Annotated in this window: 41 protein-coding genes and 2 pseudogenes; 22 read left to right on the forward strand and 21 right to left on the reverse strand. The window is 60.9% G+C overall.

What is annotated here, in order from left to right:
* Positions 1–239: 239 nt before the first annotated feature.
* Positions 240–737, forward strand: a complete 498-nt coding sequence (locus tag RIN13_RS12395; RefSeq protein WP_309107644.1) for a DUF2199 domain-containing protein — start codon at positions 240–242, stop codon at positions 735–737.
* A 155-nt stretch (positions 738–892) separates the two neighbouring features.
* Here the strand turns inward: RIN13_RS12395 and RIN13_RS12400 are convergent, their stop codons facing one another.
* A complete protein-coding gene (locus RIN13_RS12400; protein ID WP_309107645.1) occupies positions 893–2212 on the reverse strand; it encodes a ParM/StbA family protein in 1320 nt (439 codons plus the stop codon).
* Between the two features lie 78 nt (positions 2213–2290).
* Positions 2291–2851 (reverse strand): hypothetical protein, encoded by a 561-nt coding sequence (locus RIN13_RS12405; RefSeq protein ID WP_309107646.1) that lies wholly within the window; start codon positions 2849–2851, stop codon positions 2291–2293.
* 747 nt (positions 2852–3598) lie between these two features.
* On the opposite strand from RIN13_RS12405, the gene RIN13_RS12410 reads away from it, so the two are divergent.
* The 3 genes from RIN13_RS12410 to RIN13_RS12420 all read left to right on the forward strand — a co-directional run bounded on the left by RIN13_RS12410 (position 3599) and on the right by RIN13_RS12420 (position 5518).
* On the forward strand, positions 3599–3715 hold the full coding sequence (locus RIN13_RS12410; protein ID WP_309107647.1) for a methionine biosynthesis protein MetW: 117 nt from the start codon (positions 3599–3601) through the stop codon (positions 3713–3715).
* A 49-nt stretch (positions 3716–3764) separates the two neighbouring features.
* Positions 3765–4613 (forward strand): phosphotransferase, encoded by an 849-nt coding sequence (locus tag RIN13_RS12415; RefSeq protein ID WP_309107648.1) that lies wholly within the window; start codon positions 3765–3767, stop codon positions 4611–4613.
* Positions 4614–4705: 92 nt separating this feature from the next.
* A complete protein-coding gene (locus RIN13_RS12420; RefSeq protein ID WP_309107649.1) occupies positions 4706–5518 on the forward strand; it encodes an SGNH/GDSL hydrolase family protein in 813 nt (270 codons plus the stop codon).
* Positions 5519–5554: 36 nt separating this feature from the next.
* Here the strand turns inward: RIN13_RS12420 and RIN13_RS12425 are convergent, their stop codons facing one another.
* Together RIN13_RS12425 and RIN13_RS12430 are read right to left on the reverse strand one after the other, a co-directional pair.
* Entirely contained in the window at positions 5555–6922 is a 1368-nt protein-coding gene (locus RIN13_RS12425) for an aspartate aminotransferase family protein (RefSeq protein WP_309107650.1), read from the reverse strand.
* 39 nt (positions 6923–6961) lie between these two features.
* A complete protein-coding gene (locus RIN13_RS12430; RefSeq protein ID WP_309107651.1) occupies positions 6962–7285 on the reverse strand; it encodes a hypothetical protein in 324 nt (107 codons plus the stop codon).
* A gap of 207 nt (positions 7286–7492) precedes the next feature.
* On the opposite strand from RIN13_RS12430, the gene RIN13_RS12435 reads away from it, so the two are divergent.
* The 8 genes from RIN13_RS12435 to RIN13_RS12470 all read left to right on the forward strand — a co-directional run bounded on the left by RIN13_RS12435 (position 7493) and on the right by RIN13_RS12470 (position 18072).
* On the forward strand, positions 7493–8800 hold the full coding sequence (locus tag RIN13_RS12435; RefSeq protein WP_309107652.1) for a sugar ABC transporter substrate-binding protein: 1308 nt from the start codon (positions 7493–7495) through the stop codon (positions 8798–8800).
* A gap of 101 nt (positions 8801–8901) precedes the next feature.
* Entirely contained in the window at positions 8902–9786 is an 885-nt protein-coding gene (locus RIN13_RS12440; RefSeq protein WP_309107653.1) for a sugar ABC transporter permease, read from the forward strand.
* Positions 9786–10640, forward strand: coding sequence for a carbohydrate ABC transporter permease (locus tag RIN13_RS12445; protein ID WP_247041417.1), 855 nt, complete (start codon positions 9786–9788; stop codon positions 10638–10640). The genes RIN13_RS12440 and RIN13_RS12445 overlap by 1 nt, the downstream gene beginning before the upstream one ends.
* 67 nt (positions 10641–10707) lie before the next feature.
* The gene (locus tag RIN13_RS12450; protein WP_309107654.1) at positions 10708–11970 is read left to right on the forward strand and encodes an ROK family protein; all 1263 of its coding nucleotides are present in this window, start codon (positions 10708–10710) and stop codon (positions 11968–11970) included.
* Complete coding sequence (locus tag RIN13_RS12455; RefSeq protein WP_309107655.1) at positions 11967–13919, forward strand: DUF2264 domain-containing protein; 1953 nt, start codon at positions 11967–11969, stop codon at positions 13917–13919. Before RIN13_RS12450 ends, RIN13_RS12455 begins: the two co-directional genes overlap by 4 nt.
* 21 nt (positions 13920–13940) lie before the next feature.
* Entirely contained in the window at positions 13941–15710 is a 1770-nt protein-coding gene (locus RIN13_RS12460) for a beta-galactosidase (RefSeq protein WP_309107656.1), read from the forward strand.
* Positions 15711–15768: 58 nt separating this feature from the next.
* On the forward strand, positions 15769–16353 hold the full coding sequence (locus tag RIN13_RS12465; RefSeq protein WP_309107657.1) for a hypothetical protein: 585 nt from the start codon (positions 15769–15771) through the stop codon (positions 16351–16353).
* Positions 16354–17586: 1233 nt separating this feature from the next.
* The gene (locus tag RIN13_RS12470; RefSeq protein ID WP_309107658.1) at positions 17587–18072 is read left to right on the forward strand and encodes a hypothetical protein; all 486 of its coding nucleotides are present in this window, start codon (positions 17587–17589) and stop codon (positions 18070–18072) included.
* A 144-nt stretch (positions 18073–18216) separates the two neighbouring features.
* Here the strand turns inward: RIN13_RS12470 and RIN13_RS12475 are convergent, their stop codons facing one another.
* Positions 18217–18828 (reverse strand): TetR family transcriptional regulator, encoded by a 612-nt coding sequence (locus RIN13_RS12475; RefSeq protein ID WP_309107659.1) that lies wholly within the window; start codon positions 18826–18828, stop codon positions 18217–18219.
* Positions 18829–18914: 86 nt separating this feature from the next.
* On the opposite strand from RIN13_RS12475, the gene RIN13_RS12480 reads away from it, so the two are divergent.
* The 3 genes from RIN13_RS12480 (at position 18915) to RIN13_RS12490 (ending at position 24365) form a co-directional block, all read left to right on the forward strand.
* A complete protein-coding gene (locus RIN13_RS12480; protein ID WP_309107660.1) occupies positions 18915–19526 on the forward strand; it encodes a flavodoxin family protein in 612 nt (203 codons plus the stop codon).
* The gene (locus RIN13_RS12485) at positions 19523–20548 is read left to right on the forward strand and encodes a nitronate monooxygenase (RefSeq protein ID WP_309107661.1); all 1026 of its coding nucleotides are present in this window, start codon (positions 19523–19525) and stop codon (positions 20546–20548) included. Before RIN13_RS12480 ends, RIN13_RS12485 begins: the two co-directional genes overlap by 4 nt.
* Positions 20549–21524: 976 nt before the next feature.
* The gene (locus RIN13_RS12490) at positions 21525–24365 is read left to right on the forward strand and encodes a hypothetical protein (protein ID WP_309107662.1); all 2841 of its coding nucleotides are present in this window, start codon (positions 21525–21527) and stop codon (positions 24363–24365) included.
* 344 nt (positions 24366–24709) lie between these two features.
* Here RIN13_RS12490 and RIN13_RS12495 read toward each other — a convergent pair.
* The 4 genes and pseudogenes from RIN13_RS12495 to RIN13_RS12505 all read right to left on the reverse strand — a co-directional run bounded on the left by RIN13_RS12495 (position 24710) and on the right by RIN13_RS12505 (position 27353).
* Positions 24710–25960, reverse strand: a pseudogene (locus tag RIN13_RS12495) (IS256 family transposase).
* 309 nt (positions 25961–26269) lie between these two features.
* Entirely contained in the window at positions 26270–26539 is a 270-nt protein-coding gene (locus RIN13_RS20520) for a recombinase family protein (protein WP_375164771.1), read from the reverse strand.
* A 120-nt stretch (positions 26540–26659) separates the two neighbouring features.
* Positions 26660–27076 carry a hypothetical protein gene (locus RIN13_RS12500; protein WP_309107663.1) on the reverse strand — a complete coding sequence of 139 codons (417 nt, stop codon included), beginning with the start codon at positions 27074–27076 and terminating at the stop codon, positions 26660–26662.
* A gap of 10 nt (positions 27077–27086) precedes the next feature.
* Positions 27087–27353: a hypothetical protein gene (locus tag RIN13_RS12505; protein ID WP_309107664.1), complete on the reverse strand. Its 267-nt coding sequence runs from the start codon at positions 27351–27353 to the stop codon at positions 27087–27089.
* 234 nt (positions 27354–27587) lie between these two features.
* Here RIN13_RS12505 and RIN13_RS20525 point away from each other — a divergent pair, with 234 nt between their 5' ends.
* Entirely contained in the window at positions 27588–27812 is a 225-nt protein-coding gene (locus tag RIN13_RS20525; protein ID WP_375164772.1) for a hypothetical protein, read from the forward strand.
* Between the two features lie 144 nt (positions 27813–27956).
* Here RIN13_RS20525 and RIN13_RS12510 read toward each other — a convergent pair whose 3' ends face one another.
* Positions 27957–28829 carry a DUF5937 family protein gene (locus RIN13_RS12510; RefSeq protein ID WP_309107665.1) on the reverse strand — a complete coding sequence of 291 codons (873 nt, stop codon included), beginning with the start codon at positions 28827–28829 and terminating at the stop codon, positions 27957–27959.
* Positions 28830–29046: 217 nt separating this feature from the next.
* Here RIN13_RS12510 and RIN13_RS12515 point away from each other — a divergent pair, with 217 nt between their 5' ends.
* Both RIN13_RS12515 and RIN13_RS12520 read left to right on the forward strand, forming a co-directional pair.
* The gene (locus RIN13_RS12515; protein ID WP_309107666.1) at positions 29047–29292 is read left to right on the forward strand and encodes a hypothetical protein; all 246 of its coding nucleotides are present in this window, start codon (positions 29047–29049) and stop codon (positions 29290–29292) included.
* Positions 29293–29365: 73 nt separating this feature from the next.
* Entirely contained in the window at positions 29366–29584 is a 219-nt protein-coding gene (locus RIN13_RS12520; protein WP_309107667.1) for a hypothetical protein, read from the forward strand.
* Between the two features lie 435 nt (positions 29585–30019).
* Here the strand turns inward: RIN13_RS12520 and RIN13_RS12525 are convergent, their stop codons facing one another.
* Positions 30020–30256, reverse strand: a complete 237-nt coding sequence (locus tag RIN13_RS12525; RefSeq protein WP_309107668.1) for a hypothetical protein — start codon at positions 30254–30256, stop codon at positions 30020–30022.
* A 145-nt stretch (positions 30257–30401) separates the two neighbouring features.
* A pseudogene (locus RIN13_RS12530) lies at positions 30402–30566 on the reverse strand (hypothetical protein); the annotation flags it as partial.
* 433 nt (positions 30567–30999) lie between these two features.
* On the opposite strand from RIN13_RS12530, the gene RIN13_RS12535 reads away from it, so the two are divergent.
* Positions 31000–31230, forward strand: coding sequence for a DUF2283 domain-containing protein (locus RIN13_RS12535; RefSeq protein WP_309107669.1), 231 nt, complete (start codon positions 31000–31002; stop codon positions 31228–31230).
* 9 nt (positions 31231–31239) lie between these two features.
* Here RIN13_RS12535 and RIN13_RS12540 read toward each other — a convergent pair whose 3' ends face one another.
* Together RIN13_RS12540 and RIN13_RS12545 are read right to left on the reverse strand one after the other, a co-directional pair.
* Positions 31240–31425, reverse strand: coding sequence for a hypothetical protein (locus RIN13_RS12540; protein WP_309107670.1), 186 nt, complete (start codon positions 31423–31425; stop codon positions 31240–31242).
* A gap of 171 nt (positions 31426–31596) precedes the next feature.
* Positions 31597–32055 (reverse strand): recombinase family protein, encoded by a 459-nt coding sequence (locus tag RIN13_RS12545; RefSeq protein WP_309107671.1) that lies wholly within the window; start codon positions 32053–32055, stop codon positions 31597–31599.
* 75 nt (positions 32056–32130) lie between these two features.
* Between RIN13_RS12545 and RIN13_RS12550 the strand changes: the two genes are divergently transcribed.
* The gene (locus RIN13_RS12550) at positions 32131–33363 is read left to right on the forward strand and encodes an IS110 family transposase (protein WP_309107672.1); all 1233 of its coding nucleotides are present in this window, start codon (positions 32131–32133) and stop codon (positions 33361–33363) included.
* A gap of 81 nt (positions 33364–33444) precedes the next feature.
* Here RIN13_RS12550 and RIN13_RS12555 read toward each other — a convergent pair whose 3' ends face one another.
* The 6 genes from RIN13_RS12555 to RIN13_RS12580 all read right to left on the reverse strand — a co-directional run bounded on the left by RIN13_RS12555 (position 33445) and on the right by RIN13_RS12580 (position 40291).
* On the reverse strand, positions 33445–33618 hold the full coding sequence (locus tag RIN13_RS12555; protein WP_309107673.1) for a hypothetical protein: 174 nt from the start codon (positions 33616–33618) through the stop codon (positions 33445–33447).
* A gap of 340 nt (positions 33619–33958) precedes the next feature.
* The gene (locus RIN13_RS12560; RefSeq protein WP_309107674.1) at positions 33959–35638 is read right to left on the reverse strand and encodes a glycoside hydrolase family 13 protein; all 1680 of its coding nucleotides are present in this window, start codon (positions 35636–35638) and stop codon (positions 33959–33961) included.
* 136 nt (positions 35639–35774) lie between these two features.
* Entirely contained in the window at positions 35775–36848 is a 1074-nt protein-coding gene (locus tag RIN13_RS12565; protein ID WP_309107675.1) for a LacI family DNA-binding transcriptional regulator, read from the reverse strand.
* A 178-nt stretch (positions 36849–37026) separates the two neighbouring features.
* Positions 37027–37875, reverse strand: a complete 849-nt coding sequence (locus RIN13_RS12570) for a carbohydrate ABC transporter permease (protein WP_309107680.1) — start codon at positions 37873–37875, stop codon at positions 37027–37029.
* Between the two features lie 47 nt (positions 37876–37922).
* Positions 37923–39035 carry a carbohydrate ABC transporter permease gene (locus RIN13_RS12575; protein WP_375164773.1) on the reverse strand — a complete coding sequence of 371 codons (1113 nt, stop codon included), beginning with the start codon at positions 39033–39035 and terminating at the stop codon, positions 37923–37925.
* Positions 39036–39040: 5 nt separating this feature from the next.
* Entirely contained in the window at positions 39041–40291 is a 1251-nt protein-coding gene (locus RIN13_RS12580; protein WP_309107676.1) for an extracellular solute-binding protein, read from the reverse strand.
* Positions 40292–40580: 289 nt separating this feature from the next.
* Between RIN13_RS12580 and RIN13_RS12585 the strand changes: the two genes are divergently transcribed.
* Positions 40581–42617 carry a glycogen debranching N-terminal domain-containing protein gene (locus RIN13_RS12585; RefSeq protein WP_309107677.1) on the forward strand — a complete coding sequence of 679 codons (2037 nt, stop codon included), beginning with the start codon at positions 40581–40583 and terminating at the stop codon, positions 42615–42617.
* Positions 42618–42790: 173 nt separating this feature from the next.
* Positions 42791–42916 (forward strand): hypothetical protein, encoded by a 126-nt coding sequence (locus RIN13_RS12590; protein WP_309107678.1) that lies wholly within the window; start codon positions 42791–42793, stop codon positions 42914–42916.
* On the opposite strand, the gene RIN13_RS12595 is transcribed toward RIN13_RS12590, so the two are convergent.
* A complete protein-coding gene (locus RIN13_RS12595; RefSeq protein WP_309107679.1) occupies positions 42903–43442 on the reverse strand; it encodes a hypothetical protein in 540 nt (179 codons plus the stop codon). The two genes, RIN13_RS12590 and RIN13_RS12595, sit on opposite strands and share 14 nt — an antisense overlap.
* Positions 43443–43756 lie beyond the last annotated feature (314 nt).

Genomic DNA, 43756 nt, shown 5'->3' on the forward strand with positions numbered 1-43756 from the left:
TTGAGAGCATCGGCAGAGGGCTCTCGCACAAGTCTGCACGCGCATGGTGGCCCGAGTTGAAGCGGATCTACTTGGAGACCAATAGCCCTGCAGTCCAAGGCTCGCTGTCGCTCTCAAACGACCCGATGCTCGGCAGGGAAGCCACCGCGATCCTCAGCCGCAGCAGGGGCCAGTAAGGTTTTGATGGCTGCTGTAGGCGGCGTTGGGCGGGCTGGACTCGACACGGGTGAAGGAGAATCTTGGGGAAATTATCTTGGCGAAAGTGCGGGACGTGCGGCCGCCGCATGTCCGAGCATGACCGCGATGTCCGTTTCCAGCTCCCGGACCCAGTCCTCCACACTCCTGAACAACATCGGGTCGAAGGAGCGTGGCTTAGCCACAAGGACCCAAATACTTCAATAATGATGCAGATCCCCGAGATGGGCGCCTTTGTCAGGGCACTCTTGCCGGTGGGCCTTACCCAAGGCCATAGTGTGCGGTTCGGTGTATGGGTATCTGTGCATCCCGACGATGCGCAGAGGGCTGCCTCGGTTTGGTTGGAGCCGGAGTACAAGGATCTGACACTGACTGGCTACTTAGCCAACAGGATCGAACCGTGGGGCCTCCTCGCTTGTCCCGTAGATCTTGCTGTGAGAAACGTAGATCACACACCCTATTGCGTGAGCAGCTCGAACAAGGAGCTTGAACAAGTACTGACGCAATCCTGGCCCCACAGCATCCTTGCGTCGCTTCCCTAGCGCAGGTTCAAGCTACTTCAAGCATTCGTGGCCGAACCCTCACAGGAGCGACGGCGTCGAGTCCGCGGGCCCGGTCAAGTCCACCAAGACGTGACCGGGCGACCGCTGAGTCAAGGGATCGTTGCCGGTGCTCTCAGCCAGATCCCACAAAATACCTAAACAGCAGCCTCGGCGAGCTTCTTCTCGCTTGAACGGGCACGGCGCTTACCATTGGCAGCCGGTGCGGCGCCGGCTCGTTCTTCCACGGCCTGGGCGGCAATGTAGAGACCCTCACGGTTCAGGTTTCGCGAGTAGGAGGAATCCAGGTACAGAGTCGGGAACGAGTCCACCGAGTTCATCTCGGTGGCCTTGGCCAGAAGTGCCGGATACAGATGCGGCTTCACCGGGCCTGCGCCGCCGCCGAAGACATACGCGACCTCGGTGGTGGCACCGACGACGGCCAGAACGCGGCCGAACCGCTCGGTAACTTCCTTGGCAAAGAACCGCATCTCTTCATCGACGAACTGAGCGACTTTGTCGTAGAAGTTACGCTTCAACGGTGACGCCCCGGCCTGCAGGTACTCAGCCAACTGCTTGCGGGAAGTGAAGCCATGCGAGAAGCCCTGGTCTTCCATCGCCTTCAGCGCGTCGTTAAGAACCGAGCCGTAACCGCGGTTGTGCGTGGTCGAGGCGTCGGCGTTGAACTCTCCGGCAGTGAAGACAGGAAAATTGACTGTCCCTTCTCCGACATCGATGCCGACAGTGTGCTCGGCTGCAAGCACGTCAGCAGATGTGATGCCCACCAGTGACAGGCCTCTCCGGCGGACATCGGCGAGCATGGCGTCCATCAACGGCTCCCCCTTGGCAGTGATCGCATACTGAGCCGACGCACCCTCCGGGATCACCTGTACATCCACGAATTCAAGCTTCACGGTGACCGGGGTCTCGAAGTTATGCACGGTAACCGTATGCGTGCCGCTCGTGAACTCAGCTGCGTAGCTGGTGCGGTGTGAGATGTACTCATTGATCGGCAGCGCAAGTGCTACCCGAGCCTCCACACTTATGGTTTCGATAGCCGGCGGCAACCCGCCGTGCTGACGCACGTAGTCACGCAGCGCCTTGGCGGCGAAAGCACCCATGACCAGAACCTTGCTCAGCTCCTGCTGGGCCTTGCTGCGACGGCCCACCACGTCGAACTCATCAAAGGCACCTTGGGCGCTCAGGGCACGCAGGCCGAAGAGCCTGCGGTGATGATTGCTGACCAGAGGGGAGATGAAGCTGACGTCCAGCTCATTGTAGAAGTTGCCTTCCATCTTCGCTGGGGCTTCATTGTCTGGGGTCGGCAGAGCGTTCGGGCGCGTGATCGTTGAGACGCCGCTCGGCAGGTCGATCTCGTCCACGTTAACGGCACCTGATGCACCGGCGCCGCGGATGAGGCCCTTGACATAGCCGTTGCCAACGTCGATGCCACCGGTGAGATTGATCGAAATGGTCATGAATGTGATCCCTTCGTGGAGTGTTTGGTGTGGTTACTGGGTTGCCATACAAGAGAAAGTGCTGGGAGTTGTTACGGGTTAGCGCAGCATCGAGAATATGTCGTTGACTTCAACGGCAGAAGGCTGCTCCGGTTCAGGGCTGGTCGAGGAGGAAGTGTTGACGTCGTCCTGTTGTGGTGCCGGCTTCTGAACCAGTGTCGGGGCTGCCAGGGCGATGCTCAGGATCTCGGGTTCGGTCTCTGTCTGCTGGCTCAGACCCGGATCCTCAGAAGCGGCAGGTGTCGCCATCTGCTGATCCAACGCCGCCGGCAGGACAGCCGTCCCTGCATTCCGCTCTGTCCTTGTTGATCCCTCTTCCGGACCAACAGGACGCTCCCGCGTGGGAAGCTGAGAAACCGGCCGGTTAACGACATCGACGTAGCCAAGGCGCTCGATGCTCTCACGGATCAGCATCCGAATAGACAGTGATGGGTTGTCCTGCAAATTCATCCACTCCAACACAGCCTCATCGGCTGCGGGGACGCTCAAGCGGAATCGCTGCGGCGGCGGTTTCACAGTTGTTACAGCAGAAGTCTTTGACGGTTTCTTAGTAGCGGCCTTCGCCTTTGGCGCTGCCACCTTGCTTTGAAGATTGGCCATGGATCCTCCCCCTCTCTTTCTCCGATTAACAAAAGTTCATGATGAGACTCTGGCTAAACCTCTCGCTCGCGTAGCTCTTAACCCACATATGACCCGTCTCCCGGTCAATTCTGGTCAGGAACAACCCAACCTTAGCCCGCAAATTATGGTGCAACTTACGCGTCACCACAACTGACCCTTGCACCTCGGTGCAGCGGTTTCTTTTTTGTTGGTATCTGCCCGTAGAACTAATGTTGTCCACATGAGTGCAGAACGAAAAGCCAGCCGCCACGCCCAAGAATTTCGGTGGCACCAGATTAACCTCCAGTTACCGGAGACCGAAGCTGCTATTCGTGACCTCAGGGCCCTCAGGGAGGCCGTTGACCAGCTCCTCATAGAAGCTGTCATTCGAGCCCATGACGAAGGAATGAGCCCGGCAAGCCTTGCTGACTCGCTCGGATTCACCAAACATGTCGCGACAGAGCGGCCCTCCCCTGAAATCATGAACCCTCCAGCAGCAAGGCCTTCTGGTCGTCGTGGCATTCGTTTTGAGCCAATGCCCTAATGGAGAAATAGGCCCCACCCTGGTCATGAACTGCTCCTCGAAAGTTGGACTGAGAAATCCGTTCTGACTCACGGGGAGCAGCTTTATGTTGAAGGGAAGTTCCGTTATCCGGGAGGCAATACGAGGCCGCGGTAGCGTTCTTCGAGGCCTGTCCCATTTGCCACCGCGCGTCCTGGGCCAGACGGACGACGTAGCGCGGCTGTGTGGAAAACTACTGGAATCACAACACTGCCTTTCATGGTGAGCTGGTCGCTCGCGTCACGGCCGCAGGCGGGCGTGTTCTCGACGTTGGCTGCGGCGACGGCCTCCTACTTGAGTAGCCAACGGTCGTTTCCCACGGTGCCCCTCACACTTGAGTACGCTGGCGCAGTGAACATTGAGAGCCGGGTACCGGTTGAGGAGCGTCTCTATGTGCCGGCGCCGGGCGAGGAGTCCGACGTCGAACTTATGCCGGCGGGCGATGTCACCGAAGGTGTGGTGCGGGTGGGGGCCACGATCCGCCGGCCCCATCAGCCGCAAAGCTTTGCCGTGGCTGACTATCTGGACTGGCTGGAGGATGCTGGCTTTGTCGGCGCTCCACGGTTCCTGGGCAGGGACGCCGGGGGCCGGGACGTCCTGACCTTCCTGCAGGGACACTGCGCCGGGGCGGAGCCCGAAAGGTGGGTCCAATCGGAGCGGCTGCTGGCTTCGGTGGGCCGCCTGACCCGCAGCCTCCACGAAGCCTCAAAGGGATTTGTCCCCGATGAGCATCCCTTTCCGCCTCGCCCCGTCAGGCAGGACCCGGCGGAACTCGTCTGCCACTTGGATGTCACACCCCAGAACATCGTGGTGCGCAGGGGCGTGGCCGTTGGCCTGGTGGATTTCGATCTCGCCGGCCCCAGCTTTGCTCTTAAGGACGCCTTCAATACAGCCATGCACTGGGTTCCGCTCCGCGACCCCGCAGACGCATGGCCCGGCTGGGAAGAAACCGATGCCTTCCGCCGCCTCCGGATTTTCGCTGACGCCTACGGCTGGACAGGTGAAGAACGACGGCGGGTTCCCGCCGTCGGGATCGACGCCGTCAGGTTGTCGTACGAGCGGATGGAACATAACGCCCGGACCTTGGGAGGCGGGTGGAAGCGGATGTGGGATGACGGCGTCGGCGGCCTCATTGAGCGCCGCGCGCTCTGGCTGGATACCCGCAGCGATCAGTTGCTCAGTTCCCTGATTGACGGCTAAGCCACAAGAAGCCAGCCGGAAAAGACTAATCCCTTGACTTTTCCCCGGTTCGGACGGTCAATGAAATCAGGTACGGCCGCAAAGGGGTTCCCATGGTTCATCCACATCCTTGGAGCCGGTTCGTTGCCTTGGGAGATTCTTTCACAGAAGGAGTCGGAGACCCGGAACCGGAAAGCCCCGGCGGCCTTAGAGGCTGGGCCGACCGTGTCGCAGAGGAACTCAGCGTTGACCACCCTGATTTCGCCTATGCAAACCTCGCCGTAAGAGGGCGGCTCCTTCAGCAGATCATCGACGAGCAGCTGGAACCGACGCTGGCCCTGAATCCGGACCTGGTCACTCTCTCCGGGGGCGGGAACGATCTCGTGTTTCGGGCAAGCGACCCTGACCGCCTGGCGGAGCAACTGGATGATGCGGTGGAGAAGCTAAGCGCGACCGGTGCGACGGTCGTGCTGTTCACCGGCCCGGATTGGGGAGCAACCCCCGTATTCGGCCTGATACGGGGGAAAATTGCGATCTTCAACGAGCATTTGCGGGCCATTGCTGTGCGCCACGACAGTATCATCGTGGACCTGTGGGCCCTGCGGCAGTTAAGGGATCACAGCATGTGGGATCCTGACAGGCTGCACTTCTCCCAGCTGGGGCACCACACCATTGCCGCGATGGTCCTGGACACGCTGAACGTTCCGCATTCCCTCGAACCATTGGAGCCTAAGCCGCTTCCCAAGAGCTCCTGGCGTGGAGCCAGGACGGAGGACCTCGTGTGGGCGCGCGAATACCTCGCACCATGGATTCTCCGGCGCCTGCGCCACCGGACCTACGAGGACCGGGCCGCTAAAAGGCCCGAACCCGGCCCCGTCTTCGGTTCCGCAATGCCGGAGCACACTTCATCCAGCGGCGGCTCCTGAAACCCTGGCCCGAAGCGAGGTCCTGCCCGAGACAGCTCAGGACACCTTTGCGTCCGCGATTTCCAGGACCTCATCCAGGATGGAGAGTCCCCTGTTGGCGTCCTCCGGCGAAATGTTCAGTGGCGGGACCACGTGGATGCGGTTGAAGTTGGCGAAAGGGAGCAGTCCCCGCGTCCGGCAGGCTGCAATCAGTTCGTTCATTTCCGGGCTTGAGGCGCCGTAGGGCGCCAGCGGCTCGCGGGTCTGGCGGTCCTTGACGAGTTCAATGGCCCAGAAGGCACCGGTACCACGTACCTCGCCTACTGACTGGTGTTTTTCCTGCAGTGCGGCCAGTCCCGGGGCGAAGACGTCGGCCCCGAGTTGCGCCGCATTTTCGAGGATGCCTTCATCCCGCATGGCGTTGATCGTGGCCACAGCCGCCGCCGTAGCCAGGGGGTGGCCAGAATATGTCAGCCCGCCGGGGTACGCCCGCTGCCCGAAGGTAGCCGCGATCTCCGGGGAAATGGCCACACCGCCCAGCGGGACGTAGCCTGAGTTCACACCCTTCGCGAACGTCAAAAGGTCCGGAACCACATCAAAGTGGTCAATAGCGAACCATTTCCCTGAACGCCCGAAACCGCACATCACCTCGTCTGCGATGTAGATGATGCCGTATTTGGTGGCAAGTTCCCGGACGCCCCGCAGGTAGCCCGGCGGCGGCACCATGATCCCGGCTGTTCCGGGAATCGTTTCAAGAATGACGGCCGCGATAGTAGCGGGTCCTTCAAGCTGAATCATCGTCTCCAGATGCTCCAGCGCCCGCTGCGTTTCTTCCTCCGGCGTCGAGGAATGGAACTGCGTGCGGTAGAGGAACGGCGCATGGAAGTGGACCGTCCCGGCGGTGCCGTAGTCGTTGGGAATGCGGCGGGGATCGCCAGTAACGTTCACAGCCAGCGCGGTTCCACCGTGATAAGAACGGTAGGCCGAGAGCACCTTGTACTTACCGGTATGCAGCCTCGCCATGCGGATGGCATGTTCGACGGCGTCAGCTCCGCCGTTCGTGAAGAAAATCTTGTTGAGCTCCCCCGGGGCCAGCTCAGCGATCAGGCGTGCTGCTTCCGAGCGGGCCTCGTTCACGAACTGGGGTGCAACGGTGCACAGCTTGCCTGCCTGCTCCTGGATTGCGGCCACCACTTTCGGATGCTGATGGCCGATATTGGTGTTCACGAGCTGCGAAGAGAAGTCGAGAAGCCGGTTACCGTCCCCGTCCCACACATAGGAACCTGCGGCTCGCGTGATCGTCATGGGAGTGAGCGTTTCCTGGGCTGACCACGAGTGGAAAACGTGCTTGCGGTCGAGCTCGTAGGCGCGCCGTCCGGCCGCAAGTTCTTCCTCGGGTATCTGCTGTTCGGTGGTTGCAGTCATGGTTCTCTCCTCAAGGACGGCGTGGAACGCTCCAGTCACTCACTCTACGTCGTCGCCGGCAGCACCAAAGGGATACTCCTCTTCGTCAATGGGAACACTGAGAGCCTGTTCAGCCAGGTCGGCTTCCGAGGCCCCAGCTGCCGCCTCAGACGCCGGCCCCGGAGTTCTTCCCTCACGACCAAACACAGCCGAAACATGCTGCTCCAGATAGTCGGCTTCGGGAGCCTCGGCCGGAATTTGCGCTGGCGTACTCTTTTCGGCCGGTTCCTGGGATTCGTCCGGCAAAGCCGGCAGTTGCTGTTCGATGAGATCCGCCTCCGGCACATCACGTGATGACGGTGTGCGGGTGTTTTCGCTGTCCATGATTGGTCCCTTCTTGAGAGCGTCATCCACTCAGAGAGGCCCTCCCCTGCGGGTCACGAGGACCTATTAAAAAGCTACACCCGGTGCCCGTTCCGTGCCTGCAAGCACCTCGAAGGGACTATTGACAGGGGTTAGAATAAGCCATAGCGTAAGCCCCGTTGCTCGGCGAAATAAACCGCAGAGCTTGGACTTTACGAAGGGAAAGCAATGAAGCTTCTTGAAACCAACGTGTCCCGCCGCAATGTGCTGGCCGGCCTTGGCGCCACCACCCTCGGTGTCATCACCCTCACCGCCTGCGGCTCAAGCGGTTCCGGTACTGCCTCGGCCGGCGGGGCCAAGAACTTCGTGATGACTGTATGGGGTGGAGATCCGGACAAGGCTGCCTACCAGACCCGGCTGGACCTGGCGAAGGCGAAGTTCCCGGACTACAAGATCACGCTTCAGATCATCCCCAACAAGGACTACGCCCAGAAAGTCCAGACCATGATCTCCGGCGGAACGGGCCCGGACATCATGCAGGTGGCCGAGGACGCAAATGCCTACAGCTCCAAGAACCAGCTCCTGGCCCTTGATGAGTACATCTCCTCCGCCAAGCTGGACCTGAAGGCGACCTTCGGTGCCGTAGCTGAAAACTGGAAGTACAAGGACAAGACCTACGCTGTCCCGGACCGCGCCGGAGCAATGATCCTCTACTACAACAAGGGTGAGTTCGACAAGAAGGGCCTGGCCATTCCCACCGGCGACTGGACCTGGGACGATCTTCTCTCCACCGCCAAAGAGCTGACGGGCGACGGAGTCTACGGCTACGGCGGAACCGAATGGTGGCCCATCTGGATGTCCTTTGCCTACCAGAACGGCGGCAAGATCATTGACCCGGACAGCGGACGCCCCACAGTGGACACACCGGAGGTCATTGAAGCCCTGCAGTTCTGCCAGGACCTGATTTACAAGCACAAGGTGGTCCCGTCCAAGGTTGACTATGCCAACATGGGTGCCGGAGTGGGTGGCGATGCCGCATTCGCTTCCGGCAAAGTGATGATGAACAGCACAGGCTTCTGGAACATCGGCAGCCTCGCCAAGCAGGACAAGATCAGCTGGGACGTTGCGCAGATCTGGCACGGCAAAGAGAAAGCCATTTCCGCCTTCGGCTCCGGCCTGGCGATCTCCCGCAGCAGCAAGAACCCCGCAGATGCCTTCAAGATCATTGAGTTCATGACCTCCGCTGAAGGCCAGAAGCCAATCCTGGACCTCGGCCAGGACGTTCCCGCCCGCCAGGACCTGCAGAACAGCCCCGAATTCCTTAAGCCGTCCTGGCTGAAGGCTGACGTGAACATGGAAGTGTTCCCGGAGTCGACGCCGTCGATCTTCAAGCCGCCGTTCATCCCTGAGTGGAACGAAATGCAGAAGGCGATCACCGACGCCACCGCAGACTTCTGGCTCGGCAAGACCGACGCCGCAGCCACTGCCGCGGATCTCCAGAAGCGCCTCGGCTCAATCGTCAAGACCCAGGCCTAATCCGGACCGCCATGACCACCCTGCAGCAAAAGAATCCGGCTCAGGCCCGCCCACCGGAGCCGGCAGTCAACGGGATACCGGCCAAGCCCCGACCCAGCAAAATGAGACGCAAGGAAGCACGGTTCTTCTGGCTTTTCATATCGCCGTGGATCTTCGGTTTTGTGGTTTTCCTCCTTGGCCCGATGCTGGCCTCGGTCTACCTGTCCTTCACCGACTGGGACTCCTTTACGGACCCCACCTGGGTGGGTTTCGGGAACTACGTGAAGCTCATCACCGAGGACACCGTCTTCCACAAGGCGCTCTGGAACACCCTCTACTTCGCCTTTTTCTCGGTGCCGCTCGGTATGGGTATCGCCTTGTGGCTCGCGGCGTTGCTGAACAAGAAGATGAAGGCGCGGAAGATCTTCCGCACCCTGGTCTATTTGCCTCACCTGGTGCCGATTGTTGCCGTTGCCCTGATCTTCCAGATGATCCTGGCTCCGGACGCAGGGCCGCTCAACCGGATTCTCGCGGTGTTCGGGGTGGACGGCCCGGCGTGGCTCTTCGATTCCGAGTGGGTCAAGCCGGCGATCATCCTGCTGTCCCTGTGGCAGGCCGGCGGCGCAACCGTGCTGCTGTTGGCGGGGATGAAGGGTATTCCCCAGGAGTTTTATGAAGCTGCGGAAATCGATGGTGCCTCATCGCTTAGGCAGTTCTGGAGCATCACGTTCCCGCAGCTGACCCCCATCATCTTCTTCAATCTGATCATGGGGATCATCGGCGCGTTCCAGGTCTTCGCCCAGGTGTACATCCTGACCCAGGGCGGGCCGGACAACGCCAGCCAGATGCTGGTTCCGCTGCTCTTCACAGAGGCATTCCGCAACTACCACATGGGGTACGCGTCAGCCATCTCGTGGCTTCTGTTCCTGATGGTCATGGCCCTGACGATTCTCGCTTTCTCGACGTCGCGCAAATGGGTTTTCTACGAGACGGAGGTCAAGAACTGATGGCTGAGCTTAAGGTGTACCAGAGCACCGCCTTTACCTATGCGGGACTGATGGTTGCTTCTGCAGTGTTCTTCGCTCCCCTGGTCTTTGTGGTTTCGATCGCCCTCAGCAGCGACCAGACAGTAGGCACCGGCGCGTTCTCGTTGTTCCCCACTGAATTCCGGTGGGAGAACTTCGTGCGGATTTTTCAGACGCAGCAGCCGGTGGGGAACTTTGTGGTGAACTCGGTGATCATCTCGGTGTTGTCCGCCGTCGGGCAGGTTTTCTCCTCCGCCCTGGTGGGGTACGCCTTCGCCCGGCTCCGGGCGAAAGGCAAGAACATCACCTTTATGATCATGCTGGCCACCATGATGATCCCGGCCCAGATCACCATGATTCCGCAGTTCATCCTGTTCAAGGAGCTCGGCTGGATCAACACGTTCCTGCCGCTGATCATCCCCAACTTCTTCGGCAACGCCTACAACATCTTCCTCATCCGGCAGTTCGTTTCCCGGTTGCCAGTGGAAATGGACGAGGCCGCGATGGTGGATGGCCTGGGATACTTCGGCATCTTCCGCCGGATCGTCCTGCCGATGATGATGCCGGTGCTGATCGCCATCGCCATCTTCACGCTCACCTGGACCTGGGGCGATTTCATGGGTCCGCTGATCTACCTCAATGAGGACACCAAAATGCCGTTGGCGCTCGGCGTGCAGTTACTCACCAGTACAAGCCAGGAGCTACAGACCCCACCGTGGAACCTGGTGATGGTGGGAACCGTGTTCCTGTCGCTGCCGATGATCATCATTTACTACTTTGGTCAGAAGTACATGTATGAAATGAATATCTCAACGGGCAGTGCAGGCGTTAAGTAGTCATGGACAGCATCTCCGGAATCCCGCCCGCGGGAGGCCTGACCTCATCCGAACGCAGAAACGGGACATGAAAAAGAGAACGTCCAAGGACATCCGGAATGAGAGCCGCTTCGCCTTGCTGCGCGGGCTGTATTCCCTGCACACCGCCACCCGGCAGGAACTGGCCGCCGCCACCGGGCTCAGTTTCGCCACCATCGCCAACATCGTCGGCGAGCTGGTCGACGTCGGCGTTCTGGTGGAGGCGGGCAGGGAGGATTCCGGGGGCGGGCGGCCCGTAACAAGGCTCAGGATCTCACCGGACCGCGGCGCCCTGGTGGGGGTGGACATCGCGGAAACGTACATCCATGTGGATATTTATGATCTGGCCCTCGACGTCATTGGCCAGGCCGAGAGTGACCTGCCCATCGACGAGAACGACCCGTCTTCGTTGGCCCGGCGGGTCGCCGGCCTCATTGACGAGGCGGCGGCAGCGGCAGGCATTCCCCGGGAAGGAATTCTGCGGGTGGGCGTCAGCCTCCCGGGCCAGGTGGATCCCCAGCGCGGCGTCTCCGTATTTGCTCCCAACTGGGACTGGCATGAGGTCCGGATCCAGTCGCTTCTTTCGGAAGCGATCGGACTGCCGGTCGACGTCGACAATCCCCTCCGCGCTATCGCCATCGCGGAATTGTGGTTTGGTGCGGGACGCCTGGTGGACAACGTGGCTACAGTGAACCTGGGCACGGGCGTGGGCGCAGGTCTCGCCGTCGGCGGTGATTTGGTCCGGGGAACCAGCAACACTGCCGGCGAATGGGGCCACACCACCCTGATCTTTGGCGGGAGGCTGTGCCGATGCGGCCGCCAGGGCTGTGTGGAGGCGTACCTCGGTGTGCCCGGGCTCCAGATGACCATGGCTGAGGTCAACGCTTCCCATGACCTGCTGACCGGAGACCGCCAGCGCGAGTTTGTGTCCGACGTCGCCAAGGGCCTGGCCGAGGGTGATCCTGACTGCATCGAACTCCTGGAGGTGACGGGCCGTTACTTCGCCGCCGCCTTGGGAAACCTGATCAACTTCATCAATCCGGACCACGTCAGTGTCTTGGGATGGACCGCCAAAGTCCTCGGTCCCGAACTGCTCAAGGTCACCCAAAAACACCTGCCAAACGAGGTGCTCCCGAGCGCAGGTGCTGCCGTCCGCGTGGAACTGTCCACTGTGCCCGGAAACTCAGTCACCCTGGGCATGGCCACCTTTGCCCTCGAGGGATTCCTGGAGCAGGTGGGGCTGCCAAGCCGCGGGCCAACCAACAGATTGATGGCATCCCGCAAACGATCGCCGGAGGTTGCTGGCGCATGAACCGCCCTTTCCTGGACTTGCCCGAGCGGGACTATGAGCTCTCCCCCTACACCGGCCTCACCCGTGACCACTGGGCAGGCTACGCGGACTTTCTCCTCCGCTCAGTCCATCAGCACGCCTCGGAAAGCCATGCGAACATCTACCTCCCCGGGCCAACGAGCGCCTTCGGACGTTCCAGCGATTCCCTGGAAGCCTTCGCCCGGACTTTCCTCCTGGCGTCGTTCCGTATCGCCGGGGACCCAGAGGGCACGGCTTGGCTCGCTGACTGGTATGCCGCCGGGTTCGTCGCCGGAACTGACCCGGCCTCCCCTGAGCGGTGGCCAAGGCCTGACGAGCTGGGGCAGGCCAAGGTGGAGGCCGCTTCCCTTGCCGTAGGGCTTGCCCTTACCAGGGAACACCTTTGGGACAAGCTTCCGCAGCGGGTCCAGGAACAGACGATCGCCTGGTTCGAAACGGTGATCGGCGGAGACTACCCGCCCATCAACTGGGTCTGGTTCCAGATTGTGGTGGAGACCTTCCTTTCCACTGTCGGCGGCCGTTCCTCCGAGGAGGATATCGACGCCGGCCTTGCCATCCACGACTCCCTGTACAAGGGCGGGGGCTGGTTCGCAGACGGCCCCGAACGCGCCTACGACCACTACGTCGGCTGGGCGTTCCAGGTCTACCCCCAGGTATGGTCGCTGATGGCGCCGAATGATCCGCGGGTGGTTGCGCGCAAGGCCATGGATGCTGAGCGGCTTGTTGATTTCCTGGACGACGCCGCCCACTTGGCAGGCGCCAACGGTGCCCCGCTCATCCAGGGACGCAGCCTGATTTACCGATTCGCCGCAGCAGCACCCTTTTGGGCAGGAGAGCTGGCCGGAAACACCAGACTGGCTCCAGGGCTGAGCCGGCGTGCAGCCTCCGGAATGCTGGATTACTTTGTCCGCAACGGCGGGATCGATTCCAACGGCCTTCTGTCCGTCGGCTGGCATGGCGAATACGCCGGCATGAAGCAGAGCTACTCGGGGGCAGGCTCACCGTATTGGGCGTCCAAGGGGATGATGGGCCTGGCCCTCCCGGCAGACCACCGGGTGTGGACCGCTGTCGAGGAACCCTTGCCCGTGGAGGCCGGAAACACGCGCCGGATCATCGCTGCGCCGGGCTGGAATGTCAGCGGTACGGTGGCGGACGGGGTGGTACGGGTGGCCAACCACGGCACCGATCACGCCAATCAGGGGGATGCCACTACGGACTCCGCCCTCTATGCCCGCCTGGGTTACTCCACCCACAGCTTCCCGGACCTCTCTTCTGAATCGCCGGACAACGCCGTCGTTCTCGCGGATGCAACAGGTAGGCTGACGCACCGCACGGGGTTTGAAGCACTGGGCACGCGTGAGTCCGGGGCGGCCCTCATCGGCGCCTCGAGCTGGAGCGCCAACTGGATCACTCCACCTGCGGATAACGGACGGGACCATGGCAGCGGGTTCCGCGGCGAGGTTACGGCCGGCCCCGAAGTGACTGTGGTGTCAGTTGCCTGCGGAGCAGCGGAGGTAAGGATCGTGCGGCTGCGTGGTACTGCCGCCTCTTCCCCCGCAAAGCTGATGATGGGCGGCTGGCCGCTCGCGCCGTCGTCGGACCTGACCAGTGTTGTCCTTCCCCTGCCCGGCGTCCCGGCTCCGGTGGGCCGGGAGCTCGAAACCGGGACGTTCCTGCGGGATACACCGCAACCTATGGGCGACGGACTCCGGATTCCGTGGCTGGGAACTGTTGGTCCGGCGGTCGACGGACTCTACGCAGCCGTGGTGGCCTTCGGCGGCCAGGGGACCCTGAAGGCGGCCGACGCCGTTCGCTGTGTTTGGCAAAGCGGAACGGACGACGGCGGTGCGCGCCTTGAATTCGCCCGCCTTGAGTTCGGTGACGGCACCGTTGTCCCACTCCATGAATTTGCCGATCTCCTGGCACCCTAAAAACGTCTAAAAGGAATAAACATGTCTACTTTTGCTGTTGGCGCGCAGGACTTCCTGCTGGACGGCGAACCGTTCCGGGTGCTCTCCGGCGCCATCCACTACTTCCGGGTGCACCCGGATCTCTGGGCTGACCGAATCCATAAAGCGCGGCTTATGGGCCTGAACACTGTGGAGACCTACGTTCCCTGGAACGAACATTCTCCTCGGCCGGGCGAGTTCCTGACCGAGGGGCAGCTTGATCTGGGCCGCTTCCTGGACCTGGTGGCGGCGGAAGGCATGATGGCCATCGTCCGGCCCGGCCCGTTCATTTGCGCCGAGTGGGACAACGGCGGGCTGCCGGCTTGGCTTTTCCGCGACCCCACAGTGGGAATCCGGACCAGCGAGCCCGGCTATCTTGCCGCCGTCGACGCCTTCTTCCGGGCCTTGCTGCCTGCCGTCGTCGACAGGCAGATTTCCCGGGGCGGGCCCGTGATCATGCTCCAGATTGAAAATGAGTACGGGGCTTATGGCAATGACAAGGCCTATCTTCAGCACCTGGTGGATCTGGTGAAGGGCGGCGGCCTGGACGTTCCGCTGTTCAGTTGTGACCAGCCCGCGGGAACCATGATCGAGGACGGGTCGCTTCCGGAGCTCCTGAAGACGGCAACGTTCGGTTCCCGTGCGGCCGAGCGTCTGGCAACGTTGCGGAAGCACCAGCCCACCGGACCGCTCATGTGCGCGGAATTCTGGAACGGCTGGTTCGACAATTGGGGCACGCACCACCACCGCACCGATGCCGCTGCTGCCGCCGCCGAACTGGACACATTGCTCGCTTCCGGGGCATCCGTCAACATTTACATGTTCCATGGCGGGACCAACTTCGGCTTCACCAACGGCTCCAACGACAAAGGCATTTACGAGCCCACCATCACGTCGTACGACTATGACGCCCCGCTGAGCGAGGACGGCTTTCCCACCGCCAAGTACTTCGCGTTCCGGGATGTCATCGCCAAACACTTCCCGGTGCCGGAGGAGATTCCGGCTGTGCGTGCTGATGCTGCGGCCAGTTCCGTTTCAGTGACGGATTCGGTGGCCTTGCTTGACGTCTTGGATCTGCTCGGCTCGCCTCTTTTGGTTGACGGGCCCGCTCCGACCACCGAAGACGCCGAACACTACCGCGGGTTCTCGGTGTACACCACCGCGGTGGCTCATGGTGGTGTACTTTCCGTTGCCGAGGTGCGGGACCGTGCGCAGGTGTTCCTGGACGGACGTTCCGTTGGTGTGCTCAGCCGGGACCACGGCGAGCGCGCCATCAGCCTGCCCGACGGCGGTCTGCTCCAGGTGCTTGTGGAGGACCAGGGGCGCGTTAATTACGGCAAGCGGATCGGTGAGGTCAAGGGCCTGATCGCGCCGGTGACGCTCGACGGCGTGGAGCTGCTGGAGTGGGAAATCCGGCCTTTGGATTTCACCGAGGTTGGTTCCCTGCGCGCGGCAGCTGTGCCTGTGGCTGGCGTGGCGGACGGCTTGGGGGTCGCCGGTGTGGCGGGCCCCTCCATTTCCTTTGCGGACTTTGACGCTGACGGCCCCGAAGACCGGTACCTCCGGCTGGACGGCTGGACGAAGGGAAACGCGTTCATCAACGGCTTCAACCTTGGCCGCTACTGGAGCCGGGGGCCACAACGTACGCTGTACATCCCGGCGCCGCTGATCCATGCCGGGCGCAACGAGTTGGCCATCCTCGAACTGCACGGAAGCGCCACGGGGAAGGTGCAGTTCGTTGCCGCACCGGACCTGGGCCCGGATGAAAAATAGGCGCTCCCCTTGGCGGGTGAGAGGCCCGGGGTTGATGTGATTCCAGTAGGCTCCTCCGATGGGGAAAAGCAGAATACCGGGAACGTCACGTGTCGATCCGTCGCGGCCAGCAAATGCAGCACTGGTGCTGACCCTCGTGGCAGGTCTTTGCCTGACTGGATGCGGCGTCCCACTAGGCGTTCCATCAGGCGTTCCATCAGGAAGCGGGGACGGCGCGTCCGCCGCCGCATCACCCAAGCCGACAGCCGCCTGTCCACGTGTTGAGGAAATGCCGGATCAGGAGCGCCATTGTGCCGTCTACGATCCCGACGCGGCGATGGCTGAGAACGAGCGCTACCGCGAGAAAAGGCCTGTGAGCGCGGAGGTGCAGGCGCAGCTCGAAGCCTATGTTGGCCCGGCGCGGACAGCGCTCGAGGGGCTGAAGCAGCCGGCCACGGTGGCCGACGTCAAGCGGGCGCTTGGCTCGATCGGCCTCGATGAGCGAAAGGTCCAGACTGAGGACATCGGCACGGGAATCAGGTTTGGCGCCAGCTCAGGGACGGGCGGCTGTGTTACCGGGAGCGTGGGCGTCGACGGGACCGTTCATCTCTCGGCTGGAGGAGGCATCCTGGACGGCGGCTGCCTCGCTATGTCGGGGCACTGATACAGACGACTGGGTGGGCCTCGATCGGCGCGCTTCGATCTTCATCAGCCCGGAGCCTAGAGGCGTCAAATCCCTCCCGGCCTGGTTGTGGAAGCATTTGTTTACGGACACGAGTTATGCCCATCGCCGTGGCTGTTTGTTCCCGAGACATTCGACAGGCGGAGAAGGGGTATCAAAAAACGGTCGCTAAAAATCCCCTCCGCCGTCCTGCCGACCCGTATAGGCTTTGACGGTGAATTTCCAAGGACCACCAGGGCGACAACTCTGAGCTCAAACCACATATCAAGCTCTATGTCTGGTTTCTGTTTCTCCCCGTACTGCCTTCCCTCGGTGTTTTTACCCCGTTCTATGAGCAGAGCCAGCTCTTCAGAGAAGGCGGGTGGTGGAAGTCGTTGACCTTGCCACAACAGATAGTTGTGCTCCTCCTCGGCATGGCCATGTGGCTAGCCGCAGTCACCGTCGTGGCACTTCTGCTCTCACTCTTTTCACGCCGGTGGCGTCAGGGGTTTTGGTTACCTGCAGCCAGTGGACTCAGAGGAGCTATCAGTTGGCTCGGATTACGACTTGTGAGTTGCAAGGTCCTCAATCGGTTGGTAGAGCAGGAGACACAGGCTAGAGCAAAGATGAAAGCTGATGCGGGTCCGCCAAAGGGGAGCCGCACTGGATTGGCAGGTGAGGTGGCTTATGGGGATATCAGCACCCATGAGAACCTCTACAATCCAGATCTTAGTGTCGTGTGGAGGAGTACTGGATTAATGCTGGGGAAGCTCGTGCCTTCCCGCGGCAACCATTGGGAAGTTCACTACGGTGAAGTTGAGGAACGCGGCATTCAGCCGCAGTTTGTGACACTGGAGAAATCAGGTCGGGTAGCAGAACCTTGGGAGGGAGTTGAACGGTTGCGGCGACGGGACCTTCGAGAAAGTTCAGATACCCAACGGACGAGCTGAGCTAACTCGTTAGAGGAACTCACGTCCTCGCTCCGGCTGCTGGGAAGCTGCTCGTCACTCCGCTGTGGCTGGGTTAGTGTCGCCGGCGGTTGTGCCATACGGCATGCTGGTCGAAGTCAAGCTACCGTTTTATTCGCCAACTGACGGTGTCCCAGTTCCTTGGAACTGGGACACCGTCCCGATGGGAGATATTGCCCGCCAGGATTTGTGGACTGAGTAGTTGTTGTACCGTAGTTCGGGCCATGGGTTCGGCGCCTCCCCCACTCGCCCAAATCCTTCTGTCCACATGCCCGTTGGCGGCGTTGATTCGCCTACCCTGCGCGAGCTGGCTGGCGTTCGGGGGAACGAGTCGAGATTCGTCCTCGCCGAGCTGGTCGCCCAGACCAGCGCCGAGCTGGGAATCGGGTTTTCACCGGATCCCACCGGATCTATTGCCCTCCGGCTTATGGCCCGCCGGACAATTGCAGGACGCCTCGATCCAGGAGAACTCACGTCCTGGGTCAGCAGGTATATCGGGCCTGCAACTGAGGAGTTCGCGGAGCCTTTCGTGCACCTGGGTTGGCTGTACGACGAGGAGCTGTTGAATTTCACGAGGGAAGACATCGACCGCGCCGTCATCTCCGAAGCAGAAGCTTTTCTAGCCGGAGAGCCGTCCAAATGGTTGGAGCTTCCTATCAATGCAAGCAACCTGACCGTCCTGTCCCATCGAAGAAGCCTGGCTGCCCGAATTCGGGGCTGGCTTAAGTTGGCGACGCCCCGGCGCTCAAGATGAACCTTCCTTAGCCGGTCCCTGACGTGTCCCACCACATCCTTGGAGAGTGGGACGGTGTCGGTGGGACGTTTTGAATCGACTGGAGAGGCAGACGATATCGCTCGCAGATGCGAGTGCCTCGTCACTGATCCCAGTGTGGCCAGATTAGGTGTTGAATCGGGTGGACGTTACACCAAGAAGTCCTGTTATCTGCTGCCAGAGTGGGTTGAGGAGTGACGGGTCGTTATACAGCTTTGCCAGCAGCACCGTGCCCTCTAGTTGAGCAATGACAGATCTTGCATTGTCCAGTGTGGCCTTCTGATTCCCGAGGGGCCCCGTAACCGTCGCCCCGAGGAGGGACTCCAGGACGAGTTGGCATTGGTCATCAAAGATTTCCCGGAGGCAATCGCGCAGATCTTGCTCGGAGGCGTTGGTTTCAAGAGCGAGGTTGCCGTAAAGGCAACCAACAACGGACCCCGTTGAGCGTTGTTGGTCTTGCTGTAGCTGAACCTGTTCTTGGATGAGCGCCTCCAGCCCTTCGAGCCCGGTTCCTGTATCGAGGAGCTCAACCCAGCGGCTCCGTTCCTGTGACCATGCCGCCCGCAGTGTCGCGACCGTCAGCGCCTGCTTCGACTCGAAAAAGTAGTAGAAACTTCCCTTTCGTACATCTGCTTTCTCGCAGATCTCGGCCACCCCAATGGCGCTGTATCCCCGGTCATGCATCAGCAGGCGTGCCGCGTCCATAAGGTGCTGAGGTGCATCACTTGTCCTACCCATGGCTTAAGTATACGACCGGTCAAATATTGACGCATAGTTGACCAGTCGTCTATGTTGGCAGTACCCAATAGAAAGAGGAAGAAACAATGGATGCACAGGCCGACGTCGAGGTAGCCGTGGCGTACCACAGTGGATATGGACATACAAAGCGCCAGGCCAGGGCGGTTGCTGCCGGCGCACGGCAGGCCACCGGAGCCTCGGCCGTCCTCTATGACGTAACCGAGCTTAGCGAGGAGCTGTGGGAGGGACTTGCCCAGGCGGATGCGATCATCTTCGGAACTCCCACCTATATGGGAAGCCAGTCATCTGTCTTCCAGGCGTTTGCGGAAGCTAGCGGAGCGGTGTGGGCGGCGCAGGGGTGGAAAGACAAGGTTGCGGCGGGCTTCACAAATTCCGCCGGCGTGAATGGGGACAAGCTCAATGTCCTGACATCTCTGTCCTTGCTGGCCGCGCAACACGGAATGCACTGGGTATCCCTCGGCCTGCCTCCCGGATGGCTGTACTCATCAACCGGAAGCGTGGAAGATCTCAACCGACTGGGCGGTTTCGTGGGTGCAATGGCGCAATCCCCCTCGGACGCCGCGGCAAGTGCCGCGCCATCGGAAGCTGATCTGCGGACGGCTGAGCACCTGGGCCGCCGGGTAGCTGAGGTTGCTGTTCAATTGCGTCACGGAGCAGCATTGTTGGTGCACCAGTGAACCCACTCAGCCAGCTTCTAGGGATCACTCACCCCATTGTCCAGGGCCCTTTCGGAGGCGGACTTTCGACGATCGAACTTGCGTCTTCCGTATCAAACTCCGGCGGACTGGGTTCGTTTGGTGCCCACATTCTCCTTCCCGGAGAGATCCACGACGTCGTGCAGTCAATCCGCTCCCGAACACCGTCGCCTTTTGCGATTAACCTGTGGGTTCCGCAGCCTGGGGAGAAGGATGTCGTCGATCTTAGCCCGCATATCGAGCGTCTCGCCCCTCTCTACGCCCGGCTTGGGGTGGAATGGAACGGCGAGGTCCCCGAGGTCCCAAACTTCGACGAACAACTTGACGCACTTCTCATGGCGGCGCCTCCGATCATCAGTTTCGTGATGGGGCTTCCGCCGGCATGGGCGATCGAACGTGCCAAGAGCCAGGGGATTCTACTGATTGGCACGGCCACGACCGTTGCTGAAGCCCGGTCCATAGAAGCAGCAGGGCTCGACGCCCTAGTGGCGTCAGGCAGCGATGCCGGCGGGCACCGAGGGGCTTTTCTTCGCCCCGCACCCGAATCATTGGTAGGCACATTTTCGCTCATCCCCCAAACAGTGGACGCCGTCCAGATACCCGTGATCGCTGCCGGCGGGATCGCAGATCGACGAGGCATCCTTGCCGCCCGCGCGCTGGGGGCGGACGGTGTGCAGATTGGCACCGGATTCCTGGCCACCACCGAGTCCGGCGCCAGTGCCGTGCACCGGGAAAAGTTAGCCAGTCCCGACGCGGAGACAACAGTCCTGACTCGCCTCTTCTCGGGACGACACGCCCGCGGGATCGTCAATGCCCTCATTCGAGATCTCGCATCAGAAGAAGGCCGTGTACCTCACTACCCGGTGCAAAACGCGTTGATGCAGCCGCTGCGACTAGCAGCCGCCCGGAGCGGCAACAGCGACTACCTCAACCTTTGGGCCGGCCAAGCAGCGCCCCTCGCGCATGCACAATCGGCCGAGAAGTACTTCGACTCCCTTCTATAGACACCGGTTAAAAATTGTCGAAGGAAGGCCAGGCTAGCCGGCCACAGCTCCAGTCGATGTCCAGGTCCACGCGCAGTACTGTCCACCATGGAAGCCCGCCCGTCCCCCAATCGGCGGGCTTCTTGTGCCGCGTCAGTGTCCCAGTTCCATGGAATTGGGACGTGTCAGCGGAGTGGACAGTGGTGGGCGGGAAATTACGAGACTTGGTCAGGCTCACCTCGCCCTTGCGAAGGCTTTCCTTTCGTCCACTCGTAGTCGAAATTTCACGCCTGTACCGTGCCATCGGAAGGTCCGTCGATTCCCCCAATTCTCGGCGGACCTTCTTTAGCCCGCAGTCTCCAAAAAACTCAAACTCCTGATTTCAAGCGGACCTGAATCACGAGGTTACTGACTCACGTATCCTCGCCACATCAACGTCGGGGCCATCATCGAAACATCAGGACACGATCCCCGCGATGTGACCATAAACGTGTTGGCCCGTTTTCTCTCTGACGCGGCTCTGATTTTGCAACATGCCGACGTCCACTGCCTTAGGGCTGGGACACTACCTGCGGGATGACTCAGACCCAGGCAGATGGAGCCAACAGAATATCGAGCAATCAGACGCGTAACCAAGGCGAACAGTTCAAAGAGAGCCATCCCAATTGCCAGTCCCTGCGCCACAAAAAGCTGGATGCACTTTTATAAAAGGTAAGTAGGCTGTCTTTATTTACTGATTTGTATTCTTATGACAACAAATTGACAAAACTAAAGTTGCCCCTATTATTTATGGTGGGGGGAAGCAACTACCGCATTCTGCAACAGCTGCGACCCGCGTATGACGCGGGTCAAGATCTGGCCCGAGCACAAACTCAGGGGGTAGAAGTTGCTTAAAACTCGTCCAAATTCTCATTCGATGCCGGATCAGCGGCCTGCGAAGGGTGGGAAGAGAGCTGTTTCAGCCCTTGCAGCCACGGTTGTGGCCTTGACCGGTCTGATGGCTGGCCCCATTGCTCCGGCACTTGCCGAATCCAACCCCGTTGGGCTGCAGATCCGCGGCAACAACACGTTTAGTCTTTACGCTGAGGCCGGGGAAACCGTTGACGTTAATTTCACGGTTGCCGGACGCTACTCAGGCACGGCAGATGCTGTTGTCACAATTGAACGACCCGGGGCCGCTCCGCTGACCTGTGCCCTCATCACTAACACCTCGCCAGTCGGAACTGCCTGCGACTGGGACGATTTGCCTGTTATCCAGACCGGCGTCTGGTCTGTGACCTACGCCGCCACATCGGGTCCCAGCGCTGCCACCGTGGATTGGAATATCTCTGTCCAAGATGCCGGAACTTCTGTTCCCGGACGCGTCTGGACCGAACGATACGGCGCTACATCCGCCGCAGGGACCGCTTCATTCTCGTTCTGGTACCAGAGCGAATTCGGGGACCAGTACAAGGCCACCTATCTGGACTACAACGGGGTCGACTCGATTTTCGTGGCTGATGCCACGGGTCTCCGTCAGCCCGGCACCTGCGATTCCGTCTACGAGAGCGGACAAATGCCGCTGGGCCCCTGGGGTGACCCGTACACGACGCCCATGCCAGGAGAATGTGGGGATCCGTACAAGATCTTCTTTGCCGCTCCCAGCGCTGACCTTCCGGTAAGCGCCACGAGATGGGACGGAGCCTCTGACTGGATCCTGCCCCCTGTGGTCGATCCGACCATCAGCGCGGGAACCTTCACCCCTGCGAACAACACCGATCAGAGCGGTTCCCTGGCGTTCACCTCCACGAACTTCGCCGGGAACATGAACATCCTGGTCGATGCTAACAACGACGGTGACTTCACCGATCCCGTTGACCGGACCATCCCGTACTACAGTGCCGGCGGCGGCAATAGCTTCGCTTTCGACGGCCTCGACGGCCTGGGTGCGCTGATTCCGTCAACGCAGCCCATCTCCTTCCGCGCCGTCGCGGATCGCACTGGCGAAATCCACTTCGTTAATTCTGACGTCGAAGTACGCGCGGGCGGCATCGAAGTGATCGCCCAGCGCGGCCCGAACGCCGGAAACCCCACCCTCTATTGGAATGACGTTCCCCTTGTGGGAGAAGGCACGCGCTGCTCCACCACGCCCGCACCTGACGGGACCGCCGGAATTGACTCCACCGGCGGCGTCCACTCCTGGGCTGACTGTGTGGGAACCGCCTCGAACAGGAACGACGGCATCAATGGTTCCTGGGGAGACACCCGCAACATCAACGACTGGACCTACCGCCCCATCAACGCCTTTGTCGATGTTGAGGTGGCTGTCCGGGGAAACCTGGCGATCGATAAGACCGTCACCAACACCACCTACCAGGGCCAGGGCAACTGGCTGGTCAACTATGAAATCGGTGTAACCAACCTCGCAGCCGCACCGTCGGAATACTCCCTCGCGGATGAATTCCAGTTCGGCGCCGGGTACACCGTCGTCGGCGCACCGGTCACCGCCAACACCGCACCCTCCGGCATCGTCACGAACGCTGCCTTCGATGGAGCGGCTGATCAGCTCATCGCACCGGCTGCTGCAGGGGATCCGCTGGTCCCCATCGCGGCCAGCGCCACCCACACCTACACCGTGGCCGTCACTGTCAACGCACCGGGCATTTCCTCCATTGAGGCCGGGGACTGCACCCTCGGGACCGGCGAAACAGGCACCGGCTTCCGCAACGAAGCCTCCGCAACAGGGGCAGCCGAGGACACAGTCTCCGATACTGACTGTGCCTCACCGGGCAGGCCCGTCGTGACCCAAACCAAGGAAGTCATTGGAGTTCCCAGCCAGGACGCCGCCACGGGTGACTGGTTCATCAACTACCGCATCACCGAAACCGCAACGGGCGACGGAGCTACCTCCTACACCCTGAACGACGCGCTGGCCTATGGCGCAGGGATCACTGTCAACTCTGCCGTTGCCAGCGCAGACCCGGCAAGCGGCGCCCCGGACCCGTCCCAGACCTGGAACGGCGCGTCCGACACCACCCTGGTCACCGACGCGGAGATCTTCGGCGGAGACACCCACTCCTACGTCGTCGCCGTCAGGGCAACAGTTCCGGACGGAACCGCCACCACCCCGTCCGCCGCGAACTGTGACCTTGAGACGGGCGAAACCGGAACAGGGTTCCTCAACGCAGCGACTGTCTCCCAGCAGGGGGCAGAAGATGAGACCGACACCGCCTGTGGAGAGCCCGCAGCAGTGTCAATCACCAAGGCTGTAGTCGGGACACCGACAGTCAACGCTGACGGAACTACCACCGTCAACTACGACATCACCGTCACCAATGCGGGACCGGGCAACGCAGAATACGACCTGGACGACTCCCTGCACTTCGGGGCAGGGATCACCGTAAAGTCAGCAACAGCGACCAACACGGCCCCGGGAAACATCTCAACGAACACGGGCTGGAACGGCACCTCGACCTCCCTGATCGCTGAGAACGTCGTCTCCGAAGGTTCATCCGACGGCACACCGGTCACGCACGTGTACCGGGTTACCGTCATCGCCACGGTGCCGCCGGCACAGGCTTCTGCCGCGGCAGACTGCACCCTGGATGCAGGTGAAACCGGGACAGGTCTGCTCAACACTGCTACGCTCACCAGCGACCGCGGCACCGGTGCAGCATCTGCCTGCGCCGACGCACCCAAGATCACCATCACTCCTGCAGGGGCACCCCTTGCAAATACAAGTGGATCACTTGCAAACACGGGCATGGATGCAGGACCGCTCGCCCTGGGCGCGCTGGCTCTGTTCCTGCTCGGCGGAGCGGCCATCACCACGGCAAAAATCCGCCGCCGCCAAAACTGAACACAGGCCCCTAAGAACTAGGAGCTGAACCGAAACAGCGCCCGGACGCGGATCAATTCCGCCGCCCCGGGCGCTGTTTCGCTACCGCGCGCAGAAGCGGCCCACAAAAGACTCCCGGCCCCCGCGCCGGGAACACAAAGCGGCGACCGGATGACGTCCCCCGACAATCCCGGTCGCCGCTGGAGAAGCCAGGACATGGCCTCGTTGCGGGAGGTGAAAAACCGAGTGGGACACGGGAGTGTTCGCCGTGCCATGGCGAAGTTGGCAATGACACGAGAACTGTCCCCGGTTTCCACACAAGGGGGACTGTCCGATAAACGGTGTGTGGATCCGGCCGGTTTTCATTAGTGAGTGGTTCTTTCGAACCGACCGGCGAAGGTAATCGCGAACGCGTTCACGCAGGCTTCCACCTCATCACCCAGCGTGCCCGACCGCCGCCGGTCGGATCAAGAGACCTGGTGACCAGATACAGGCATTTCAGGGCAGCGGCCTCGTTCGGAAAGTGCCCGCGGGCCCTCACAGCCCTCCGGTAGCGGGCATTGATCGACTCGATCGCGTTCGTTGTGCAGATCACCCGCCGGATCTCCACGTCGTACTCCAGGAACGGCACGAATTCCGCCCAGGAGGACTCCCAGAGCCGCACGATTGCCGGATATCGCTGACCCCACTCGGCCGTGAACTCGGCGAACCGGTCCTTCGCCGCTTGCTCGGACGGGGCCGTGTAGACCGGCTTGAGCGCCTTGACGATGCCGTCGCGGTGCTGGCGTCCGGCGTAGCGGAAGCTGTTGCGGATCAGGTGCACGATGCACTGCTGCACCACCGTTCGCTCCCACGTGGTCGTGATCGCCTCAGGCAGGCCCTTGAGCCCATCGCAGACAGCGATCAACACATCTTCAACGCCCCGGTTCTTCAGCTCGGAGAATACCTGCAGCCAGAACCGGGCACCCTCGCCACCGTCGCCGGCCCAGATGCCCAGAATCTCCCGCTCCCCGTTCACGGTGACGCCCATAACGACGTAGAACGGGGTGTTGCGCACCTGCCCGTCACGGACCTTGACCACGACCGCGTCAACGAACAGCACCGGATAGATCGGATCCAAAGGCCGGGCCGACCATTCGCCCGGTTCCCCTGCGACTTTCTTCGTGATGCGGCTGATGGTGTCTTTGGAAACTCTGGCCCCGTAGACCTCCTCGAAGTGCGGCGGCGATTTCCCCGGTGGTCAGGCCCCGGGCGGAGAGCGAGAGGACGATCTCATCGATCCCGTCCAGACGCCGTTTCCGTTTGGGCACGATCACCGGCTCGAACGAGCCGTCCCGATCCCGGGGCACCTCAATCTCGACCGGGCCGATCTCGGTCAGCACGGTCTTTGACCTGGTGCCGTTGCGCATGTTGGCTGCGATCGGCCTCTGGCCATGCTCGTGCCCGAGGTGCTCGGTCAGTTCCGCTTCCAGCGCGGTCTCCAGCACATTCCTCGTGAGCTGGTTCAGCAGCCCGCCCGGGCCTACCAGGCTCACGCCCTGTTCCTTGGCCAGCGCGAGCAACCGCTCCGCAAGCTCCTTCTGATCGATGATCTCTCCCGTCACAGGATCGATCATCACCCCTGCCATCTCGGTCGTGGACTCTGACACGGCCATCTCCTTTCGGATCAGGCCAGACCCCACACACCGTTATTCAGACAGTCCCTCCCGCAACGGCAATTTTCCGGGATTACGAGAATATGGCGACGAGTAATGGCTGTGTCAAGCATGCGAGGTACCTGGCGAGCAGTTGCAGGCAGCCTTTGCCGAAGCAGTCGTCGGGGTTAGGGTTTCGTGAGGTGCCGGTAGATGGTGGGTCGGATGACGCCGAATTCCTGGGCGATGTGCGCGACGGTGTGGGCGCGTTTACCGTCTGGGCCCTTTTCTTCATACATTTCCCGGGCGAGTTTGACCTGACGGGGCCCGGGTTTTGGTTTCTGTCCCCCGGTGCGGCCGCGCGGGGGCAGCGGCTAGCCCGTCACGTGTTCGTTCGGACATCAGGGAGTGCTCGAACTCGGCGATTGAACCGAGGATCTGGAAGAACAACCGACCGAGTCTGGCAGGCACAGGAACCGTGAGGTAAAGAGGCTCTTGGGGCTCCCGGCCGGGTGACGGGCGGTGACAACCACAAGCTGCAGGGCGGCGGTTATGCACCACTTGGTAGCCGTAGGCCCGCGTGACGCTATCACGGCAAGTCTCGGTTTCGTCCGGGCTGAATCCTTGGGTCTTTGCCGGAGATACGTTGCACGAGCTTGGCAAAGAGTCCTGTCGTTGCGGTTAAGATTCGGACCGCTCTGGTTCTGTTAGGTCAATGTCCCGGTGTCCGCTGGCCATGAGTGCGATTTCAATTTCAAGCGCTGTGTCAGGACTTTCCTGAACTTGGGCGGCATTGCTTTCGAGGTGTTCGAAATAAGCCTTTGAGCGGGTCCTGACCGGCCCATCCTCTTTGATCTTCAATCCGCCGATTTTCGACGAAAGAAGAACAGACTGCCTGAATTCTTCACCCATTGCATCAATGGAATCCTCGTACAACAGGAGGTCCGAGAGGATGGGCAGGCGCAGTTTGTTGTTGGCATTCCATGCACCCCATAGCCGGTGCCGGCCGTTACCCAGGATGTCATCCCAAGGATCAGCAGGGGGCGCTTCCGCGTTTGTAAACCAAGACCTGACGATCTTACGTTCCGAAGCAGTCAAGGAGAATCCATCAGGAACCGATAGCTCGAAGACGGGTTCCGCCTTCGTCTTCAACAGCTCGGTAGTTTTTCAGGAGCAACTGTAGGCCCAGCTCATGGACAATCTCACCGATGACGTTCCAACGAATAGAGTTTCTGGCGTCGTGTCGCTGCTTGCCGTCTTCAACATCCGGATCGACCAGCCACGGCATTTCAGAGCTGGCGGCGAACCAGAACCGCTCAGGGTGCGAGAGCTGGACTTTGATCTGTGGCGTCTGGTCAACGGGTGCAGTGGTCATGGCGCGCAGTCTAACCTCGATGACGCGCTACCCAGGGGACTTCAGCGAGACACGTAGTGTCCGTGCCATTTATCATCTGCTGGGCGGCGGACGTTTTCTGCAGTCACCCAGCAGTTGCAGTGTTGAAGGTTGTCATCTGACCATGCCACGGCAACGTACTGATCTGTCCAGTGTCGGACCGAACACCAAGGCGTCAGCGGCACAGCCTATTGGCGGACGCAAAAATCGGGGCCCATGCGAGTATGGATGGTCGAATACACGCCGGGTTACCTGGCCGATCACTGGTGCGTAAAAGGCCACGTCCTACTGTGCACGGCTGGGCGAGCTCCACACCGAACTGGAGGACGGCCGCACGTTCGTGCTCGAGGCTGGCATGAGCTATCAGGTAGCCGACGACGCCAAGCCCCACCGCTCCGTCCACCGCAACCGGCGCCACCCTCTTCATTGTCGACTGAGTAACACGCCTAAGAGCGCGGATCAATCGGGAGCGATCCCGCGTTCTTGCGTGCTAATCGCCCGGTTGTATTGACCACTACGATTGGTGTCGCGGCTGGGGTTATCTTCTAATGCTTAGGTGGTCGTCTTTGTAAGGTGGCCGACGGTTCAGGCGCGTGAGAGCAGGGCTTCTCCGAGTTCGCCCCGCTGGTAAAAGACCTCACGGCCGGAGCGCAGCGATTCCGCGAGGCCGCTTCCCGAGAGCACCCTGAGATGACCGCTCACGGTCCCTGCCGCGAGGTCCAGGGCGCAGGCGAGCTGCGTCGTTGTCATCGGGACGTCCAGCTGAGCGAGGATCTGCGCTCGGGTGCGCCCAAGCAGGGCGGACACGGGGGATTCCGAGGTTTCCCGCACCGTATCCCAAAGGCGCCCGACGCCGCGCGGGGCATAGGTGATGGAGGGGACGAAGGGTTGTACATTCAAAACCAGCGTGTCCGGCCAGACGAAGGCGTTCGGGACCAGTATGAGGCCATGTCCGGGGTCCGGGACGTTGTTGGTGGAGCAGGAGCAGCGGCGTCGCACAATTTCTAGGCCAGTGCTGGTGGGCCGCACGCTGGGATGCAGGGTCTTGAAGACCTCTTGGATGCCGTTCCGGGCCAGCTGTTCCAGCCTGGCATCGACGTCGGCCAACAGCACCGAGCGCAGCCGGGGCCAGAAAGGCTCGACGGCGGTGGCCCAGTACCATTCGAGGGCTGCGAGGATCCGGGAGACTGCGGTGTCGAGGTCGTTCAGGAGCTCGTCGATGGTGAGGCGGGAGGGGCTTTCGGCCGTCCGATCCGCTAGACGGCGGAGATCACGTTCCCAGAATTCCGTCGGGACGGCCCGGATGGCCTCTAACGACTCCCCGAAACTGTCCTGCCGTTGTTGAGTCGGAGTCAGCGAGTCAGCGATGTATCCGTTCGGCAGCACGAGCGCTGTGAGGATGCTGAGGTGCTCCTGCGCCCGTGAGTCCGAAGATGCCGCGATACGCTCCTTCGCCATTCTGATCCACGGCCGATGGAGAGGGGTTCCCTTCTGCAGCGCTCTAATGCTCGCGACAGTTTCCCAGAGGGGCGAGATTAGGAAACGGACCTTCGTAAGGTCCTCAGTGCCGAGCGCGATTTGCATGTCATCACTGTATTCTCCGGGCCGGGATGCGCCACGATTCGAGCTGGACCGAATCGTGGCCTGAATCCCAGGAACGGCTCACGCTTGGGACATGAGCACAAACACCCGCACCGCGTCCCTTGTCCCTGCCGGCCGCCGTCTCTCCGCCCCGGTCCAATCAGGGAATCGTCTCGCCGCCCGTGTGCAGGGTCCCTGCGCGGGACTGCTGCGGAAGATCGGTGCTTTCCTACTCTCCATCCTTCGCGAGGCCGTCCTTATGGATGCCCGTCTCCGGGAGCACCGCGAGCACGACCGGGTGGAGTTCCAGCGAGCCGGCGGGAACATCCGTTACTTCTGAGCATTCCGGTGCCCTCGGTACGCAACTTCTTCACGTCGTGGCCAGAAAGGAAGCTAGAGCAGAAATTTGGGGAATGATGAAATTTACAGAGCTTCAGCAATATCTAGGAATGCCGCCGCAAAACATCGATTTCGATAAATTCCTCCCCGCGCACAACATTTCCGGGCGCCCAAAATTCCGGGAAAGTCCGGTCGAGTCGATCGATCTTCCCGAAAAAGGGATCTCACTCGTTTTCAAGGAAAGCTCAGCTTTCAAAAACACTGGGGGCCGACGAAGGAAGATGGCGAAATGATCTTTGCCTCGCTGCAAGTGTTTAACAAGGGAGGCGATGTCGGCTTCTCGCGCTACGCCATTTATTGCCCTAGGGCCTGAACTTTGAAAGTACCTTGGGGGACGCCTTTGCCAGATTTGGTGAAGCAACGTTCGATCATGTATCCGGGCCCAATCATGTGTATCTCTGGTACAACTTCCAGCAGGCGGGATGGACGTTTGCGGTCTGTTTTCTCCCCGGCGAGAAAGGCGTTTCATTTTTCTCAGCTTGGAAAAAGCAAAACTCAGGCCCCCGAGGACGAGGAAGCTAAATTTTTCCACGAGGGTTTGATTCGTGCCCCGCAGTGCTCTGAAACCAATCCAATCTGGCTGCATCTGCAACAACACGTCACGCTCCAGACACTACCGACTGCAGCCTTACGTTCCCCACGAATCGCATAGAAATCCTTCACTTCAGTCAGGCGGCACGACCCGGGAACGCAGGCAAGGACCTCGGCATCCCTAGGAGTTGCCCAAGATAACGGCGGCCGAGCTGCAAGCCGCGAAGCTCCCCTGATGACAGCAGGGCATAGATCGTGGGCATGCCCACGATCAGGATTTCTTTGACCTGGGAGAGCGTCAGAAAACGCGGGAACCTCGGCTTTTCCGGTTCCAGTGCCGGCATCTCTTCGATGTCCTTGCTCCACTGCGCCATGGCTATTAGTCATCGTTCCGGTGTTGAAGTTCTTCGCGGGTGTGCCGGCCACGGCGGAGGGCACCGTCGCGGACCCCCGGCAGTTTTTACCACCGTTGTACTTGCGCTGAAGCCGCTTCACTTCCCGCAGTGTCGCCGCTTCGATCAGGTCTGTAATGGACGCGTACCCTTCGAGGTGGCCGGCTTCCTGCGCAACTGCCCTCACCTGGTCTGCGTCCGTTTCAGTAAAGTACGGCGAGAAGGACTTGTTCTTCCTAGGCACCGGCACGGGGGTCCGCCGGCCACGGGTAGAGGCTGTCCAGGTACCCACCGCCGATGCTCATAGAGCCATCGGCGTTCGTGCGGATATCCGAGTGCTCGTGGCTGCCGCCGGCATGGGCGATAGCGGTCAGTACCAGTGCCAGGTTCCGCCTGTCTAAGCCAGGAACGACTCACCCAGGACAACCAGAACGTTCTCGGCCAGCGACGCCGCCAGCATCAATAACGGCGTTCACCTCCCGACATCCCGTCAAGGTGTTCGGGGATGGACTCGAAGTCGATCCACGCTAAAGACCCTTTCCAATACTTCCATCAGGGCGCATTGAAGACGGGGCTATTATGACTCGACGTCACGTCTCTCTATCGGAAGCGTTGGTGGAACCGTCACAACCGTCATCGAGAACGCCCAACTACATTAGGAATTTGCAGTACTTAACTCCCAAATGAGAGCCAAAGACCAATCTGCTAATGAAGGTGCAGAAATAATGAGAATCAGGTACGACGCTTCGGTCGACGCAGCCTACATCTATCTCGCCGATGAAATCTGGCTCGGCAACGCGGCCAAGACCTACCCATGCGACCCCATTGAAGTCGACGGAATGATCAACCTCGACTTCAACTCGGAGGGAAGACTGATAGGTATTCAAGTTCTGTCGGCCTCCGCCAAACTGCCACCCGAGTTGCTCAAACTGGCCGAGAAGAGGCAATCTCCCTAATCTAAGGGCTCATACAACGTTCTGGATGCCTCGGAAACCGGCCAACTCACGACGTCGGTAGCGTCCGATTACCAGCGCGTGGCCCAGCGTCCTGGTCAGCAAGGACATGCTCACGCTCAGGGTCGCCGCGATCTCTTCGAGCTTCTTCCCCTGACTCCTAAGGTCCATCGCGGCCGCCAGCTTGGCCGGCGTCATCACGGGTGGCGGCCCGCCCGATCCACCCTCGCCTTGGCCGCTGCAAGGCCTGCCCTCGTCCTCTCCGATAGCCGGGAACGCTCGACTCCGCTAGGGAAGCGAACATGTTGAAGATCAATTTTCCGTGCGCACTTGTCGTGTCCAGCCAAGGTTCCGCTAGCGAACGGAATGCTATCGCCCGCCGCCCCAGAGCGGTAACGATGTCAGAGGGTCAGCCGTGCTCCGCCCAAGCCTGGTCAGATCGGCGACAACCAGGACGTTCCCCGGCTGAAGATGCTCCAAACAGTCCTGCCACCTCGCCCTCGCCTGCGTCGCATTCGAGGCACGCTCCATGAACACCTTGATAGCGCCAGCATTCACAAGGGCATCAACTTGGGCATCGAGGGACTGCCAACGAGTGCTGGCCCGGGCATAACCAATGACGTTAGGACTCACAGAACCAGCATTCTCTTCAACACCAAAAAACACGGTAATACTGGAAAAGGTCTTGAGCCGGCGTGACTCAGCAAAAAACTGACGTGCCTGGCGGCACTGTCTTACCGACGATCTGTTCGCCGGCTCAAGGTCCGTCAAAGGGGTGTTGAGCCAGGCGGACATGACTTCATAGGAGCCTGATTCGACCAGTCCCATTACCGTTTTGTCTGCCCACCTGGCCCGCGCCCCATTCATGAGCCATTGATCTCGACTGAAGGGGCAACTTCCATCTTGGCAAGCGAAACAACGAATGTCATCGCCGGTATCGACACCCACGCCGACACACACCATGTGGCCATCATCAACGAATTCGGTAAGCCCATCGCGGACAGGGAATTCCTGGCCGTAGGGTCCGGATACCGCAAGATCGTGGACTTCATCACCAGCCACGGCACGGTCACCGCCGTGGGCGTCGAAGGAACAGGCTCATACGGGGCCGAAATCGCCAGGAGCTTGCGCGGTGAGGGTCTTTGTGTGCTGGAGGTGAACCGCCCGAACCGGGCGGCGCGCCGGCTGAAGGGCAAATCCGATCCTTTGGACGCCTACCAGGCGGCCCAATCGGTACTTGACGGTCGCGCCACATCGGTCCCCAAGGCCAAGGACGGTCCCGTTGAATGCCTGCGAATCCTGCGTGCCGGGCGCACGTCGGCAGTGAAGGCCCGGACCGCGGCCATCAATCAGATCAAGGGTCTGCTCGTTTCAGCCCCGGACAGACTCCGGGCAAAATACCGGGGGCTCGGAACCTCAGCGATGATCACGGCCCTACAGCGCACCAGACCCTCGGGCCACATGGCTGACCCCGAGTACGTGTGCCTGCTGACGTTGAAAGCCCTGGCCACTCGTTGCCAGTCCCTCGCGGCAGAAATCGCCACCGCCGACGCCGCCCTGAAGGAAATCCTCGACACTTACGCGCCGATGCTATGTGACCTTCCAGGAGTAGGAACGGAAGTAGCCAGCCAGCTCCTGGTCACCGTCGGCGACAACCCCGACCGCATAGAAAACGAGGCCCAATTCGCGGCCCTTGTCGGGGTCGCACCCATACCCGCATCCTCCGGCAAAACCACCCGTCACCGGCTCAGCAGAGGCGGCGATCGCAACGCCAACCACGCCCTCTATCAGGTCGTTCTGGTCCGTATGGCATCCTGCCAACGAACCAAAGATTATGTGGTCAAACGCACCACGGAGGGCAAGAGCAAACGGGAAATCATGCGCTGCCTCAAACGCTACGCGGCACGGGAAATCTACCGCCAAATCACCAACCCTCGGGCGGCTCCCGACAACTCGGATCTTCACCAAATGCGCACCACACTGGGTTGCACCATCACGACCGCAGCCCGCGAACTTGGCCAATGGCCTTCAAAAATATCTCTTCTGGAACGGGGACTCCTCCGAAACGACACCCTAGCCACGAACTACCGCCAATGGCTGACCGAGCAACCAGCCAAAATCCGATCTGATGATTGAAGTGCAGTACCGTATCCCGAAGTTTCGCCGTCGTAATTGCGGGCCGCATGGCAGGCAAGAGTCTCACTTGGTACAGCGTGCTCAGTCGTGCTGTTGGCGTACTAAGCCGAAGGGAACTGCAGGATGCGCCCGAACGATGTAGCGACCGGCGCCGATGCGTGTAATTAGGACTCCTATCCCATAGTGCATGGCGGCTTCGGCAACTTCAGCGATAGCGTCCTTGAGAGCCTGATCCACCTCCCCCTCTTTCGTCACGCTGATTTCCAGCATCCCTGGGGGAAAGGGACGCGTGCCTTCAACCGGCGGGATCATATGCCTGCCGACCGATCATCGTCGGCGCGCCGAGTAGAGCTCCGAGGTCGGACTAGGCGTCGTTCACCACGGATGAGGTCTGTTTCGATACTCGAATCGTGGCTCCGCGACGTGGCTGCAGAACATCCCGGATCCCCGATTTCTCTGACGGCCACTGGAGCACCGTGGACGTTTCTGGCGAGTTCGCGAAGTGGTGCCTGTCCGGTCGTTGCGGGATCGCCGTCCGTCGATTCCAAATCGCACGCCGCCGTCGGGCGCCTCAGCGATCGACGGGTAAGCGAGGTCAGATAATCCATGCTGTGGTGTCAGCCGGTAGCTTCCCCTCAGCTAGCGGGCTGCTGCTGATGAGTACGGTCCCGGCAGGAAGCGGTACAGGTTCAGGGGCGAAATTGGTGACAGAATGCCATCCGTTGGGCCGCACAAAGTGCAAAACCTGTGCGTTCGGCTCATCGACCCACTTGAGTTGTTCGTCCGACTGGAGACTGCGGCGTAAGGCCAGCGCCTCCCGATACAGGCCTAAGGTGGAGCCGTCCTGCTCCTCCTGGACGGCGACGGCGTACGAGCTGAACCACGCAGGCTGGGGCAAGTGTGCTGCGGTCGCCCCGAAGCCGAGCGCGACACCTTCGGCTGTCCAGGGCAGTGGGACCCGGCAGCCGTCACGGCCTATCTCGCTGCCAGGGTTGCGGAAGAACGTGGGGTCCTGGCGGTCTGTATCTGGTATCTCAACTACTTCATGAAGGCCAAGCTCCTCGCCTTGGTACAGATACGAAGATCCGGGCAGTGCGAGCATCAGCAGGGATGCCGCCCGTGCCCTGCGCGTGCCCAACTCCCGGTCCAGGACCGGCTCCGTACCGCCGCTCATCAGCCATGCATGGGCGGGCCCGTTTCGTCCTGGGCCCTTGGGCAGCCCATACCTGGTGGCATGCCGGACGACGTCGTGGTTGGAAAACACCCAGGTCGAAGGTGCTCCGGTGACTTCTGACTCAGCCAGGTTGCGCGTGATGATCTCCCGGAACTGACCGGCGTCATAGGCAGACTGCAGCAAGTCGAAGTTGAAGGCCTGTCCCAGGCCCTCCGCTCTGGCGTAGCGACCACGGCGGTCCGCATGGACCCAGGCTTCGGCCACTGCAGTGCGGGGAGGATCGTATTCGTTGAAGAGAGCCCGCCATCCTGCATAGATTTCGTGGACTTCGTCGCGGTCCCAGAAGGGGTGGGTCCCGTCGGTCGTTTCGTCTTCCGCCGGCATATCTGCCCAGGCCGGCAATGGTTCGCGGAGGTCCTTCATCAAGGCGTGGGCCACGTCGATGCGGAAACCATCCACGCCCCTGTCCGACCAGAAGCGCAAGGTTTTCAGAAAGTCCTGACGCACCTCTGGGTTTTCCCAGTTGAAGTCCGGCTGCTCCGTCGCAAACAGATGCAGGTACCACTGACCAGATGTCCCATCAGGTTCAGTAACCCGGTCCCAGGCCGGTCCGCCGAACACCGACTCCCAGTCCGATGGCGGCAACTCGCCGTTCGTGCCCTTACCGTCGCGGAAGATATACCGCTCCCGTGCAGCCGAGCCCTTCGGAGACGCTAGGGCCTCTCTGAACCATGCGTGGCGGTTGGAGGAGTGGTTGGGAACGATGTCGACGATCAGCTTGATGCCGGCATCATGCAGAGCGCTCACCATCTCATCAAAGTCATCCAGCGTGCCCAGCCTGCGGTCAACATTTCGGTAGTCATCGACGTCGTACCCTCCGTCTGCCAGGGCCGACGGGTAAAACGGGCTGAGCCAAACGGCGTCGATTCCGAGCCGTTGCAGATACGGCACCTTGGCAGTGATGCCCCTGATATCCCCCAGGCCGTCGCCATTGGAGTCTGAAAAGCTGCGGGGATAGATCTGATAGACGGCGGCCTGGCGCCACCACGTCGCGTCCTGAACTGGGTGCGCCGTGACAAGGGTTTGGGATGGGATTGTCATGAGGGGTTTTCCTGTTCTGCCAAACGATCTGCGTACAGGCGGAAAGTCTGATTTGCGGGCGGTCATCGAGGCGCGCCTAAAGGACGTGTGCCCCTCGCTTGGTGTTGTTGTCTAACGAATCGCTTGGCGTTGCTGTTTAAGGAGTTGGGGGGTTGGCTAAGGGTCCTCCGCCATCGCGCAGCACCAGCCGTGGAGGAAGGAGAATATGCTGGGGTGCCTTCGTTTGGTTCGCGGGGCCGTCGAGGATTGTTCGCATGATCTCGACTACCTTCTCGGCCACTTCTTCCACGGGCTGGGAGATGCTGCTCATGCCCACTGCGGCAGCGACCGGGGTGTCGTCAAAGCCGATAACGGCCGGGGATTTGTCCGGGAATGTGGCTCTGAGTTGTTCCGACGCCCCGAGCGCGAGGGAGTCGCTGGCACAGACAATGGCGGTGGCGCCGTTCCTATGTAGGGTCAGGGCTCCGGCTGCACCCTCGCGGATCCTGTCGGGGACGCCCACGGACAACAGCTCAAGCTCTGCTGGCTCTAGATGCGGGGAGAGCGCTGCTTTCCAGCCTTCCTTGCGGTCGCGTCCGAGTTCATAACCTGTTGGACGGGCGCGTGCGAGGTCTTTGCCCTCGGGCCAGCCGAGAAAGCCTATGCGTCGGTGGCCTTGAGTGAGCAGGTAGTGGGTGGCTTCGGCGGTTCCGACCCGGCCGTCGACGTCAACCCAGGAGTGGGGGCAGCTGTCATTGTCAGCTGCCCAAGGTCGCCCGAAAGTGACAAAGGGGACTCCCCTGTCCATCAGCCAGCTCGTGCGTGGGTCGTCCTGCCGAGTGTCGGCGACAATGAAGCCGTCAAGTTCGGCGGTCTCCAGAAGCTCCTCATAGGCTTCGATCTCGGCGTCGTCGTTTGCAACGGCAAATACCGTGACACGGTAGCCGTGCTCATACAGTCTCTCCGTGAGGGCATGAAGGAATCGATCCATAATGGCTGTATTGATGCCGTCGGGGGACGGAAAGAGCCGGTAGCCAAGGTTCCGGGATCGCCGGGTGCGCAGTTGCCGGGCGGCATTGTTTGGCCGGTATCCTGAAGCCGCAATCAGCTCCCTGACCCGTTCCAGGGTAGGAGGACTGACTCGCTCGGGGGCGTTGATGGCGTTGGAAATGGTCTGACGGGACACTCCGAGCTGCCCTGCCAGGCTCGCCAGGGTTGGTCGGGAACCCATGGATCCTCTGCTTCCTTACTGGTTGACGCAATATCTGGGGCGAAACTTGAACGATCAAACCTTGTTTTCTTCAGTGTAGGACGGGCGACCGAGGAAGGCGGGGAGCCTGGGACTGGAGTCTGGATGGCAGACTCCAGTCCAAAAGTGAACATCCCACGGCCCTAGGTAGACGATGCACTCATTCTTTGAGTGCTCCTGCGGTGCTGTTCATGATCTTTTTCTGGAAGATGAAGAACACGATGGCCACCGGGATGGTCATGATGGCTGCCGCCGCCAGTTTCAGCGGATATTGAGTCCCGGCACTGAGCGCGCCGGAGGAGAGCTGGGCCACGCCCTTGGTGATCGTCGTTAGCTCCGGGCTCTGGGCAGAGATAACAAAGTGGCTCAGCTCGTTCCAGGAACCTTGGAACGAGAGAATGACGATTGTCATCACGGCCGGCATGGACATGGGCAGCACCACGGACCAGAACGTCCGGAACGTCCCGGCGCCGTCAATCCTTGCTTGTTCCTCGACGCTGGCCGGAATGGACTCGAAGAAATTCTTCATGATGAACACACCGGCCGCGTCTGCCATCAGCGGGATGATCATGCCCGCGTAGGAGTCGTAGAGTCCGAGCTGGTTGATCACCAGGAATTTCGGGATGAGCAGAACGACTCCTGGGACTGCCATGACAGCAACGATTGCGGCGAAGATGACAGCCCTTCCGCGGAAGGGGATCCGAGCCAGGGCATATCCGGCGAGCAGGCAAAAGAACACCCGTCCGCAGGTAACGAAGATTGTCACCACTACGGAGTTTCCAAACCATAAAGGAAAATCCGAATTGAGGAAGAGCCTCTCATACGCCGCAGTGGACCAGGTCGCCGGGACCAGCGAAAGAGGATCGCTGGCCGCGTCGGGTTCGGTCTTGAATGATGTTGCCAGGTTGATTAGGAAAGGAAAGATATAGACGACGGCCAGCGAGACGAGCACCACGTAGGCCAGCCAAATAAATCTTCCTTGTCGCTTCCGGCGGCCCTTGGCCGGCAAAGGGGATGCCGGGCTCGCGGTAGTCGGCGTATCCGATATCAGCGCAGTCACAGTTTTCTCCCCCGGCTCGGTTCTGGATTCATTCGTTTGCGGCGCGGCACGTTAACACGCTCCCGGAGCAACAAGCGCTGGATCAACGTGAAGATGACGATGATGCCGAACAACAGGAACGCGATAGCCGCGCCTTGCCCCCATTGCTGATTGTTGAAGGCGGTGCTGAAGGAAAGGTAGGCGGGGGTCATGGTGGTCTTGGCAGGGCCACCTTCGGTTCCGGTGTAGATCTGGTCGAACACCTGCCAGGTCCCAATCAGCCCGAGAGTGATTACGGTGAAGAGCGTGGGGCGGAGCATGGGCAGGGTTACGTACCAGAAGCGCTGCCAAACACCGGCGCCGTCGAGCATGGCCGCTTCTTCAAGCTCGCCCTGCAGGTTCTGCAGGGCGGCGATAAAGAGCAGCATGAACGTCCCGGAGGTGGTGAAGATCGCCATGAGGATGAAGGCTGTCATGGCAACTGACGGTCCCGAGAGCCAGTCCCACCAGGTCACTCCAAGGAGCGTTTGCGATCCCAGCGCCGCCGGTGCGTCTGTAATACCGACGTTCCTGGCCAGGAGGTGGAAGATCCCGGCAGGTTCCTGGAACCAGTTCGGTCCGATGATCCCGAACAGTGACAGGAACTTGTTTACGGCGCCTGTGGCGTTGAACAGGAACAGCCACAGAACCGTAACTGCCACGGTGCTGGTGACGGACGGGAAGTAGAACGCGGTCCGGAAGAACCCCCGTCCTTTGAGGATCCGGTTGTTGACGAGCATCGCCAGGAACAGTGCCATCACGGTCTGCAGAGGAACAACCAATACTACGTAGTAGAGGTTGTTCCTCAGGGCGGTACCGAAGTCCCTTTCGGCCAGGCCACCGCCGGCGAGGATCGCCTCGAAGTTCCGTGCTCCCACGAACTGCGTGCCGCCGGCGAACGGGCTGCCCCGCCCTGTCCAGTCCGAGACGCTGACCCAGGCGGCCATCAGGACAGGCAGGACCAGGAAGAGTCCGAGAATTACGATCACGGGGGCGGTGAACAGCCAACCGGCCGCGTTCTGGTTACCGCGGATTCCTCTCCGGCTGGTCCCGCTGCTGCGGGTCCTGGTGCTGCGGGTGTTACGTGTCAGGATGCTCACTTTGACAGGGTCGCTGTCATCTCGGTCTGGAGGGAATCCAGGATGGCCTTCGGATCGGAGGTTCGCAGGCTGGCCAGCTTGGCGTCGAAGTCCTTGAGGACGTCGGCAGCACCGGGCTGGGACGGGAGGGTCTGGGCGTATTCCACCCCTGCGATGGAGGCTTCCTGTGCAGGGAACTCCTTCTTGAACCCGGCCTCTGCTGATTTGACTGAGGGCATGACGCCGAAGGCCTTCGCGAACGCCATCTGGGTCGTTGTGCCGGTCAACTGCTCCACCAACGCCTTAGCTGCGGGTTTGTTCTTGCTGTCCGCTGCGATGCCCCAGCAGTTGGTGAACTGCAGGGTGCCTTTGCCCTCGGGACCTGCCGGGAGCTCTACTGTGCGGTATTTGACGTTGGGGAAGTCCTTGGACAGTGCCCCTTCTATCCAGTTGCCTTCGATTGTCATTGCGGAAAGCTGTTTGCCGAAGGCTTCGCCTCCCCAACCAGCGCCCAGGTCAGAGGAGTACTTCACTGCTCCGTCGGTGAGCATTTTTTTGACGAAGGTGAGCGCCTCCACGTTTTCAGCGCTGTTGACCGTGGCTGTCTTGCCGTCGGAGCTGAGGAGAGACCCGCCTGCTTGAGGGAAGAAAGCGGCAACGCGGGCTGTTTCAGGGCTGAAAGCGAGGCCCACGGTATTGCCGGAGGTAAGCTTCTTGGCCGCAGCTTCCAGTTCGTCCCAGGTGGTGGGAATGTCGGCGTCGGTCAGGCCGGCAGCCTGCCAGAGGTCAGTGTTAATCACGAGGGACAGCGTCGAGGAGTCCTTGGGGGCGCAATAGAACTTCCCGTCGTAGGTAAAGGCCTTGACCAGGCTCGGCTGGAAGTCATCCTTGTTGGCCAGCGTGTCGGCGTAGGGTTCCACGGAGCCATTGGCCGCGTAGTTGCTCAGCTGGTCCGGGGACAGGTAAAAAACGTCCGCCGGCTTTCCCGAAGCAAAGCCCTGACTCAACTCCTGGACCAAGTCCGAGGCCACCTTGACCGACGCCTCCGTACCTGAAGTCTTGGACCAATCAGCAACGGCAGATTTCACGGCGTTGCCTTCAGCTTCACCGGAAGCACCGATCAGAACGCTGATCGGCCCGGAGCCCGCATCGGATGAGTTTTTGGTTTCGGAACCGGCGAAGCCCGAACCGCAAGCGCTGAGGCCCAGGGCCCCGCTAATGCAAATGGTGATCGCTGCAGCGAGGCGTGAGGCGCGTGGTGTTTTCATTTGTGGGGATCCTCTGTTTCGGGATGCGTCCGTCACTGGGCGCACCGAAGGTGATTGGAGTTTTTCGTATGGTCCAAGGGCTTTTGATCGATCAAGATTTGCTGTAAAACTGTATTTGAACGATCAAATGGGTGTTTCACAATGATGGTTGTGAGTTCCGCCACTGTCAAGACCTGAGACATCAACAGCGAGTGAGCCGGGAAATCCGGGTCTACTCGGCCAGCAATTTTCAACCGCGCACGTGCAGTGCCCGAAAGCAATGTTCCGCGCTTGCGGCCAAGGAGTATCAATGAACAACAACAGGCAGCCCTTCCTCCACGACCTGAATGTCCTTCTGGCCGCCCCGATGCAGGTCTGGTCCGAGCATGACGGGCAGCTGCGGCGCAGTGGCGGAGTCCAGGGCGTTTACTGTGCGGATACCCGGGTGATCGATGAGGCTGTCCTGACTGTCAATGGGGAGGAACCCGAACCTGTGGGCTCCAATTCGGTCCAGGGTTCTGTGGTTTCCTTCCAAGCCCTTATCCGGACCCTGGGAAGTGAGAATCCTGATCCTCTGGTCAGCCTGACCCGTCGCCGCAGCATCCTCACCGATCGCGTAGCTGAGGAAATCATCGTGCACTCCGACCTGAGCAAGGACGTCACAGCGGTGATCGAGATGGAGCTCGGGTCCGACTTTTCACCGTTGGAGTCGGTCAAAGCCGGCGGCCCGGCCCACCCTGTCCAACCCATACTGGATGGCGGGCTGTGGCGTGCATCCGAGCAAGGCGTCAGCTCGTCGATCAGCGCGCCGGGTGCCATGACGGAGCTGAGCAACAGTCAGCTTCGCCTCAAGTGGGAATTGACGATTCCTGCCAGGGGTACCGCAACGGTTGGATGGGAGGTGCAGGCCAAGGACAGTCTTGCCCCGTTCGTTGCGGCTGCCCCATCCACGACTGCGGGGGTCCGCGTCCGTGCCGGTGACCGACGCCTGACCGCACTGGCAGAAAGGGCGTTCTCGGACCTTGAAGGGCTGCGGATGTCCCCTGTTTCTTCACCCAAGGATGTTTTCCTCGCAGCCGGGGCTCCCTGGTTCTTCACCCTGTTTGGACGGGACTCGCTGATCGCTGCCCGAATGCTCCTTCCCGTTGATCCTTCATTGGCAGCCGGGACACTGCGCACCCTCGCAGCCCGTCAAGGCACAAAAAACGACCCTGCGACGGCTGAACAACCAGGCAAAATCCTTCACGAAGTGCGCCGCGGTGAGCTTCGGATGCCCGGGGATGCCAGCAACGGCGAACTCCGACTTCCGCCCGTCTATTACGGAACAGTGGACGCCACGCTGCTCTGGATCTCACTTCTCCACGACGCCTGGAAATGGGGCATGCCGGAGGAGGAAGTCAAGGACCTTATGAGCAACCTGGAAGACGCGTTGCTGTGGCTCCGGGACTGGGCCGACGCCGACGGCGACGGCTTTCTGGAGTACATCGACGAGACAGGGGTCGGACTGGCCAATCAAGGCTGGAAAGACTCCGCGGACTCCATCCGCTGGAACGACGGTTCGCTGGCCACAGGCCCCATCGCACTTGCAGAAGTGCAGGGATATGCCTACCAGGCCGCCACGAACGCAGCCGATCTGCTCGAGGCGTTCGGACTTGACGGCGCTGAAGAATGGCGGGCCTACGCAGCAGACATGGCCATCAACTTCCGCAACGCCTTCTGGTGCAGGGACGAACTCGGGGCCTACCCGGCAATAGCACTGGACGTGGATAAGCGGCCGGTAGACGGAGTCGCGAGCAATATGGGCCACCTGCTGGGTACGGGCATCCTGAATCAGGAGGAAAGCGAGCTGATAGCCCGCCGGATCATGCACCCCACCATGTTCTCCGGTTACGGTGTCCGCACCTTGGATACAGGCAACGGAGCCTACTGGCCCCTTCGCTATCACTCGGGTTCCGTGTGGGCGCATGACACGGCCATGACCCTGGACGGGCTGACAAAGGCCGGCTTTAGTGACGAAGCCGCCCTCCTGGCTACCGGCATGGTGGATGCGGCCGAAATCTTCGACTACCGGCTGCCCGAACTGTTCTCCGGCCACAGCTCAGCGCAGGGCGGACCTCAGCCCTACCCTGCCTCGTGCCGCCCCCAGGCCTGGGCAGCAGCATCTGCGGTTCCCCTGATGCTCGCAACGCTGGGCCTGACGCCTCAAGGACCGGGCCTGTTGCCGGAGGTGACTGCCGCCGTCCCCGTGCCTTTCGGTGCCTGTACCTTCGAAGGGCTTCAAGCAGGAGGCAGAACTTTCACCGTCGACGTCGACCGGCACGGCACAGCCACCGTTATTCCGGCCTAGCGCACATCTTCCCGAGGAGATGTGCATATGGGAGAAATCAGGAGCCGTTGAGATTCACGAATGGCGACGTCGACTGGCACGTCCCTCTGCTCCCGACGGCACACATTCGGCTACTGGGCGCCTTACAAACGCTACCTCCGAAGTGGCGGAAGGTCCTTTGGTACGTTGACGTGTTGCAGGAGCCATACGCGAGTGTTGGTTTGCTGATGGGCATGGATCCTGATGATGTGCCGGCTTTGGTGGATTACGCCAGGGCGGCACTCCGAGTGGGCTACATGGTGGCCGTCACCGAAACGTGAATTCCTTTGCGTCGGCACCGCCTGCACGCACGATGACGGGCACCTGCTGGGCGAGACGGTCTCCGGTCGGCATCCACCCACGGCCCGGCGACACGAGAATCAACATGCCATGGATGTCACCGACAGCCGCGAACCCCTCGCTTGGCGAATTGCCATAAGGCTTGATCCCCCTTACCTCTAAAAGCTCGACGACGGCGAGGACCTCGGGCACCGCCACACCTACCTCGCTCACACAAAGGAGGCCCTCAGGGCCGAAAGGGTCGGTGGTCGGATGCTGCAGCCCGCGCCGCTCGATCAGCTCGAGGACCTGACCATCAGGCCCATCGAAGTACACCGAACGGGAATTCCAGCTCGAGGGCCCCTCAAACTCGACTACTCCGTCTCGTCCAAGCAAGGAGGCCCGTGCCTCGATCCACACCTTTGCCTCCCGGAACGTGCCTGTCGGGATCGTAAAGGCGAGGTGATGGACCCCTTTATACTCGTTCTCCTCAAACACCATTCGCGTGCTCCCAAGCGTTACAGTCACCCGGGTTAAATCACGCACTACATCCAGGCCCAACTCACGCCCATAAAAGCGCTCGATAGTTTCTGCATCTCGTGCTGGGAGTACTACTTCTCTGATGTCCATACCGCCATCAAATAACCTCAAGTCCACTTGAGGTCAAGTTGCCTGCCTGAAAGTCCCCTTGGAAAATTGACAGCTATAGGAGCATCGTCAGAAACCCTCTCACGCAGGCTCTGACCGAGTTAGATACCGAGAACGGGTTCTGACCAAAAGTATCCCTCAAACAGGCCGGGATGCTGTTCGGCAAGCCGAAAAGACTAGTCAGAATTGGTCGT

This window comes from Arthrobacter sp. (assembly GCF_031179985.1).
Classification (GTDB): domain Bacteria; phylum Actinomycetota; class Actinomycetes; order Actinomycetales; family Micrococcaceae; genus Arthrobacter.

Excerpts from the sequence above, each read along its gene's own strand:
- RIN13_RS12400 (WP_309107645.1), bottom strand. The coding sequence starts at position 2,212 with ATGACCATTTCGATCAATCTCACCGGTGGCATCGACGTTGGCAACGGC.
- RIN13_RS12405 (WP_309107646.1), bottom strand. The coding sequence starts at position 2,851 with ATGGCCAATCTTCAAAGCAAGGTGGCAGCGCCAAAGGCGAAGGCCGCT.
- RIN13_RS12420 (WP_309107649.1), top strand. The coding sequence starts at position 4,706 with ATGGTTCATCCACATCCTTGGAGCCGGTTCGTTGCCTTGGGAGATTCT.
- RIN13_RS12425 (WP_309107650.1), bottom strand. The coding sequence starts at position 6,922 with ATGACTGCAACCACCGAACAGCAGATACCCGAGGAAGAACTTGCGGCC.
- RIN13_RS12430 (WP_309107651.1), bottom strand. The coding sequence starts at position 7,285 with ATGGACAGCGAAAACACCCGCACACCGTCATCACGTGATGTGCCGGAG.
- RIN13_RS12435 (WP_309107652.1), top strand. The coding sequence starts at position 7,493 with ATGAAGCTTCTTGAAACCAACGTGTCCCGCCGCAATGTGCTGGCCGGC.
- RIN13_RS12440 (WP_309107653.1), top strand. The coding sequence starts at position 8,902 with ATGAGACGCAAGGAAGCACGGTTCTTCTGGCTTTTCATATCGCCGTGG.
- RIN13_RS12445 (WP_247041417.1), top strand. The coding sequence starts at position 9,786 with ATGGCTGAGCTTAAGGTGTACCAGAGCACCGCCTTTACCTATGCGGGA.
- RIN13_RS12450 (WP_309107654.1), top strand. The coding sequence starts at position 10,708 with ATGAAAAAGAGAACGTCCAAGGACATCCGGAATGAGAGCCGCTTCGCC.
- RIN13_RS12455 (WP_309107655.1), top strand. The coding sequence starts at position 11,967 with ATGAACCGCCCTTTCCTGGACTTGCCCGAGCGGGACTATGAGCTCTCC.
- RIN13_RS12460 (WP_309107656.1), top strand. The coding sequence starts at position 13,941 with ATGTCTACTTTTGCTGTTGGCGCGCAGGACTTCCTGCTGGACGGCGAA.
- RIN13_RS12465 (WP_309107657.1), top strand. The coding sequence starts at position 15,769 with ATGGGGAAAAGCAGAATACCGGGAACGTCACGTGTCGATCCGTCGCGG.
- RIN13_RS12470 (WP_309107658.1), top strand. The coding sequence starts at position 17,587 with ATGCCCGTTGGCGGCGTTGATTCGCCTACCCTGCGCGAGCTGGCTGGC.
- RIN13_RS12475 (WP_309107659.1), bottom strand. The coding sequence starts at position 18,828 with ATGGGTAGGACAAGTGATGCACCTCAGCACCTTATGGACGCGGCACGC.
- RIN13_RS12480 (WP_309107660.1), top strand. The coding sequence starts at position 18,915 with ATGGATGCACAGGCCGACGTCGAGGTAGCCGTGGCGTACCACAGTGGA.
- RIN13_RS12490 (WP_309107662.1), top strand. The coding sequence starts at position 21,525 with ATGGCTGGCCCCATTGCTCCGGCACTTGCCGAATCCAACCCCGTTGGG.
- RIN13_RS12505 (WP_309107664.1), bottom strand. The coding sequence starts at position 27,353 with ATGACCACTGCACCCGTTGACCAGACGCCACAGATCAAAGTCCAGCTC.
- RIN13_RS20525 (WP_375164772.1), top strand. The coding sequence starts at position 27,588 with ATGCGAGTATGGATGGTCGAATACACGCCGGGTTACCTGGCCGATCAC.
- RIN13_RS12510 (WP_309107665.1), bottom strand. The coding sequence starts at position 28,829 with ATGGCGAAGGAGCGTATCGCGGCATCTTCGGACTCACGGGCGCAGGAG.
- RIN13_RS12515 (WP_309107666.1), top strand. The coding sequence starts at position 29,047 with ATGAGCACAAACACCCGCACCGCGTCCCTTGTCCCTGCCGGCCGCCGT.
- RIN13_RS12520 (WP_309107667.1), top strand. The coding sequence starts at position 29,366 with ATGATGAAATTTACAGAGCTTCAGCAATATCTAGGAATGCCGCCGCAA.
- RIN13_RS12525 (WP_309107668.1), bottom strand. The coding sequence starts at position 30,256 with ATGGCGCAGTGGAGCAAGGACATCGAAGAGATGCCGGCACTGGAACCG.
- RIN13_RS12535 (WP_309107669.1), top strand. The coding sequence starts at position 31,000 with ATGAGAATCAGGTACGACGCTTCGGTCGACGCAGCCTACATCTATCTC.
- RIN13_RS12540 (WP_309107670.1), bottom strand. The coding sequence starts at position 31,425 with ATGACGCCGGCCAAGCTGGCGGCCGCGATGGACCTTAGGAGTCAGGGG.
- RIN13_RS12545 (WP_309107671.1), bottom strand. The coding sequence starts at position 32,055 with ATGGGACTGGTCGAATCAGGCTCCTATGAAGTCATGTCCGCCTGGCTC.
- RIN13_RS12560 (WP_309107674.1), bottom strand. The coding sequence starts at position 35,638 with ATGACAATCCCATCCCAAACCCTTGTCACGGCGCACCCAGTTCAGGAC.
- RIN13_RS12565 (WP_309107675.1), bottom strand. The coding sequence starts at position 36,848 with ATGGGTTCCCGACCAACCCTGGCGAGCCTGGCAGGGCAGCTCGGAGTG.
- RIN13_RS12580 (WP_309107676.1), bottom strand. The coding sequence starts at position 40,291 with ATGAAAACACCACGCGCCTCACGCCTCGCTGCAGCGATCACCATTTGC.
- RIN13_RS12585 (WP_309107677.1), top strand. The coding sequence starts at position 40,581 with ATGAACAACAACAGGCAGCCCTTCCTCCACGACCTGAATGTCCTTCTG.